Raw genomic sequence first — 52,608 nt, 5'->3', positions numbered from 1 at the left:
GAGGGCGCGGTATTTGCCGAGACGATCCCGATCTCGGAGACGCGCGACTATGTGAAGAAGGTGCTCGCCAACACGGTGGCCTACGCCGCCGTACTGACGGGCAAACCGCAGTCGCTCAAGCAACGCCTCGGCACCGTGCAGCCCAACGGCACCGCGGGCCTTGATGTGCCGGAACTCAACGACATGCCCGCCGGCGACGGCGGCAATTGACCCTGCGAAACTCATGCAAGCCAAACGTGTTCTGATCATCGGCGGCACCGGATTCCTCGGCCGCCACCTCGCCAACCGACTTTCAGCACGCGGTGTAGCCGTGCGGGTGCCAACGCGGCGCCTGAGCACCGGCGAGCCTTTGCTGGTGCTGCCGTCGTGCGAGTTGCTCGAAGCAGATGTGTTCAACGCCGATACCCTGCAGCGGCTGATGCGCGACGTCGATGTCGTGGTGAACCTGGTCGGCGTGTTGCATTCGCCCTCCGGCAAACCATACGGGCCGGCTTTCGCACAGGCGCATGTCGAGTTGCCGCGGCGCATCGTGACTGCAGCCCAAAGTGCCGGCGTTCAGCGTCTGATCCACATCAGTGCCCTCGGTGCGGCGCAGGACGGGCCATCCGAATACCAACGATCGAAGGCCGATGGTGAGGCCGCGATCCGCGCGGCGAGCGACGCGCTGCGCTGGACGATCTTCCGCCCCTCGGTCGTGTTCGGGCCGGAAGACCGCTTCCTGAACCTGTTCGCCGGCCTTGCCGCCAGCTTCCCGCTGATCCCGCTCGGTGGTGCAGGTGCGCGCTTCCAGCCGGTGTTCGTTGGCGACGTAAGTCGTGCAATCATCGCCGCGATCGAACTGGATCTGGGCATTGGCGAAACACACGAACTGGCGGGCCCCGATGTCTGGACGCTTGCACAACTGGTGGACTATGCCGCTCGCCTCGGCGGCCATCGTCCGCTGGTGCTGCCGCTGCCGCGCAGCCTTGCGATGCTGCAGGCCGCGGTGCTGTCGTGGCTGCCGGGGGGGCTGATGAGCCCCGATAACGTGCGCTCGATGGATCGCGACAACGTCGCCAGCGGCGCGGCGCAGCCCTTTGGCCTCACGCCCACCGCACTCGATGCAGTGGCACCGGGCTGGCTTGGCAATCGCACCCAACGCGGGCGCTATGCGCGCCTGCGCAGTCATGTCCGCCGTACCCCGTAAGCCGGAGTCCCCGATGAAACTCGTGATCGCCAACAAGAACTACTCGTCCTGGTCGCTACGCGCCTGGCTGGCGCTGCGCGCAGTCGGCCAGCCCTTCGAGGAAGTCCGCGTACTGCTCGATCAGCCGGATACGCACGAACGCATCCTTGAGCATTCCCCCTCGGGCCGTGTGCCCTGTCTCATCGACGACGCGCTGACGGTGTGGGATTCGCTCGCGATCATCGAGACGCTCGCTGAGCGCTTTCCGCAGCTGTGGCCCGCCACGGCCGCGGCGCGCGCCCATGCACGGGCAGTCAGTGCAGAGATGCATTCAGGCTTCCCGGCGCTGCGCAGCCAGATGCCGATGAACATTCGCCGCCAGATGCCGGGGCGCGGCCGCACACCGGCCTCGGAAGCCGACATCGCACGCGTGATCGCGATCTGGCTCGACTGCCGCAAACGTTACGGCCGCTTTGGCCCCTACCTGTTCGGCAGCTTCAGCGCCGCCGATGCGATGTTCGCGCCGGTGTGCTTCCGCTTCCAGACCTACGGCGTCGAACCCAGCGGCGAAGCCGGCGCCTACCTCGCGACGATGCTGGCCCACCCGGCGATGCGCGAATGGCAAGCCGCCGCACTGGCCGAAGGCGAAGTCGTGCCCTCCGACGAGTTGCCCGACTGATGCGTGCCTACGTGGTCGGCGGTGCTGTGCGCGACGCCCTGCTCGGCTTGCCGGTGGCCGACCGCGACTGGGTCGTTGTCGGCGCCACGCCGGAAGACATGCTCGCGCAGGGCTTCCGGCCGGTCGGTAAGGATTTTCCGGTCTTCCTGCATCCGAAGACGCAGGAGGAATATGCCCTCGCGCGTACCGAGCGGAAGACCGCACCCGGCTACCACGGCTTCGTCTTCCACGCCTCACCCGACGTGCCGCTGGAAGAGGACCTGAAACGCCGCGACCTGACGATCAACGCGATCGCGCGCGACGAGGACGGCCAGCTGATCGACCCCTGCGGCGGCCAGCGTGACCTCGCGGCCCGCGTACTGCGGCATGTCAGCCCGGCCTTCGCCGAGGACCCGGTGCGCATCTTGCGGATTGCCCGCTTCGCCGCTCGCTTCCCCGACTTCACCGTGGCTGACGAAACGCTCGCCCTGATGCGCGAGATGGTCGATGCAGGCGAGGTCGACCACCTGGTGGCCGAGCGGGTGTGGCAAGAGATTTCGCGCGGCCTGCTCGCCACCGTGCCATCGCGCATGTTTGCGCTGCTGCATGACTGCGGCGCGCTGGCGCGGCTCGCGCCAGCCCTGAACCACGCCTGGGAGGCCGAGCGGCGTGTCATCGGGCGGCGCCTCGATCATGCCGGCGCTCTGGGCCTCGACGGCCGCTTTGCCCTGCTCGCCGCCGCGCTCGACAGCGTCGCATCACTCGAAGCGCTGTGCATCGATCTGCGCGTGCCGACCGATCCGCGCGAACTGGCAGAACTGCTGTGGTGCGAGCAGCAGGTGTTCGAAAAGACCGCCACGCTGGATGCCGCCACGCTGATCGCGCTGTTCGATCGCTGCGACGCCTGGCGACGGCCGCGTCGCTTTGCCGACCTGCTCGCCTGCGCCGCGCATCTGGTGCCCAAGGCACCGCTGGCCCGCATTGCAAACGCGTTGGAGAGCGCTCGTGCAGTGGACGCCGGCGCGGTCGCAAAGCTGTGTATGGAGAAGAGCGAGATTCCGCGCCGTGTCCGCGAAGCGCGCATCGCCGCGGTTGCGAAAGGTTTCGACTAGGGCATGTTGCAAGCGTTTCGTCGTGGGGTTCTGGTCGCCGCCCTGGCAAGCGGCACGGCCGCAGCACAATTGCCGAGCTTCGAGCAGGTCCGTGCGGCGCACCACCCGTCCGACGCGCTGTTGCTCGATCGAAACGGTGAGCCCCTCGCGGATATCCGCTTCGACCTCACGCGCCGCCGCTTCGAATGGGTGCCGCTTGCACAGTTCTCGCCAGCGCTACGCGAGGCGCTGATCGCGGCGGAAGATCACCGTTTCTACGAACACGAGGGCGTCGACTGGCGCGCCTTCGTCGGGTCGCTGTGGCACAACCTGCTGCATGACAACAAGCGCGGTGGCTCAACGCTGACGATGCAGCTTGCCGGTCTCCTCGACCCCGCCATCGCAATTCCCGCCGCGCCCGGCGCGCGGCGCAGCGTGGGCCAAAAATGGGACCAAGGTCTCGCTGCACAGGAACTCGAAGCACACTGGAGCAAGGCCCAGATCCTTGAGGCCTATCTGAACCTCGCACCCTTCCGCGGTGACCTGCAAGGCGTGCACGCGGCCAGCGCGGTGCTGTTCGGCAAATCGCCCGCGGCGCTCGATCGCCCCGAGGCATTGCTGATCACCGCGCTGCTGCCAAGCCCGAACGGACGTGCCGACCGTACCGCGCGACGCGCCTGCGCACGCGCGAAGAAGATGGGTGTCGGCAACCTCTGCCCGCGGCTCTACGAACTCGCGCCGCGGCTCGACACGCCGCGCAACCGGCCGCGTTTCACACTGGCACCGCACCTCGCGCGCCGAGTGCTGCACGCTGGCGGCGAACGCGTCACGACGACGCTCGACGCGGCAGTACAGCAGGCGGCAACAAGCGGCCTGCGCGACGGGCTGCAGGGCGCGACCCCGCACGTCAGCAGCGTTGCGGCGCTGGTGCTCGACACTGGCGACGCCAGCGTGCGCGCATGGGTAGGCGGACTCGACGCGCGCAGCGCCGATGCCGTTACGGCAGTGCGGAGCGTGCAGCCTGCGCTGTGGTTGCCATTCAGCGCGGCCAACCTGATCGAGCGCAAGCTCGCAACCGGGGCCACCCTGCTGCCGAACTTGAGCGAGGGCGAATCGCCCTGGCGCAGCCTGCGCGTGACGCTTCAGCAATCGGACTCCGGCAGTCAGGCGGCGTTGCTCGCGCTGACCGACCCACCGAGCGAGCGCCTGCGCCAGGCCGGGCTGGATCTCGCGAAAGACGCCAGCGCCACGCCCGAACTGAATTTGCTGCAGGCCGCGCAGGCCTTCCGAACCTTCGTGGCCGGCGGCAACTGGCTGGCCGCACGTTGGGCTGCTGACGGCCCCGCCGCGACACCGCGACGTGTGTGGCGAAACGACACCGCCTACATTGTTGCCGACTGGCTTGCCGACCCGACACAGAAGGGCGCTGCGAGCGAGCTATTGCGCCCGGAGGCAGGCTGGCAGGCGGTATGGCGAATGAATGATGCGGCGCGCGATACCGCCATCGCGATGCTCGCTGGCGAGCGCTACCTGATCGCAGTACAGGTGTCGGGTGGCGGCAGCGGTGCTGAGCAGCCAACGCGGCTCGCAGCGCGCGCCATCGGTGCAATCCAGCGCCACCTTGGGAGCCCGCCGTCTAGGCCGCCCCGGACACCCACCGGCGTTGTGCTGGGGGTCGTTGCCTTCGACCCGCCAGTCGAGCCAGCCCGCCGCGAGTGGTTCCTGCGAGGCACCGAGGTCTCGCTGTCCGTTGCGCCCGGTCATGAAAACACGCTTCCACACCGGATCGTGATACCCGACGGGAAGGACTCGAACACCTCGCTGCGGAGTGGCGAAGCCCTGCTGCTGGAGAGTTCGCCAGCGACACCGGATGCCCGCTGGTGGGCCGACGATGAACTGATCGGCGAAGGCGCCTCAATTCTTTGGGCGCCGCCGGCCGGCCACTACCGTATCGAACTGCGTTCGCCCGACGGCGTGGTGTGGGATCGCCGCGAGCTCACGCTCGGCTATCAGGACGAAACACCTGCGCCTGGGGGCGGTACGAACCCGGCGCCGCAGCGCGCGCCGCGCTAGCAAACGCCGCCGGCGGCCTTTCGCATGTGTTGAACTTGCGCAGTACGCTGCTGTCTGTCCCATCCAACTGCACCGCTCACCACCATGTCCGTTGCCCTTGTCTGGTTTCGCCGTGATCTGCGCGACCACGATCACGCCGCGCTGTATCACGCGCTCAAGACGCATGCGCGGGTCTACTGCGCCTTCGTGTTTGACCGCGAGATTCTCGATGCGCTGCCAAGTCGCGTTGACCGCCGCGTCGAGTTCATCCGTGCCAGCGTCGTCGAACTCGACACCGCGTTGCGCGCCCGCGGCGGAGGCCTGATCACGCTTCATGACCATGCGCGAGGGGCCGTTCCGGCACTCGCGCTGCGGTTGAATGTCACGGCGGTGTACGCGAACCACGATTACGAACCGGATGCGCTCGTACGCGACGATGCGGTGCGTGGCGCGCTCGGTGCCGCCGGCATCGCGTTCCATACCTTCAAGGATCAGGTGATCTTCGAGAAGAGCGAAGTGCTGACCGGCGCCGGCCGTCCTTTCTCGGTTTTCACGCCCTACCGCAACGCCTGGCGGCGCCAGCTCACGCCTTTCTTCCTGCAGGCCTATCCGGTTGAACCCTACGCCGCGCACCTGTGCGCGCCGCCAACCGAGTATCCGGTTCCGAGCCTCTCGCAGTTGAGCTTCGAACCCAGCAACCTTGGCGACATCGCCCTGCCCTGCGGCATGTCGGGTGCGCGTGCTCTGTGGCACGACTTCTGCGCGCGTATCGGCGACTACGACCGGGCTCGCGATTACCCGGCGGTGAAAGGCGTCTCCTATCTCTCGACACATTTGCGCTTCGGCACCATCTCGATCCGCGAACTCGCCCGCGTCGCCTTCGAGACGCCGGGTAAAGGCGCGGAAACCTGGCTCAACGAGCTGATCTGGCGCGACTTCTATCAGCAGGTGCTGTGGCATCGCCCAGATGTCGTAGCACGCAGCTTCCGCCCGGAGTTCGATGCCGTTCGCTGGGAAGAGGGGCCGGATGCCGAGCGCCAGTTCCTCGCTTGGTGTGAAGCGCGCACCGGCTACCCACTGGTCGACGCGGCCATGCGCCAGCTCAACCAGACGGGTTGGATGCACAACCGCCTGCGCATGGTGGTGGCCAGCTTTCTCACCAAGGACTTGGGCATCCACTGGCTGCGCGGCGAGCGCTACTTCGCGGAGAAGCTCAACGACTACGATCTCGCGGCTAACAACGGCGGCTGGCAATGGGCCGCCTCAACCGGCTGTGACGCACAACCGTGGTTCCGCATCTTCAACCCGGTGACGCAGTCAGAACGCTTCGATCCCGACGGCCGCTTCATCCGGCGCTACCTACCCGAACTCAGCGAAGTACCCGCACGCAGGATCCACGCGCCATGGCTGATGAGCCCGCTGGAGCAAACGGCGCACCGCTGCCGCATCGGCGGCGACTACCCGGCCCCGATCGTCGATCACGCTCAGGCACGCGAGCGCACGCTGCAACGCTTCAGGCAGGTCAAAGCCGTCGAAGCGGAGTAAGGCTGCGGCGCAGAATGCACAAAAAAGAAACCCCGCCATGGCGGGGTTTCTCATGTCGGTTAGCGAAAAGCTCAGCGCTTCACGAAACCCTGGATCAAACCAAGCAACTCTTCTTCGTTGTACGGCTTGCCGAGGTAGTGATTCACTCCGATCTCGAACGCGTAGTTGCGGTGCTTGTCCGCCATGCGCGACGTGATCATGATGATCGGCAACGGCCGCAGACGATCGTCGGCGCGGATGTTGCGCGTCAGGTCGTAACCGTCCATCCGAGGCATCTCGATGTCGAGCAGCATCACGTCCGGCATCGTTTCGACCAGCTGTTCCAGCGCGTCGACACCGTCCTTCGCCGTCACCACGCGGTAGCCTTCGCGTTCGAGCAGACGGCTGGTGATCTTCCGCACGGTCAGCGAATCGTCGACCACCATCACGGTCGGCACGTAAGAGGTATCGACCGGCGGCGGCGCAACCGGCTCACCCGCAGCAGCGGCTGCCTCGGCATGTGCCGTGGCGGACTGCAACTGATCGGCCAGCACCACCGGGTTGATGATCAGCGAAACCTCGCCGTCCGCCAGTACCGTGGCGCCAGAGAAGCCCTGCAAACGCGTGAACTGCGGCCCGGCGTTCTTGACCACGACTTCCTGATTGCCACGCAGTTCGTCGATGTACAGCGCGATCGCATCCGTACCCACTCGCAGCAGCAGCACCCAGTGGAAGCGCCCAGCGGCGGGCTGCGACTTGCGGTCACCCAGCACGCGTGGCAGGTAGAAGAACGGATAACGCTGGTCCTTCCACATCGCGAAGCCGTTGGCGCGCAGCTCGTCGACTGCATCCTGCTTGAGCTCCAGCACCTGCTCGACCATGTTCGACGGGATCGCGTAGGTACGCTCGCCCGAACGCACCAGCAAAGCCTGCGTCACCGCGAGGGTCAGCGGCAGGTGGATCAGGAAGCGTGCGCCCTGCCCGGCTACGGAGCCAACGTCGATACGGCCACCAACGCCGGTGGTTTCGCTCTTCACCACATCCATGCCAACGCCGCGGCCCGCGACCTCCGACACCTTCTCGGCGGTCGTGAAACCCGGCTCGAAGATGAACTGGGTCAGACGCGCATCGGAGACGTTCTCGCCCGCGGTCAGGAAACCCTTCGACTCAGCGCGGCGGCGGATGCCGTCGAAGTCCAGACCGCGACCGTCGTCCGCCAGTTCGATTGCGACTTCGTTGCTGCGCTGGGTGATGGTCAGCGTGATCTGGCCGATTTCAGGCTTGTTCGCCGCGCGACGCAGTTCCGGCGTTTCAAGGCCGTGTGCAACCGCGTTACGCAGCAAGTGCTCGATCGGGGCGGTCATCTTGTCGAGCACACCGCGGTCAATCTCGATATTGCCGCCGCGGATGTCGAGGTTGGCGCGCTTGCCGAGCTCCTTTGCCGTCTGCCGCACGACGCGGTAGAGGCGATCGGAGAGTTCGTCGAACGGCACCATACGCACGCCCATCAGCGCTTGCTGAAGGTCGCGCGACAAACGGCCCTGCGCGTGCAGCGCGGTGTCGGCAGCGTCGAGGTTCTTCAGCAAGTTCTGCTGGATCGTCGTAACGTCGCCGACCGACTCGGCCATCATCCGCGTCAGTTCCTGGAAGCGGGTGAAACGGTCGAATTCGAGCGGGTCGAAATCGGCGTGCTGATGCTCAGCTTGCGCGACGCGTGCCTGCATCTGCGTTTCCGCGGCGATTTCAACTTCACGCAGCTGGTTACGCAGACGAATCACGTTTTCCGTCAGATCAAGCAGCGAGCGGCGCAGCGTGCGCAGTTCGCCTTCGATCCGGGTCCGTGCAATCGAGATTTCGCCCGCCTCGTTGACGAAGCGGTCGACCATGTCGGAACGCACACGCAGCGTTGCGCGCGGCCCGGCTTGGCTCTCGGCCTCCTCGACGCTGACCATCGCGGGCGCCGCTGGCTTGGGCGCAGCGGGTACTGCCGCAGCCACACTGGCTTCCGTCGTCGCCTGCTCGGCGACGACAGGGGCTGCCGCCACAGCGGCCACCGGCGCCAGCGCCGGCTCGCCGCGTTGCATGCGTTGGACCATATGGCCCACTGCATCGAGGCCGTTCTCCATGTCGTCGGCAAGCTGGGTGCCATCGACACCAGCGGCCCGTGCGTGCAGCAGACGGTTCTCAATGCCGTGCACGAACTCGCCGAGCGTCATCGCGCCGGCCATGCGGGCACTGCCCTTGAGCGTGTGCAGCAAGCGCGCGAACGCCTGCGCGCCTTCCTCGGCTTCCGCCGGGTTGTGCAGCTTGCGCGCCTCGGTGGCGAGATCGCGCATCAGCTCTTCGGCTTCTTCGAAGAAGATCGGCAAGAGCTGCTCGTCGAGGTCGTCATGCACCACCGCACGCTCAGGCTCAGCGGCCTCCACGGCGGCAACGATCTGCACCTGCTCCGCCTCAGCCACCGGCGCAAGCTCTTCCGGCAGGACCTGCTCGACGGCGGGCGCCTCGCTGACCAATTCCGGTTCGAGTTCCGGCAGCACAGCCTCGATCGGTGCAGCGAACGCTTCGCTTACCACCGCGGGTTCGGCGACGAGTTCGGACTCGATCGCGCCATTCAGATCGGCGAGATCGACCGGCGCCAAGACCTCTTCAACAACTTCCGGCTCGGTATGGGCCACGACCCGCTCAAGCGCATCGTCGAGCTCCGGCGTGGCGAGCGGCATCTGCCGCGCGTCGACCTCGGCCACCATGGCTTGCAGGCGTTCACCGCTGAGGCGGAACAAGTCGGCCTGATCCGGCGTCGGCGCCTGTTCGGCCAGATGCAGGCGGGCCAGCGCATGTTCGAGCGCCTTGGCCAGCGTACGGATCGAATCGATGCGCGCGGTACCGGAGATACCACCGAGCGTATGCGCGGCACGGATCACCGGTTCCTGTGGCACCAGCACCGGGTTGTGCTGGAAGCGCGGCAGCTCTTCGCGTAGCGTGGCAACATGCTGATGCGCTTCTGCGATGTAGAGCTCGAACAGCTGACGCGAAATCTCGGTTTCGCCGATACGCACGGTGTCGGGCTCGGGCGCCGGGGCCTCGGGCTCTTCCAGCGTGAGGTCGCCCGAAGCAACCACATCATCGATCGCGTCGAGTTCGTCCAGCTCCTGCGCATCGGAGCCCGCAGGCTCAAGCGCGAGATCCACCGGTTCAATCAGTTCAGCGGGCGCCAGCGTTTCGACAAGCCCATCCTCCGCCGGGAGCACATCGAGCGCTTCGAGCTCGGCGATGCTGGCCTCGTCCGTACCTTCATCGACGGGCGGCACTTCGAGCTCAAGCGCTGCGGCCTCATCCGAGGCCGCGAATTCAGGGGGCTCGCTCAGCGCGGCGACATCGAGTTCCGAAGCCACTTCGGCGGCGGGTTCGACGTCCACACCCTGCAGCGATTCGAGCAACAGATCGGGCTCGCCCGCGGCCTCCTCGGCTTCCGGTTGCTCGGCAACTTCGGCCGACGCGACTGACTCGGGCTCGACAGCGAGTTCGATCGACACTTCCGCGTCGGTCGCGACCTGCGGCGTGGCTTCTGGCGCCTGCTCGGGTTCGGGTTCGGGTTCGGGCTCGAGATCCAGGTCAAGGGTCGGCAGCTCGGGTTCCGCTTCCACCGCGCTAGGTTCGTCATGCGCGTTGAGGAAGGCTTCGCGCATCTCGAGCGGCGCCAGCAGCGTCGCGGTCAGATCGACCTCTTCCTCTTCCCGGTGCGACGGCAGTGCTTCTTCGTCGGTCAGCGAGACTTCGGCCAGATCGAAATCGATCGCGGCATCGCTCGCGACCGGGGCCGATGGAATCGGCGCCATCATCGGCGGCTCTTCCAACGCTTCCGGCTCGGCTTCGAAACTCAGTGCGGCGAGGTCTTCCGGGCCGGTCAGGCTGGCGGTCAGGTCGAAGACTTCTTCCTGCTCGACCGCTTCAGCCTTGATCTCGTCCAGTTCGGCCATCAAGGGTTTCGCCGGCTCGGCGGCGCTGACAGCGTCGTCGAACGGCGCCAGCAGCGTGGCGGTGAGATCCACCGTCTCCTGGACATCCTCGGCCACTGCGTCCTGTACCGGCGCAAGCAGCGTCGAGGCGAGATCAATTTCCGGCTCGGCCTGATCGAACTCAAGCTCGAGATCCAGCTCGTTCTCTGGCGTCGCAGGCTGAGCGGGTTCGACCACTGCGGCGGGCTGCGACGGCGCAACGGGCGCCATGACTTCTGACGATACGCCTTCCATCAAGGCGTCGAGCGCCTTCGTCTCGGCGATCAGCGCGCTGGCATCGCGCCATGTGCTGCCACCGGACTCAAGTTGTGTGACCCATGCGCCGAACAGCACATGCGCATTCGCAACCAGATCGAGGAAGGGCTGCGTCGCGTCGCGCTCCTGCTGCAGCCAGCGGTTGAGCGAGAACTCCACCGCCTTGGCGGCGTCGGAGAAGTCGTTGAGGCCGACCATCCGGCTCGAACCCTTGAGGGTGTGGAAGCCGCGGCGGATCGTGACGATGTTTTCCTGATTGTGCGGATCGAGCGACGCGGCCTCGCGGTGCGAGCGGATCGTCTCCAGCACTTCATGAGCTTCTTCAAGGAAGATCGCCAGCAGCTCGGCATCGACCTCGTCCTCGCTTGCCGAGATCAGGCGTGCGGCGTCGGCAGAGGGCTCGGGCGCAGCGGCCGGCGCAATCGCAGCAACGACTTCCTGCACCTTGGCCGAGTCGTCGCCAGTCTTGAGGGCTGCCAGCGCTTCGCGGGCTTGCTGTTCAAGCTTGGCATCGGCCAGCAGCGCCGCATCTTCGCGAAGGGTTTCGAGGTTCTGCTTAAGTTCGTCACGCACCTTCTGGTCTGCAGGCGCTTCGGCCAGTTGCTGAATCAGCTGCTGCGTCTCGCGGCTTTGCTGACGCACTTCCGCTTCGATGGTCGCAGGCGCTTCCGGTGCGACAGCACCACCTTGCGGTTCGAGGAATTTCTCCAGCCGTGCCGGACCGAAACGCAGCGCCTCGACGAAGAAGCCCAGCGCCGAGAATTCGTGCGCGATCTGCTCGCAGACCTCCGGCGCAACCGCCTCGTCGCCACCCAGCGCCGCAACACGGGCTGCGTTCTCGGCGACCAGCTTCGCCGCATCGGCTTCGCCAAGCATCGAGAAAGCACCCTCAACCTGCTTGAGCGGCGCAGCAAGCCCCGCCAGCGCCGCAGCGTTGGACGGATTGCGGAAATAGGTATCGAGGGTCTGTTCGACCTGACCAAGACTGGTCTGGATCTCACGGGCGAGTTGATTGAAGAACAAGCGCTCCTGGGCGCGCCGCGAGCTCTCACCGAAGAGATGCTCGTCGAGTTCGCCCGGATCACGCCCAGCCTCGCGTGCAGCCAAACGCGCCACCAGCGCATCGACCTGACGCTGGAGCAGATCCTGGCTCGGCGCGGAGGCCGCATCGACGGCCTGTTCGGCAATCAGCAGGGCCGTTGCGACATCCATCGACAGATCGTCATTCGACTTCAGCGGATCTTTGCGTAACCAGGCTGCGGTGTTGTGCAGCGCCTCAACCAGACGCGCGACGGCGGGCTGATGCAGGGTCTGCAAGGGCGCGCGCGCCGCCGCAAGATTGTCCTGCAACTGAGGCAAGCCAACGGCGGAACCCGCTGCAAACTTGTTCCACGATTCCTTGGCGTTTTCGATCGCTTCGCGCAACGCGCGCTGCACCGGAGCGAGCGGCGTTTCGGCAATGCGCGCATCCGCGGCAGCCGGCAACAGCGCATCGAGGCGGAACGCATTGCGCACCGCACGCGCATGTTCGGTATTGATGCTGGCATTCGCGACATGGAACAACACGTCGCGCACCAGGCGCTCGGCGACCACGTGCGAGCCTTCGAGCAAGCGGCGCATCTGCGTATCGATGCGGCGGCACAGGCGTTGCGCGTCGCGGTCGGCGGGGATCGCGCGCTGCGCAAGCCCCTCGAAAAACGCAATCGACGCCCACCAGAAGCCCTGCGCACCAGGCGCGGGGTTGATCGCTGCGATCCGCTGGATCGCCACGAGCATGAGGCGCGGGCCACTATCGGACGCGGGTTCGCGCAACCACGACAGCAGGCCTTTTTCGAAGCGCGCACGGGCTGTACGCAGCTCCTTCGCAGCCACGGCGGGGTCGAGACTCACGTGTGAATCCTGCGCCGGCCGCACCGCTAGGTTCGGGAAGAACAGTTCGCTCTGACCCGGCACCTCGATGCCACGCGCTTCGGCGATCTCGGCATACAGCGGGTAGAGGCGCAGCGGCTGATGCAGCGCACCGTCCTGCAGCTCGGCAAGGTAGTTGCCAAGCGCAATCAGCGCACGCCGCAGCAGTGGCGCATGGGTATCGCCAAATTCGATCTGCCCCCCGGCGAGCGAGGCGAGCAGCGCATCAAGCGCCTCAGCAAACTGTGTCACGCCGTCGAGACCGACGACGGAGAGCGCCCCCTGGACCTGGTGGACATGGTTCTGGGCAAAGCGCAGCTGCTCGCTGCGGTCCTCGCCTGCTTCCACCTTGGTCAAAGCATCCTGTGCCCGGGCCAGGGCAGCGTCGATCTCGCCCCGGACCCAGGTCAGCGGGGCGATGTCGAGTTCCATCTCGGAATTCATCGTCAGCGTCTTTCCCTGCGGGTCTTACACCTTGAAGCCGGAAACCGAGCCCTTGAGTTCGACCGCGAGGTCGGCGAGCTGGCCAATCGAGACGGCGGTCTGTTGCGTACCGCGGGTGGTTTGTTCGTTCAGGCTCTGGATGTCGCGCATGGTGCCCGCCACCTCGGTCGCGACGTTCGCCTGCTTCTGCGTGTCGGACGAGATCTTTTCAACCAGCGAGGCCACTTCCACCGACACGTCGCCCAACTCAGCCAGCGCCTGACCTGCAGCGTCGGACAGCTTGGCACCGTCAACCACACCGCGGGTCGAGTTTTCCATAGCGGCCACGGCATCCTGCGTATCGGTCTGAATCGTCTTCACGATCGCCGCGATCTGCTTGGTTGCTTCGGCGGAACGTTCTGCGAGGCGCTGCACTTCCTCCGCAACCACCGTAAAGCCGCGGCCCGCTTCACCGGCCGATGCGGCCTGGATGGCAGCGTTCAGCGCGAGCACGTTGGTCTGTTCGGTAATGTCGGAAATCAGTTCCACGATTTCACCGATCTCCTGCGAGCTTTCGCCGAGGCGCTTGATCCGCTTCGAGGTTTCCTGGATCTGCTCACGGATTTCGTTCATACCCTTGATCGTGTTCTGCACCGCATCCTGGCCCTTTCGCGCCGCATCCAGCGAGCGGCGGGCAACCTGTGCGGACTGCAGCGCGTTACCGGACACGTCGGTCATCTGACGCGCCATCTCGGTAACCTGAGAGCCGGCCTGCTGAATTTCGCGCGACTGCTTTTCGGCAGCGTCGATCAGCTCATCCGAGGTTTGCTTCGCGGATTCGGTTGCTGCCGTCACGCGGCCTGCTGCGTCGTTCAGGCGGCGTACCAGAACCGAGAGTTCTTCAATCGTGTAGTTAACCGAGTCCGCGATCGCGCCGGTGATGTCTTCGGTAACCGTTGCACGCACCGTCAAGTCACCATCCGCCAAGTCGCCCATCTCGTTCATCAAACGCAGAATGGCCTGCTGGGTGGCGTTCTTTTCGCCTTCCGCCTGCGCACGCTGACGCTCCGCTTCGGTCTGGCGCATCTTCAGGTCGTCGTTGTAGACCTTCGCGAGCAGCGCGAGGGTCACCAGCGCCAGCGCCGCGAACAGGATGATCAGTGCGGTCAGCGCGGTGAATCCGACGTAGGCCTTGTTGTAGCCGGTCGCCAGCGCGTCGGTGGCGGTCAGCAGCTTGGACGAATCGTTGAAGATCTGGCTACCGGCACGCTTCGCCTGCACCAGCAGCTGGATGTTGCCAAGGATGCTTTGAACGCCCTGCAGGTGTTCTTCGCCCGCTTCGCGCAGCGCGCCGATCTTGTTCTTCATGTCGCGGTCGGAGTCCGGCGTCATGTTCTCAAGAATCTCGACCAGCTCGCGGAAGGTGTTCGCGTCCTTACCGAGCAGGAAGGCCACTTCCGGGTCGATCGCGTCAGCAACCAGCAGCGCGTTGGCGTTTTTCGCCATGCGCTGCGTCAGCATCACGACCTGGTTCGCGGTCGCGATCTCGCGCGCATTCGCGCCGGTCTGCAGCTTCAACGCGGCAACCTGCTCGGACAAGTCGAGCAGCTTCGGGTTTTCCGAGTTGATCGTCGTCACCGCTGCACCGAGGGTGGAGAGGTTCTTCTGCTGGCTGATCAGCTGTTGCGCGTCCTTGTTGGTTTTCTCCCAAAGCTTGGAGACACCGTCGAGTTCTTCACGCACGCTGCGACCGCTCGCCGGTACCGAAGTGCCGTCGACCGAACCGCCATTGCTCACCGCGCCAAGCAGTTGCTCGAAACGCTCACGGCTGTCCTTCAATTCGGTGAATGCGCCCGGGTTACCTTGCAGTGCCTGCTGCGCCGCTTTCGCGAGACGCTGCGACAGGGTGCGCATCTGACCAGCCGCCGACACGTAGGCGGTGCCGAATCCGGCGCTACGCAGCTGCCATGCCGTGAGGCCCACCGCGATCAGCGTGAAGAGACCGAACAGGATGCCTAGCAGACGCAGCTGCTCGGCCACCGTCTTGCCGCCAAGCAGCGGCAGTCGGGACAGTCCAGAGGCCGTGGCAGCGCCTGCCTTGGCCTCCATCACTGTGTCTTCCATGATCGTGCTGTCGCCGGACAGCTCTGCGCCGGGGCGCTTCTGGCCGAGAGTGCGGCCGAACAGTTTGAGGGCCATGCAGGTACTCCGAGGTGCGGACGTTATGTTGTTGTGAGCGTTTGGGTATTCAGGGGCTGTGCGGTCAGTGATTCACGTTGGCCGCATCGAGGAAGCGCGGTTCGGCGAGTAGTTGCCGCACCGACAGGCGCTTCCAGAGGCGATCCTGGCTATCACGCAGCCCGCCCGCGACCCACGGACGGGGGTCGTGGAAGCGCGGGTCGACATCGAAATCGTCAGGGTTGCGCAGACCGATCGCGCGGGAGACGAGCAAGGCGGTATTCACACCGAGCCGTGAGCCCACCAGCAGCAAACGCGATTCGCTGCCGGTTACGACCTGGGACAAACCGAGGAACGCCGGGAAATCGACGACGCTGAAAAGATTGCCGCGAACGTTGGCCAACCCGCGGAACCAGTCCTGCGTCAGCGGAACAGGCGCGATCGGTGGAACGGCCAGGATTTCGCCAGTATCGGCAAGATCGACCAGCCAGCCCTCGCCGCCGGCGAGCACCGCCAGCAGGGCGGGCTTGGCCGGTGCGTTCTTGGTGCCGGCGAGACGGTTCGAAAGATCCTGCTGGAACTCTCTCAGACTGATGCGCTTGGCCATGCTCGCCGCTCCGCTTTCAGCCCAGGGCCTTGATCTTTTCGAGCAGCAGATCGAGATCGAGCGGTTTGGTCAGGTAATCGTTGGCACCCTGGCGCATGCCCCAGATCTTGTCGGTCTCCTGATCCTTCGAGGTGCACATGAAGATCGGGATATGACGCGTGGTGTCTTCACGCGAGATCGTGCGGGTGGCCTGGTAGCCGTTGATGCCCGGCATCACGACGTCCATCAGGATCAGATCAGGGAGTTCTGCCTTCGCCTTTTGCACGCCGTCGGCGCCATCTTCGGCGGTAACAACGTTGTAGCCTTGCTTGACGAGGTACTCCATCAAGGCAAAACGGTCGGTGGGCGAATCATCAACGATGAGAATCTTCTTGATCGGCATGGATGCTCCTTATTTGCTCAGCGGGGTCAGGCGCGGCCGGCGTGTGCGGCTACCGCCTTGAGCAGGCTGTCCTTGGTAAAGGGTTTCGTTAAATACTCGTTGGACCCGACCATGCGGCCACGGGCGCGGTCGAACAGACCGTCCTTGGACGACAGCATGATCACGGGGGTGCCGGAAAACTTGGGGTTCTTCTTGATCAGCGCGCAGGTCTGATAGCCATCGAGCCGCGGCATCATGATGTCGACGAAGACGATGTCGGGATGATGGTCGGCGATCTTCGCCAGCGCATCGAAGCCGTCTTCGGCGAGCAGCACGTGACAGCCGGCCTGGGCGAGGAAGATCTCTGCGCTGCGCCGGATGGTGTTCGAGTCGTCGATGACCATCACCTTCACGCCGTTGAGGGTCGAAGCATCAGCCAAGACGCATACCTCCGCAGTTCATGCCCATATTGTTGGAATTGTCGATGTGACGCGTGAATATAACTGAAATTGCCCGCGCGGCACCGCAAAACGCCAGCAGCGCCGGCTTTGGCGCTGTTTCGTGCTCAGATTTCGACGAGTTCAAAATCATCCTTGCGCGCTTCGCATTCGGGGCAGGTCCAGTTCGGAGGAACATCTTCCCAGCGCGTGCCCGGTGCGATGCCCTCATCGGGCAGGCCCTGCGCTTCGTCGTAGATGAAGCCGCAAATCAGGCACATCCAGGTACGCATCGGGGTATCGGCTGACAAACTCATTTCTTTATGAAATTCATTTAAGATTTCACGATCTTACCGCATTTCGCGGCCCCGCCCGCCGTCCCCCGATGCCCTCCCCGCCCCACGCCACGACACTTCCAGTCGTGTTGAGCCTCGCTTGCAGCGACCCTTCCGGGGGTGGCGGCAACGTCGGGGCTGCGCTCGCCATCACGGCGGCCGGTGCACATGCCGCTTGCGTAACGACCGGCCTGAGCGTGCGCGATACGCGATCCGTGGAGCGGTTCTGGCCCGTGGATGCAGAGTTGATCGACGAGCAAGCCCGCGCAGTGCTTGAAGATCTGCCGGTTGCCGCCTTCCATGTCGGCACGCTGGCGGACGCACGAACCGCGGCAATGGTCGCAGCGCTGGTCGCCGATTACCCGAACCTGCCGGTGGTGCTGGACCCCGACCTTTACGGCGGTCGCGACGACGGCCAGATCGACGAGGACCTGATCGGCGCACTTTGTGAACTTTTGTTGCCGCAGTGCGCGCTATTCATTCCGAACAGCATCGAGGCTCGCTTGCTGGCAGACGAACAGCAGGACGACGCACAGCACAGCCGTTCGCTGGCCGAGTGCGCGCAGATCCTGCTCGACTCCGGATGTGAGCATGTGCTGATCACCGGCAGCCACGAACCAACGCGACAGGTCATCAACACGCTCTACGGCATCCGCGGCGTGGTGCGCACCGATGCGTGGGAGCGCCTGCCCGGCAGCTACCTTGGCGCCGGCATCACGCTGTCGGCCGCGATCGCCGCCCGGCTGGCGCGCAAGGACGGGCTCCCCGAGGCCGTAGGCAACGCACAAAGCTACGCATGGCAGACGCTCGCCAAAGCTCCGCAACTCGGCATGGGGCGACGGATTCCGGACCGCCGCACGGAGAGCAAGTCATGACACCATTGCGCCGCGGGCTGTATGCGATCACGCCGGACTGGCGCGACACCGGACGCCTGCTTGCGGTGACCGACGCGGTCCTGACGGGTGGCGCCGTGCTGCTGCAATACCGCAACAAGGCGGCCGACACAGCGCTCGCCCACACCCAGGCGAGCGCGCTGCTCGCGCTTTGCCGCCAACATGGCGTGCCGCTGCTGATCAACGACGATGTGGCGCTTGCTGCCGCGATTGGCGCGAACGGCGCACATATCGGCCGCGACGATGGCGAACTGGCGGCCGCGCGCGCGCAGCTCGGCGCCCACGCGATCCTTGGCGTCTCGTGTTACGACGATCTCGAACGCGCCCGCAGCGCAGCTGAAAACGGCGCGGACTATGTCGCCTTCGGCGCGATGTTCGCATCACCGACCAAGCCCCATGCGCCCCCCGCGTCGATGTCGCTGCTCGGCAAGGCGCGCCCGCTGGGCAAGCCGGTCGCCTGCATCGGTGGCATCACTGCGGAAAACGGTGGCGCCCTGGTCGCGGCCGGCGCCGACCTGCTCGCGGTGATCAGCGACCTTTACGAATCGCCAGACCCGCGCCAGCGCGCCGTCGCCTACACGGCCCTTTTCGCCGGCCGCTGATCGGCGCGGGACGCGAACGCCCGGCGGTGAGACAATCGCCGGCCTCGAAATCGCATTCCCGAGTCCCGACCATGTCCGATCGCAATCAAGAACTCTTCGAGCGCGCCCAGCGCAGCATTCCCGGCGGCGTCAATTCGCCTGTCCGCGCCTTCCGCAACGTCGGCGGCACGCCGCGCTTCTTTGCCCGTGCGGCCGGCAGCAGGCTGTGGGATGCGAACGGCAAGGAATACATCGACTACGTCGGCTCCTGGGGCCCGGCGATCCTCGGCCATGCGCATCCGGACGTGATCCGCGCAGTGCAGGAGAAAGCCGCGCTGGGGCTGTCGTTCGGCGCGCCGACCGAGATCGAGGTCGAGATGGCCGAAACCCTGTGCCGCCTGGTGCCCAACCTCGACATGGTGCGCCTGGTGTCGTCCGGCACCGAGGCGACGATGAGCGCGATCCGGCTCGCGCGCGGCTTCACCGGCCGCGACGCGATCGTGAAGTTCGAAGGCTGCTACCACGGCCACGCCGACAGCCTGCTGGTGAAGGCCGGCTCGGGCCTGCTGACCTTCGGCAACCCCTCGTCGGGCGGTGTGCCGGCGGACTTCGCCAAGCACACCATCGTGCTGCCCTACAACGATGTCACCGCGCTGGAAGAAGTGTTTGCAAACCACGGTGGCGAGATCGCCACCGTGATCTTGGAACCGGTGGTCGGCAACATGAACCTCGTGATGCCCAGCCGCGCCTTCCTCGACGCGCTGCGCGCGCTGTGCACGAAGCACGGCAGCATCCTGATCTTCGACGAAGTGATGACCGGTTTCCGTGTCGGCCCGAAAGGCGCACAAGGCCTGTTCGGCATCGACGCCGATCTGGTGACGCTGGGCAAGGTGATCGGCGGCGGCATGCCGGTGGGCGCCTTCGGCGGCCGGCGCGAGATCATGGAAAAGATCTCGCCGCTCGGCGCGGTGTATCAGGCTGGCACACTGTCGGGCAGCCCGGTGGCGGTGGCGGCGGGCCTTGAGACCCTGCGCCTGATCAGCGGGCCGGGTTTTTACGAGAACCTGTCGGCGCGTACGAAGCAGCTCACCGACGGCCTTGCCGCAGCGGCGAAGCAGCACGGTGTCGCCTTCTGCGCGCAAGCGGTCGGCGGTATGTTCGGGCTCTATTTCGCTAACGCGCTGCCGAGCACCTATGATCAGGTGATGGCCTGCGACAAAGCGCGCTTCAACCGCTTCTTCCACGGCATGCTGGATGCCGGCCACTACTTCGCGCCGGCCTCGTTCGAAGCTGGTTTCGTGTCGGCGGCCCACACCGAAGCCGACGTTGCGGCAACCGTCGCCGCTGCCGACGCGGTGTTCGCCGGCCTCGGCTGATCGACGCGAACGGGGGCGGCATTGTCGCCTCCGTATCGGTACGGATGGCGACCGCACGGCGCGGCCCCGATAATCGCTGCCTTCCCTGAACGGAGCCGCCATGCTGACCCCGACCCAAGCCCGCACCTGGTGGACCGTCACCCTCGCAGCCGCCGCGATCCTGATGATCACGATGGGCGCACGGCAGTCGATGGGGCTCTTCGTGTCGCCGATCAACAGCGCGACCGGGCTGGGCGTCGTCACGATCAGCTTCGCGATGGCGATCGGCCAGTTCATGTGGGGTGCGGCGCAGCCGGTGGCGGGTGCGATTGCCGACCGCTGGGGGCCGGGCCGCGTGCTGGTCGGCGGCACCTTCCTGATGGCCGTTGGGCTCGCACTGACACCCTTGATGCAGTCCGCCTTCGGCCTGTCGCTGGCGATCGGCGTGCTGACGGCCGCCGGTGCAGGCGCAGGCAGCTTCTCGGTACTGATCGGCGCAGCGGCGCGCAAGTTGCCGATGGAAAAACGCGGCATGGCATCAGGCATCATCAACGCCGGCGGCTCCTTCGGCCAGTTCGTCTTCGCGCCGCTGGTGCAGCGCCTGATCGGCGGCTTCGGCTGGATGGGGGCGATGTTCTCGCTCGCGCTGATCTCGCTCGCCGCGCTGCCGCTGATCCGGCCACTGGTCGCTGATCGCCACGCCACAGCGCAGCCCCAGGCCCCTCACGCACCGGCTGACCGCGGCCTGCGCGCGGCGATCAGCGATGCGATGGGCGACCGCAGCTACCTGCTGTTGCACGCCGGCTTCTTCACCTGCGGCTTCCACATCGCCTTCCTCGTCACCCACCTGCCGGGCGAAGTGCAGCTGTGCGGCCTGCCGGGCAATGTGGCGAGCTGGTCGCTGGCGATCATCGGGCTGGCCAACATCTTCGGCAGCCTTGCCGCCGGCTGGGCAGTGCAGCGCATGCGCAGCAAATACGTGCTGTTCTGGATGTACAGCTCGCGCGCGCTGCTGGTGGCGCTCTATCTGATCGCGCCGAAAACGCCGCTGACCTTCTATCTCTTCGCTGCCGGGCTCGGTGTGACCTGGCTCGCCACGGTGCCACCCACGGCGGCGGTAGTCGGCAAGCTGTTCGGCCACCGCTATCTTGCGACGCTGTTCGGGCTGACCCTGCTGTCGCACCAGATCGGCGGTTTTCTGGGTGCCTGGCTCGGCGGCATCGCGATCACGCGCCTCGGTAGCTACGACGCAATGTGGTACGCCGACATCGCGCTGGCCGGCGCCGCAGCGCTGGTAAATCTGCCGATCCGCGAAGCGCCGGTGCTGCGTACTGCCACGGCCTGAGCGCAGCGGCGCTCGCCGGAATCTGCGGCAGCACTTAGACTCCGACCCGACGCATCGCCGGAGCCACCATGCCTGCCAGAGCCGTTGTCCGCATTCTTGTTGCCGCCGCTGCGCTGGTCGCCGGACTGGCGCCGCGTGGCGCGGTCGCTGGCGATCTGCTGGTGATGACCGAAGAGTTGCAGCCGCACAGCAGCCTGCGCGACGGTCAAGTCGTGGGAACCTCGACCGAGTTCGTCGAAGCCTTGCTGAAAGAAGCCGGGCTCGACTACCGGCTCGATCTGCGCGCCTGGAACGCGGTGATGCAGACGGCGGCAACGCAGAACGCCGTGCTGGTCTATCCGATCGGTCGCACCGCCGAACGCGAGGCGGCGTTTCAGTGGATCGGCCCGCTTGGCACGCTGGAGCACCGGCTCTACAAGCTCAAGCGCCGCACCGATCTGCAGCCGCAGGTGCTGGCGGATCTGCGCGGGCACACGATCGCGGTGGTGCCGCGCGATGCGCGTCAGGTGTATCTGCTGCAACAGGGCTTCACGCCGCAGACCGAGCTGCTCGACACCACCGATAACCGACAGGCGATGCGCCTGCTGAGCCTGGGCCGCGTTGACTACGCGCCGATCGCGGCGGGGAGCCTGGAGGCCTACTGCCGCGCCGAACAACTCGACTGCAGCCAGTTCGAACCGACGATCCCGCTGGGCATGAAACTCACGCTCTACCTCGCTGCGAACCCGGCCACCCCGCGCGAAACGCTGGACCGCCTGCGCAGCGCCTGGACCCGCCTGGTCGAGAATGGCAGTTACCAACGCATCTTCAAACAGGCGCCGCAGCGCGACTGAGGCGGCCGCACACAGCCGGCATGGCTACAGCAGGATCAGTGTCGCCAGCCCGAGGAAGATCAGGAAGCCACCGGAATCGGTCACCGCGGTGATCAGCACCGAGGAACCGACCGCGGGGTCCTTGCCGAAACGCATCAACGTCATCGGAATCGTGACGCCCATGAAGGCGGCAAGCAACAGGTTCAAGGTCATCGCGGCCGTCAGCACCATGCCCAGCTTGATGTCGCGATAGAGCAGGATCGCGGCGAGGCCCAACAGGCCGCCCCACACGATGCCGTTGAACAGCGCGACACCGATCTCCTTGCGAAACAAACGCTTGCCGTGTTCAGCCGACACCTGCCCCATCGCGATCGCACGCACGATCATCGTGATCGTCTGGTTGCCCGAGTTGCCGCCGATGCCCGCCACGATCGGCATCAGTGCCGCCAGCGCGACAAGCTTCTGAATCGAGCCTTCGAAGGCACCGATCACGCGCGAAGCGATGAAGGCGGTGACGAGGTTGATCGCCAGCCAGCGCCAGCGGTTCTTCACCGAGTCGACGATCGGCGCAAAGATGTCTTCCTCTTCCTTCAGGCCGGCCTGGCCGAGCAGTTCGGCTTCCGACGATTCGCGCACGAAGTCCAGCACCGATGCCACCGTGAGGCGGCCAAGCAGGCGATGGTGCGAATCCACCACCGGCGCGGAGACGAGGTCGTAGCGCTCGAAAGCCATCGCCGCTTCGTCGGCCGAGTCGCCCGGCTCCAGCGTCAGGTGTTCGGTCAGCATGATGTCGCTGACCACCACCTCGGGGTCGTTGATCAGCAGACGCCCGACCGGCAGCACGCCACGCAGGCGTTCCTTGCGGTCGATCACGAACAGCAGGTCGGTATGGTCAGGCAGCTCGTCAAAACGGCGCAGGTAGCGCAGCACCGCTTCAAGACTGACGTCTTCGCGCACGGTCACCATGTCGAAGTCCATCAGCGCGCCGACTGAATCCTCGGGGTAGGACATCGCCGCGCGCAGCTGCTCGCGCGCTTCGGCGTCCAGGCCGAGATAGACGTCCTCCATGACCTGCTTGGGCAAGTCAGGCGCGAGGTCGGCGAGTTCATCGGCGTCGAGCTGTTCGGCCGCGGCCACCAGCTCGGCCTGGTCCATCGTCTCGATCAGCGATTCGCGAACCGCATCCGAGACTTCAAGCAGGATCTCGCCGTCGCGCTCGGCCTTGACCAGATCCCAGACTTCGAGACGTTCGTCGAGCGGCAGCGCTTCGAGGATGTAGGCGATATCCGCCGGGTGCAGCTTGTCGAGGCGCGTCGCGAGCTCGGCCAAGTGCTGCTTGTGCACCAGGTTCTCGACGAGCTCGTGCTTGGGCATTTCCTGCCGATGCACCAGCTCCTCGACAACCTTGTGACGGGCGAGCGCCGCCTGCACCTCGCGGAGGTGTTGCTGTACGTCGTCGCTGTGATGCGGGGTTTCGTGGACTTCTGCCATCTTCACTACGCCGGCAGGCTTAAGGGAGTGCGGAGTGTACGGGATTCGTGTGACAACCGCGAACGATTTGCCGCGCCGCACAAGCGAAGCGGTATGGCACGTTCAGGCCGGCGTGGCGGCGGCCTCGATTTCGACCAGCATGCGTGCCGCGACGAGCCCGTTGATGAGGCCGAACACCAGCGCCGCCAGCGCGAAAATCGGCGCGAGCGCGAACACGCCGTCGTGCGGCACCAGCCACAGCCGCGCGACGACCAGTTGCGCGCCGATATGCGCAAACGCCGCCAGCAGGCTTGCCGTGACCGGGCCGAACCAGCGGCGCGGCAGATGCACCGCACCACCCAGTGCGCAAAGGCTTGCCAGGGCGCCGCTGAGGCCAAGAAAGAATCCAGGCGCGAGAAACTGGCCGAGCAGCAGGCTTGCGGCAAACACCCGAAGCAGCGCGACCCAAGCCGCATCGCGCCAACCCCAGCGCCACAGCACGATCAGCACGACGATGTTGCCAAGGCCCGGCTTCACGCCCGGCAGCGGCAGCGGGATCGCCGCTTCGGCTAGCGACAGTACGATCGCCGCAGTGGCGAAGCGGGCGACGCGGATGTCCGACGCATCCGGCGTGAGTTCAATAACCGAGCGAGTCATAGGCGGGCTGGCGCGCCAGCAAGGCAAGCGTGACCTGATTCGGCGCACAGATCGCGACCGCACCGGCGCTCGTGAGCCAGCCCTGCCGCACACAATACTGGCGCGGCCCCGGATCGCTGGCAACGCGGGCACGTCCGACATCGATTTCGATTCTCGTCAGGCCCAGCGGGCCGGGAACGGTAATCAGCTGGGGCGCCGACAGCGGCACCGTGGCGAACAGCTTGCCCGCGGCGCGGATCTCCGCCCGGTCGGCAGCGCCACCACGCCAGAAATGCAGTCCGAGCATGCCTACCAGCACTACGGCGAGCACCAGCACGAGGTAGTCGCCCGGCCGCACCAAGGCCAGCCAGTCGCGCACCGCAAGCCGCACTGCCGCCCGCCCGGCTCAGGACTTCAGCGCGCGGTGCCGCAGCAGCACCCGCACCTGACCTTGGAAGCGCGCGGCGATCGTTTCGGCAATGTAGACGCTGCGGTGCTGCCCGCCGGTGCAGCCGATCGCCAGCGTCAGATACGCGCGGCTGTCGCGCATGTAGGACGGCAGCCAGTTGGCGAGCCAGTTGCCGATGTCCTGCACCATGCGGCCGACGTCTTCGTGTGCGCACAGGAAATCGATCACCGGCTGGTCACGCCCGGTCAGCGGCCGTAGCGCGGGATCGTAGAAGGGGTTGGGCAGGCAGCGCACGTCGAACACCAGGTCGGCATCGAGCGGAATGCCGTGCTTGAAGCCGAAGGATTCCACCAGCAGCGTCAGCCCCTGCGCTGGAGACGCCTGGATCAGGTCTTTCAGCCACACGCGCAGGGTGTTCGGATGCAGATCGCTGGTATCGATGCGCTGCCCCAGTTCGCCGACGGCTTCCAGCGCATCGCGTTCTCGCTCGATCGCTTCAAGCAGCGTCACGCCGTCGTCGGCCAGCGGATGGCGGCGGCGGGTCTCCGAAAAACGCGCGATCAGCGTGGTGTTGCGCGCTTCAAGGAAGATGAAGCGGACATCCTCGACCTCGCCGCGCAAGGCCGCCATCGTCTGGGGCAGCGCCTGCAGGCTGGCGCCGCCGCGCACGTCGACCGCGACGCCGACGCGCTCGTAGCCCGCCTCGCGCAGATGCGCGACGAGCCCCGGTAGCAGCGGGGCGGGCAGGTTATCGACACAGTAGTAGCCGGCGTCTTCGAGGACCGCGAGCGCGATACTCTTGCCGGAACCGGAAAGGCCGGAGATCAGGATCAGTTGCATGGTGTCGGGGGGTCGGCACGGGGGTGTCCCGAGCATAGCGGAAGCCCGGCAGCCTGTCAGGCACATGGCGATCAAGCAACGGGCTTGCGCTGCCGTTAATACCCTTGGGTGCGGCCAGACCAGCCACCCCCAAGCGCCTCGAAGGGAGCCGGCCGCATGCAGTTGCCCCACCTCGACCTGTCTCAGATCCGCGTGTTGATCGCTGACCAGCAAGGCTCGGTGCGTACGTGGCTGCGCACGCAACTCGCACTGATCGGCATCCAGCAAGCCAGTATGGCCGCCAACGCGACCGACCTGTTGCGCCAATGCCGCAGCGGCAGTTTCGACGTCGTGCTGTGCGATCACCACCTCGACAACCAGAAAGATGGCGTCGAGCTGCTCGAAGACCTGCGTTACCAGAGCCTGCTGCCGCTGTCCTCGGTGTTCCTCATCGTGACCGGCGAACGCACCTACAAGCGCGTGATCTCCGCGGTCGAATTCGCGCCCGACGATTACCTGATCAAGCCCTTCTCGGCCAACGACCTGAGCCATCGGGTGATGGCCGCGCTGATGAAGAAGAAGATCCTCAAGGATGTGTTCCTGCGGCTCGCCGAGCACGATTACCCGGGCGTCGTCGCCGCCTGCGACAAGGTCATCGCCAGCAACAGCCACCATACGCTGGATGCCCAGCGCATCAAGGCCGAGGCCCTGCTCACGCTGGACCGCATCGACGAGGCGGCCGAGATCTACGCCAGCGTCTCGACCAAGCGCGCGATTCCATGGGCGCGCATGGGCTACGCAATGGTGCTGCAGAAGCGCGGCCAGCTTGATGAAGCGGCGGACGAAGCGACCCGGCTCAACCTCGACTGCCCGGAATTCCTGTCGGTATACGACTTCCTTGCCCGCACGCACGAGCAGCGCGGCGATCTGGCCGCCGCGATGGATTACCTCGAACGCGCCGACGCACTCTCCCCCGCCAACCTTGAGCGCCTTCGCCACCTCGGCAAGCTCGCCTCCGAAACCGGCGATCGCGAGCGGGCCGCCGGTGCGATGCGCAAGGTCGTGGACCGTACACAGAAGAGTGCGCGCACCAAGATCGACGACCACCTGACGCTGCTGAAAAACCTCGCTGGTGAAAGCACGCGCAAGGAAGCCGATGAACGCCTCAGGGCGATGCGCGTCGCGCACTCGGAAAGCCCTGAAGGCCTCATCGCGGGCGATGTTGCAGAAGCGCGCCTCCGACGGGACGAAGGCCAACTGGATGCCGCAAGCGCCGCGATCGATCGTGCGCTGACAACCCACGCCGCGAGCCCGCAAATCGCCGCAGCGATCTCGGTGGATCTGGCCGAGGTCTGCATCGAGAGCGGACGCCACGACGACGCGCTAAAGGTGGCCGAACGGATCGACGACAGCGCAGAACAACTGGACGCCAGCCTGCGGCGACGGCTCGGCCGCATCAAACCCAGCGCGCCACCGGCTGATGCGGCGGCACCCAGCACGCCGATCGCCATGCCACCGCCCAGTGCCGAGGCCGACCCCGAAGCAACCGCGCGGCTGTTGAAAGCGCTCGCCGCGGCACTCGATACGCTCGACAGCGGCTGGGACGCCGAGCACGCCGCGACATGCCGCGAATTGCTGATCGATGCGTTCAGTGCCGCACCGCGCGAGCGGGAAGTGATCCAGGCGCATATCCGCTACGACCGGATCGCGGTTCGAAACGGCGGCGACCGGCACAAGCCGACAACCCGCAAGAGCAGCGAGAATGCGCCCGCCACCGATTGAGGGCAGGACAGCCGGCACGACGCGCCGGCGCTATGCTTCAGAAGGGGATATCGTCGTCAAATACGGCCGCGCAGCACGGCCCGGGTGAAGGAAGTGCCCACATTTCAAGTGGAGGCAAAATGCGCAAGCCCAGACTGACTGGATGGTTCCCGGCCAACACCGCCCCGGTGCGTGACGGCTGGTACGAGGTCCAGACCGAAGATGGCGAGCAGCAAATGGCACAATGGGCGGTGTTGGGCGGCGATCGCGGCTGGTGGCAGTTCCGCCGCGTATTTGGCATAGACTTGCGTCGCAGCGTACGAGGCATTCGCCGCTGGCGCGGGCTGGCCCGCCCTGCAAACGGTTGACACGGTTTTTTTCGTGCCAAGCCCAAGGTTTTCAAGCTTTGCAACGCCATTCCGCGCCGTCATGGGATAACATCCCCTTCCGGCGTGGCCACACGCTTTTCACATAACCCGGAAAAGAACCCGAATCATGAACAAATCCGAACTCATCGACGCGCTGGCCGCCAAGACCGGCTTCACCAAGACCGACTCCGCCAAAGCCCTCGACGGCCTGCTGGATGTCGTGACCGAAACCCTCGCCGCTGGCGACGAAATCTCGCTGGTTGGCTTCGGCTCCTTCTCGGTCAGCAAGCGCGCCGCCCGTACCGGCCGCAACCCGAAGACCGGCGAAGCGATCCAGATCGCCGCCTCGAAGGCCCCGACGTTCAGCGCCGGCGCCAAGCTGAAGGCCGCCGTCAACAAGTAATCGGCCCTCGTATCGGCCAGCCGCTGCTGGCCGAACGGATCAACGCCCCGCCCTGCGGGGCGTTTGTTTTTGTGGCATCGGCAAACAAAAACGGAGCCCGCAGGCTCCGTTCCCGATCGCGGCCCCGTTTTCAGAACGGGATATCGTCGTCGAAGTCGCCGAAGTTGCCGCCGCCCTGGCTGGGTGCCGGCGCAGGGGCTTGACGCGGCGCCGGGCGTGCATTGCCGCCACCCTGATTACCACCGCGCGGCGCCGGCGCCTGGTTGTAGTCGTCGCCGCCGCTGTTGTAACCACCGCGCGAACCGCCGCCCTCACCACCGGGGCGGCCGCCGAGCATCTGCATCTGATCGGCACGGATCTCGGTGGTGTACTGGTCGCGGCCTTCCTTGTCCTGCCACTTGCGCGTCTGCAGGCGGCCTTCGATATAGACCGACGAGCCCTTCTTCAGGTACTGGCCGGCGATTTCCGCCAGCTTCGAGAAGAACACGACGCGGTGCCATTCGGTCGCTTCCTTCTTTTCGCCGGTGGCCTTGTCGCGCCAGGTGTCGGTGGTCGCGATACGGATATTGCAGATCGCGTCGCCGCTCGGGGCGTAGCGGGTCTCCGGGTCGGCACCGAGGTTACCGACGAGGATCACCTTGTTCACAGAAGCCATCAGGCTTTCCCTCCAGTAAGACGGCGCAGGGATGCTTCATCCCAGCGCTCAAGATTAATCTTCAAGTATGCCATCCGCCGCTCGGGGATGACGATGGCCTCGCGCACGCCGGGCAGCGCGAGCAGTTCGTGGCGGAAGCTGGCGATCTCGATATGCGGATCAATCGCGATCTCGCGTTCGGTCAGCTGCGGCGGGTTGCGCATGCTGCGCGCCCACAGCCACCAGATCAAGGCCAACAGCGTGGTGCCGGCAAACACCGCATGCGGCCCGAAGTGGGCGGCCACTGCCCCGCCCGCCGCGCCGCCCAGCGCCGCGCCGATCGACTGCGAGGTGTTGTAGACGCCCAGCGCCGCCCCTTTGGCCTGCGGCGGCGCGATGCGCGACACCAGCGAGGGCAGCGAGGCCTCAACAATGTTGAACGCGACAAAGAACAGGAACAGCAGGCCAACGATCGGCCAGAACGCATCCTGCACCAACAGAAAACCGAGCTGCGTGGCTGCCAGCAGCGCAATCGACGCCAACAGCACGCGCCGCATCTGGCGTTTGCGCTCGGCGTAAATGATCGCCGGCACCATCAGTACGAAACTAGCCAGCACCACCGGCAGGTAGATCTTCCAGTGCTCGGCCAGCGGCAGGTGTTCGGACTCGACCAGGATGCGCGGCACGATCAGGAACATGCCCATCTGGATCATGTGGATCGCGAACACGCCAAAATGAAGCGGCATCAGCTGCCGTTCGGTCAGCACCGTGGCAAGCGGCACCCGCGGCATCGCGGTCTCGATGTGCGGCGGCGTCGGCACCGCGCGCAGCAACACCGGGATCGCCAGCAGCGACAAGGCCCCGGTCAGCAGGAACATGCCGTGCATGCCGATCCACTGGTACAGCGCCGGCGAAGCGACCAGGGACACGGCAAACACCAGCCCGATCGTCGAGCCGATCATCGCCATCACCTTGGTGCGATGCTGCTCGCGGGTGAGGTCGGCGGCCAGCGCCGATACCGCGGCGGAGATCGCGCCAGCACCCTGCAGCGCACGCGCCGCGATCATCCAGCCGATGTTGGGCGCCCAGGCGGCCAGCGCACAACCGGCAGCAAACATGAGCAGGCCGAAAACGATCACCGGCTTGCGGCCGAAGCGGTCCGACGCGACACCGAAGGGCACCTGGAAGATCGCCTGCACCATGCCGAAGGCGCCCAGCGCCAGCCCGGCCCATTGCAGGTCGTTCCCGCCCGGCAGCGTCTTCGCGAAGACCGAGAACACCGGCAGGATCAGGAACAGCCCGAGCATGCGCAACGCAAAGATCGCGGCCAGCGTGGCGCCGGCGCGGCGTTCCTGCGCACTCATGCGGTCGGAGAACGGGGAGGACATCGGGAAAATGGCTTTGAATCAGCGAGTTGCGTATATTAGCAGGTTGCCCTTCCCGGCCATCCCGCGTTCGCGCATCGAATGACTCCCTACCTCGCGTCCAGCTCCAGCATTGATTGGAAAACACCGGCCGTACACGCGCTGGCGCAGCAGCTCGCGGTTGAGGCGGGTAGTGGCGACGAGGCGATCGCACGGCGTTGCTTCGAATTTGTGCGCGACGAAATCCGCCACAGTTGGGACTACCGCAGCGGGCCGGTGACGCTGCGCGCCTCCGAAGTGCTCGCACACCGCACTGGCTATTGCTACGCGAAGAGCCATCTGCTGGCCGCCCTGTTGCGCGCCAACGGCATCCCCGCGGCGCTGTGCTACCAGCGCCTGCCGGTTGGCGATAGCGGTGAGCCGTACTGCCTGCATGGGCTCAACGCGGTCTACCTGGCCGACCACGGCTGGTACCGCATCGACGCCCGCGGCAACAAACCCGGCGTAGACGCCCGCTTCACGCCGCCGCACGAACACCTCGCCTTCCCGATCCGGGGCGGTGCCGAACAAGACATCGAAGGCCTGTACGCCGAACCGCTGCAGGCCGTGGTCGACGCATTGACCCGCCATTCCACCATCGAGCAGGTGTTCCTGAACCTGCCCGACATCGAGGCGCCGCTGCGAACCGTCGGCGCCCCGACCTAGACGCGCCGAAGCGCGGCAAGGGAATCGAAGAACGCTCATGGACGACATCAAGATCCGCGGTGCGCGCACGCACAACCTGAAGAACATCTCGCTCGACATCCCGCGCAACCGGCTCACGGTGATCACCGGCCTGTCGGGCTCGGGCAAGAGCTCGCTGGCGTTCGACACGCTCTACGCCGAAGGGCAGCGCCGCTATGTCGAATCGCTGTCGGCGTACGCGCGGCAGTTCCTGCAGCTGATGGAAAAGCCGGACGTCGACCTGATCGAAGGCCTGTCGCCAGCGATCTCGATCGAGCAGAAGGCGACCAGCCACAACCCGCGTTCGACCGTCGGCACCGTCACCGAGATCCACGACTACCTGCGCCTGCTGTACGCCCGCGCCGGCCAGCCGCACTGCCCGGAACACAAGTTGCCGCTCGCGGCACAGAGCGTGTCGCAGATGGTCGACACCGTGCTCGCGCTGCCCGAGGACACCAAGGTGATGGTGCTCGCGCCAGTGGTGACCGAGCGCAAGGGCAGCTTCGAAGACATGTTTGCCGAGCTGCGCGCACAGGGCTTCGTGCGCCTGCGCATCGACGGCACGCTGCATGAGATCGATGCACTGCCGAAACTCGAAAAGACCGGCAAGCATTCGATCGACATCGTCGTAGACCGCCTCAAGGTGCGCGCCGATGCGCGCCAGCGCCTGGCCGAAAGTTTCGAGACCGCGCTGGCGCACGCCGAAGGCCGCGCGCTGGCGGTGGAGATGGATGACGGCAAGGAACACCTCTTCTCCGCGCGCTTCGCCTGCCCGGTGTGCAGCTACGCGATCGCGGAACTGGAGCCGCGGCTGTTCTCGTTCAATAACCCGGTCGGCGCCTGCCCGAAGTGCGATGGCCTCGGCTCGGTCGAGTTCTTCGACCCGACGCGCGTCGTCGCCTTCCCGCATCTGTCGCTCGCCAGCGGCGCGATCCGCGGCTGGGACCGGCGCAACCAGTTCTACTTCCAGATGTTGCAGAGCCTCGCGACGCACTATGGCTTCGACATCGACGCGACCTTCGAGGAGCTGCCGGCCGAGATGCAGCAGATCGTGCTGTACGGTTCGGGCAAAACGAAGATCGCGTTCAAGTACCTATCAGAGAGCGGGCGCAACGTTACGAAGGAGCACAGCTTCGAGGGCATCGTGCCCAACCTGGAGCGCCGCTACCGCGAAACCGATTCGATCGCGGTGCGCGAAGAACTCGCGAAATACCGCAGCCACCAGGCCTGCCCCGCCTGCGAAGGCACGCGCCTGCGCGAAGAGGCGCGCCATGTATTCATCGGCGATCGCACGCTGCCGCAGGTCGGCCGCCTCGCGCTGGCCGATTGCAAACGGTTCTTCGACACGCTGAAGCTCGAAGGCCATCGCGCGCAGATCGCCGACAAGATCGTGCACGAGATCTCGGCACGGCTGCAGTTCCTGATCGACGTGGGCCTCGATTACCTGATGCTCGAACGCAGCGCCGACACACTCTCAGGCGGCGAAGCGCAGCGTATCCGGCTCGCAAGTCAGATCGGTTCTGGCCTGACCGGCGTGATGTATGTGCTCGATGAACCCTCGATCGGATTGCACCAGCGCGATAACGACAGGCTGCTCGGCACGCTGGCCCGATTGCGCGATCTGGGCAACACCGTGATCGTGGTCGAGCACGACGAAGACGCGATTCGCGCCGCGGACTACGTGGTCGACATGGGCCCCGGTGCCGGCGAGCACGGAGGCCAGGTGATCGCGCACGGCTTGCCGGCGCAGATCGAGGCGCACCCGGATTCGGCGACTGGCGCCTTCCTCTCCGGCCGGCGCACGATCGCGCTGCCGGGTGAGCGCAAGTCGCCCGATCCGCAGCGCCAGCTCTACCTGCGCGGCGCGCGCGGCAACAACCTCAAGCATGCAACGCTGGAACTGCCGGTGGGGCTGTTCACCTGCATCACCGGTGTCTCCGGTTCCGGCAAGAGCACGCTGATCAACGACACGCTGTACGCCATCGCCGCCAAGCACCTTTACGGCTCGGTCGCCGAGCCGGCGCCTTACGACGACATCGAAGGGCTGGAGTTCTTCGACAAGGTGATCAGCGTCGACCAGGCGCCGATCGGCCGCACGCCGCGCTCCAACCCGGCCACCTACACCGGTCTGCTGACCCCGATCCGCGAGTTGTACGCCGGCGTGCCGGCCTCGCGCGAACGCGGCTACGGGCCGGGGCGCTTCTCCTTCAATGTGAAGGGTGGGCGCTGCGAGGCCTGCCAGGGCGACGGCATGATCAAGGTGGAGATGCACTTCCTGCCCGACGTGTTCGTGCCCTGCGACGTCTGCCACGGCCAGCGCTACAACCGCGAAACCCTGGAGATCCGCTACCGCGGCAAGACCATCGCCGAGGTGCTGAACATGACGGTCGAAGAAGCCCACGCCTTCTTCGATGCCGTGCCGACCGTCGCGCGCAAGCTCGAAACCCTGCTCGACGTGGGCCTCGGTTACATCCGCCTCGGTCAGAGCGCCACCACCCTTTCAGGCGGTGAAGCGCAGCGCGTGAAACTCGCGCTGGAACTGTCGAAGCGCGACACCGGCCGCACGCTCTACATCCTCGACGAACCGACCACCGGCCTGCACTTCCAGGACATCGAGATGCTGTTGAAGGTGCTGGCACGCCTGCGCGACCACGGCAACACCATCGTCGTGATCGAACACAACCTGGACGTGATCAAGACCGCCGACTGGCTGATCGACCTCGGCCCCGAAGGTGGCGCCGGCGGTGGCCGCATCCTCGTCGCCGGCCCGCCCGAAGCCGTGGCCGCCCACCCCCTCAGCCACACCGGCAAGTACCTCAAGCGCTTGCTGAAGTAGCGATGGCGCACCAGATCCTGGAGGTCGCCGGCGGCCGCCCGATCAAGCTGTGGACCGACGGCGTGCCGGTCGAGGACGACGCGCGCAAGCAGCTGATGAACACCGCAAAGATGCCCTTCATCTTCCGTCACCTCGCGGTGATGCCGGATGTGCATCTGGGCAAGGGCTCAACGATCGGAAGCGTGATCCCGACGCGTGGCGCGATCATTCCAGCGGCCGTCGGTGTCGATATCGGCTGCGGCATGATGGCGGCACGCACCACGCTCACCGCCGCCGATCTGCCGACGAGTCTGCACGGCCTGCGCAGCGCAATCGAGCGCGCGGTGCCGCATGGGCGCGCCCCGGGCCGGCGCGATCCGGGCGCGTGGGAGACGCCGCCAAAGGCGGTGGACGCGATGTGGACGGAACTCCACGCCGGCTTCAGGCGCATCACCGAGAAGTACCCACGCCTGGAACGCACCAACAACCACAAGCACCTGGGCACGCTGGGCACCGGCAACCACTTCATCGAGGTTTGTCTCGATGAGGCCGACCAGGTTTGGTTCATGCTCCACTCGGGTTCGCGCGGGGTCGGCAACGCGATCGGCAACCTCTTCATCGAACTCGCGCAGGCCGACATGCGCCAGCACATCGCCAATCTGCCGGACCGCGAACTCGCCTACTTCGAGGAAGGTAGCCCGCACTTCAAGGACTACATCGAGGCAGTCGGCTGGGCGCAGGACTTTGCGCGCCGCAACCGGGTGCTGATGATGCAGGCCGTCATCGCCGCCGCGCGCAACGTGATCGGCAAACCCTTCAGCGCCGAACTCGAAGCGGTGAATTGCCACCACAACTATGTGCAACGCGAAACGCACTTCGGCGCCGAGGTGTGGATCACGCGCAAGGGCGCGGTGTCAGCGCAGAAGGGGCACCTCGGCATCATCCCTGGCTCGATGGGCGCGAAGAGTTTCATCGTGCGCGGGCTCGGCAACGAAGAAGCGTTCTGTTCGTGCAGCCACGGCGCCGGCCGCACGATGAGCCGCAATGAGGCCAAACGCCGCTTCACCGTGGCCGATCAGGTACGCGCCACGCAGGGTGTGGAATGCCGCAAGGACGCCGACGTGATCGACGAAATCCCGATGGCCTACAAGGACATCGACGCTGTGATGAACGCGCAGCGCGAGCTTGTTGAAGTCGTGCACACGCTGCGCCAGGTGGTGTGCGTGAAGGGCTGATGGCCCTCAGCGTGGCGCCCGGAAGCGCGCACGGAACTCGCGCGGCGTGGTGCCCCGGATCGCGCGGAACTGGCGATTGAAGTGAGCGAGGTTGGCGTAGCCGACTTCCGCAGCAATCACGCCGATCGGGCGCTCCGATTCGATCAGCGCCTGGCAGGCGCGACCCACGCGCAGGTGGGCGACGTAGGCGGTGACCGTCATGCGCATGTGGCGGCGGAAGAAGCGGTGAAAGGCGCCGACCGACAACGCAGCACGGGCGGCGAGATCGGCGATGTCGGCCGGCTCGGCGAAATGCTCGTGAAGCTGCGCCAGCACGCGCGTGAGGCGCTCGTTGTGCGGGTCGGTCTGAACCCAGCCGGCGTAATGCCCACTGGCGAGCTCACATGCCTCCGACTCTTCGGCGAGCTGGATCAGCACATCGAGCAGCGCGGGCAGTCGCCGCGCTTCGGACAATTCCGCCAGCTTCAGGATCGCATCGCGCTGCCGCTGCGCGACTGAGGCTGGAAAGGCGAGGCCACGCGCGGCACGTGCGCAAAGCCGCGCAAGCGACGCCAACTCCGGGCAGCCGGCCAGCAGATGATCGAGCCGGGCCTGCGAGAACCAGCACACGCGAAGCGTCAGCGGACTGCGCCGGTCGAGGCGGTCGTGCACCGACCAAGCGTGCGGCAAGTTCGCGCCGATCAGCACCAGATCGCAGGCGCCGAACTCCGCCGCACTGTCGCCAACGAAGCGCTGGCCGCGCGCGTTGATGGTCAGTGTCAGCTCGTATTCCGGGTGGTAGTGCCACTCGAAGGGGATTTCGGTCTGTGGGCTGGCGAGCAGGTGCCACGAAGCCGCGGCCGTAGGGTCGCCGACATACTCGCGAACTGGACGCAAAGCAACAATCTCCGCACCGAAAACATCATTTTAGTATCAATCAACGGCAGCCGATTCTCAGGGGTATGGCGGTGCTGGCCGCAGAATCCTCATATCGCCAATCCGATCGATGTGTACCTGATGCACCCGGCCTGCGAAGTGATTACGACCGACACGGCTCCGCGCGCGGTGCTGACCGCCCGCGAACAGCAGGTGCTCAACGCCGTGATGCGCGGTGAGCGCAACCGCGAAATCGCGCAGGCACTCCAGATCAGCGTCAAAACGGTGGAACACCATCGCGCGACACTGATGCGGAAGGCGGGCGCACGCACCGCGGCCGATCTGGCCGCGCGCGTGCTGAGCGGCCGGCTGCGCATCGTCACCAACAAACCCGTTGTCACCTGAACCCATGATCGATCGTAGTCAGACCCCATCCACCGCTCAGCGCCCCTGCGCCATTGTCACCGGCGCGAGCAGCGGCATCGGCCGTGGCGTTGCGCTGCACCTGGCCCGCGCCGGCTGGAACATCGCCTTCACGCATGTGGGCGCCGGCGACGCAGCGGCCGCCGTTGCTGCCGAGCTGCGCGCGGCAGGCGCCGAGGTGCTTTGCGAGGAATGCGACGCCGGCAACAAGGCGCAGGTCGACCGTTTCTTCGAGCAAGTCGCCGCCTGGTGCGGCGCCCCCGCGCTGCTGGTGAACAACGCCGGCATCCAGACCTGGGCGCCGCTGCTGGACTTGGCCGAAGCCGACTGGGACCGCGTCATCGCGACCAACCTGAAGGGCTGCTTCCTCAACACGCAGGCGGCGGCGCGGCTGATGCGCGAGCGCGGCGGCGGGCGCATCGTCAACATCGGCTCCGGCTCCAACAAGCTCGCCTTCCCGCACCTGGTGGACTACACCGCGTCGAAAGGCGGCATCGAGCAGTTCACCAAGGTCGCCGCAGTAGAACTCGGCCCGTTCGGCATCACGGTGAACTGCGTCGCGCCAGGCGCCATCGAGCTTGAACGCACCCGCCAGGAAGCGCCGGGTTACGGTGACACCTGGGCGGCCGTCACGCCGCTGGGCCGCGTCGGGCAGGTGGAGGATGTGGCGGGCGTGGTGGCCTTCTTCGCGTCCCCCGCCGCCGCTTTCGTCACCGGCCAGACGATCTGGGTCGACGGCGGCGTGTTCACCCGCGCCACCTGGCCCTACGCGCAGCCTTGAGGCACCAGCGCCGCGCCCATTGCCGGGATTGCCTACGTAGCGCTACGTACATGCGGGCCGGCGCATTCTGCTAGCCTGCTGAGGCAGCCAAGCGATCCCAACGCTGCCGTCGCCAACCGCGCCGGCTCGCGCTCACCGCCCCACCCGGGCACCCAGCAGGCCACCCGCCAAGCAACGCTTTGCCGCGTTTCCGAACCGCCGGAAACGCCGGCGCGTCGTGGCGTTCACCGCCGCCCGCGCCGGCGCCACGGCCTGCCAAGAGCCCGATCATGACCAGCACTACGCTCACTGCCGGCGCGCTGCACCGCCCGCTCGGCGCCAGCGATTACAAAACGCTTTCGCTCGCAGCCCTCGGCGGCGCGCTCGAGTTCTACGACTTCATCATCTTCGTCTTCTTCGCGACGACGATCGGCCAGCTGTTCTTCCCGCCCGAGATTCCGGACTGGCTGCGCCAGCTGCAAACCTTCGGCATCTTCGCCGCTGGCTACCTCGCACGCCCGCTCGGCGGCATCGTGATGGCCCACTTCGGCGACCTCGTCGGCCGCAAGCGGATGTTCACGCTGTCGATCCTGATGATGGCGGTACCCACGCTGTGCATGGGCCTGCTGCCGACCTACGCGACGATCGGCCTCGCCGCGCCAGTGCTGCTGCTGGTGATGCGCATCCTGCAAGGCGCGGCGGTGGGCGGAGAAGTGCCGGGCGCGTGGGTGTTCGTCGCCGAACACGTACCTGCACGCCACATCGGCTACGCCTGCGGCACGCTCACTGCGGGGCTCACCGGCGGCATCCTGCTGGGTTCGCTGGTCGCGACCGCGATCAACACCCACTTCACGCAGCCCGAACTGCTGGCGGTGGGCTGGCGGGTTCCCTTCCTGCTCGGCGGCGTGTTCGGGCTCTTCGCGATGTTCCTGCGTCAGTGGCTGGAAGAAACACCCGTCTTCATCGAACTCAAGCAGCGCAAGGCGCTCGCCGATGAAGTGCCGCTCAAGGCAGTGGTGCGCGATCACCGTGGCGCAGTGGTGGTGTCGATGCTGCTGACCTGGATGCTGTCGGCAGCGATCGTCACAGTGATCCTGCTGACGCCCACCTTCCTGCAGAAGCTCTACGGCTTCGATGCACCGACCGCGCTGCGCGCAAACAGCGTCGCAACGCTCGCGCTGACCATGGGCTGCGTGTTCTGGGGCGCGCTCGTCGACCGCCTCGGCGCCGCGCGCACGATCCTGATCGGCGGCCTGCTGCTGGCGGCCACCAGCTACGCCTTCTACACCGGCGTGCGCGCCGACGCCGCGCTGCTGATGCCGCTTTACGGGCTGGCGGGCTTTGCGGTCGGCATCGTCGGCGTGGTGCCCTACGCGATGGTGAACGCCTTCCCGCCGGCGGTGCGCTTCTCGGGGCTGTCGTTCTCGTACAACGTCTCGTACGCCATCTTCGGCGGCCTCACGCCGATGGTGGTGACGCTGATGCTCAAGAGCGATCCGCTCGCGCCCGCGCACTACGTCGTCGCGCTCGCGCTAATCGGCGCCGCGACCTCGTTCTTCCTCAAGCGGGAGCCGGTGCGCTAAGCGCCTTCAAGGTTGCCCTGCTTCAACGCGGCAGGGCCAGCGTGCCGATGTAGCCCGCCGGCAAGGTGAGCGGGCTGCAGCGGCACGCATCCACCACATCCCCGGCACGCCATTCACGCAGCGCCTCGCCACGCAACTTCAGGCTCGCTTCCAGCTGGGTCCAGGCTTGCGAGAAGGCCTCGGCGCGCAGTTCAAGCGGCGTCGCGGCAATTTGCTCGGCGATGGCCGGACCCAGGTAGTCGCGCGCGACGGCTGCCCAATCCTCGGGCAGCGCCACACGCATCAGGTCCACGCCCACCGGGCCATCCCAGTTCACCGCGACCAAAGAGCAGCCCGGCTCATGGCTGAACGACAGACCAAGCGCGTAACCGACAAGCTGCGGGGGAACCCCGGGCGACGCGCGCAGCGTTAAGGATTCAGGTGCGACGCGTAGTCGGGCAGCAATGTACTCGCGAGCCGCTTCGCGTACCCGCGCACGGGCATCGGCACGGGGCATGTCTGGCGCTAGCGCGAGCGCGAGCACCACGCAAGGCGCGCTTGGCGGCGGCGCTTGTGCCGGCCATTCGAACACCGGCCAGCGCGCCATCTCAGGCCGTTTGCGGTGCGGCCGGGCAGCCCTGCCAGCGGCTGCCCGCCGGGATGCTCTCGCCCTTCATGACCAGCGTGAGCGGCCCGAGCTGCGCGCCGTCCGCCACCGAGGCGCTGTACAGCACCGTGCTGCGGGGGCCGATGTTCACCTTGGCGCCGATGTGCACATGGTCGATCTTCATCACGCGGTCTTCGAACAGGTGCGTCTGCGGGCAGGTCAGCGCGTTGAGTTCGCTGTACTCGCCGATGTGCACACAGTCGAACTCGGTGATGTCGGTGGTATCGAGATACACGCCGCGGCCGATCTTCGCGCCGAGCAGGTTCATCGCCACCGGCAACCACGGCGTGCCACGCAGGTAACGAAGGAAGTTCGGCACCGTGATGCCTTCGTACATGTTGGTCGCCGCTTCCGAAAGCCACACGAAGGGCGTCCACATCGGCACTGCGCGCTTGCTGTAGCGGCCGATCGTGATCCACTTGAACAGTGCGACGAAGATGAAACTCGCGAGGCCGAACAGCAGGCCCGCCTCGGTCAGATCCCACGCCACTTCGCCCCAGCGGCCAGCACCCGCGGCGGGCATCACATCGAGCACGATGCTGTAGCCCACCGCGATCACGATCGCGTGCGGTGAGACGATGCGGAAGGCTTCGATCAGGCCACGGCCCAGGCGCCGCATCGGCGAGGGGTGGAAGGTCAGCGACTCGGGATAGCCGCTGGTGGTTTCGCGCGCCGGCAGGTTGATCGGCGGGCTGCCGAGCCAGGTGTCACCGCTCTTCATCAGGCTGCCGTCCGGCACCCTTGAGAGCACGCCGACCAGCACGTTCTCCGGGATCGTCGTGCCATCCGGCACGTAGGCGCCGTTGCCAACAAAGCTGCGGCGCTCGACCACGGTGGCCTGCATCGTCATCCAGCCGCCGTTGATCTCTTCGTCGCCCAGCAACACCGCGTCGGCGATGAAGGTTTCGTCGCCCAGCGTCAGCATGTCCGGCACCACGCCCAGCGCGGTCGAAATCTCGGCGTCACGCCCCACCTTCGCGCCCAGCAGGCGGTACCAGAACGGCGCATACACCGTGGCATACACGCCGTGCAGGATCTGCAGGCTGTTCTCCTGGATCTGGTTCACCAGCCACTTGCCGCAATACACATTGCTGTGCACCGGCCAGCTGCCGGTCTTGAGCTTGGGCAGAATGCCCCAGCGGATGCCTGCCGAGACCAGCGCAGTCACGACTACCAGGATCGCGCTGGCAGGCAGGGCGAGCAGGAAGTACTCGATCAACTGCAGCATCACGACGTCGCTCTGCGCCCAACTCAGACCGTCGATTTCGTCGAGCCAGTCGATCAGGATGAAGGTCGGGAACACCGGCATGAAGAACAGCGTGGTGACGAGCAAGGCACCGGCGATGAAGAACACGCCTTCGGTGACGGCCCGCAGCGTGCTGGTCGCCGGCCGTGGTCGCAGCGAAGCCGGATCGAAGGCACCGGTGTCACGCGCCGGCGAGCCGGTCCAGATCCGGTGCGGCGGCACTGCCATGCCGTCGGTGAGCGCTGACTGACCTTCCAGATGGCCCCACTCGGCAACCGAGGTGTTGCCCTCCAGCACTGCATAGGAGCCGACGTAGGCATTCGGCCCGATGTCGATGGGGCCGAGGATCAGTTCGCCATGTTGCACGCGGGCGTTCTCGAAATTGACCGCATTGCCGATGCTGGCGCCATCGGCAATCGACAGCAGTTCAGGCGCGCGCAGCGTCATCGCGCCGATCTGCACATCCTTGCCGATCTTCGCGCCGAGAGCACGCAACCACCACGCGTACAGCGACGACCCGCTCAAGAGATAGGACGGTGCGGCCTCGGTCAGGCGATCGGCGAGCCACCAGCGGTAGTAGGTCAGGCCCCACAGGGGGTAGCGCCCCGGCTTGAGGCGCCCGGCGATCAGCCACTTGCCGACGAATGCGAGCACGAATTCGCCCAGCGTTGCGACAAGGAACACCAGCACCGACATCGCCACCGCATACGGAATCGAGTCGCCTGGGTCGCCGGTGAAGAAGTGGTAGGTGAAGAAGGGCGCCAGCCACTGCGCCATGCGGATCGCCACCAGCACCGGTACCGCCGCCGCCTGCGCGATGCCGCAGCGCCAGCGGCGGAAGGCCGACGGTGGCGTCCACTCGACGGCAACCTGCGGCGCCGCAGCGTGCATGGCCTCGAGCACCGCAGCGATATGCCCGACCTTGCGATGCAGGTAGATGTCGCGCACCGTGAGGCTGGCGTAGCGCGGATCGGCGCGCAGTGCCGATGCGAGCCGCGCCGCGAACAGCGAGTGGCCACCGAGATCGCTGAAGAAGTCCGCCTCGCGGCGGATCGGCTGCCCGGGGAAGAGCCGCTCAAGCGCGGCGAACAGCGCACGCTCGGCGTCGGTCTCCGCCACGTCGGACCCCTCGGCCCCGGCCAGCGCCGCAAGCGGCAGCGCCTTGAGCACCTTGCGATCGATCTTGCCGGAGGTCAGCCGCGGCATTTCGCTCATCTGCTCGTAACGCCCCGGCACCATGTAGGGCGGCAGCCGCTCGCCGAGCGCAGTGCGCAGCGCTTTCGGATCGAGTGGTGCGTCGCCCTCGGGCACGATGAAGGCAACCAGCTGGTCGATGCCGTCATCGTTGCGCAGTAACACCGCAACAGTGCCCACGCCCGGCTGCTCGGCCAGCACGGCTTCGATCTCGCCCAGCTCGACACGGAAGCCGCGGATCTTGATCTGGTCGTCGGCGCGGCCGAGGCACTGCACACGACCATCGGCATCGATGCGCGCGAGGTCGCCGGTGCGGTACATGCGCGCGTCGTTGTCGCTGACGGCCCACGGGTTGGCGAGGAACTTCTCGGCAGTCAGCTCGGGCCGGCCCAGATAGCCCGCCGCGACGCCCGGCCCGCTGATGCACAGCTCGCCGGTTTCGCCGCGCGGTAGCAGGCGCAGGCCGTTCTCGATGTCTGCCGCAATCACCAGCAGGCCGTAGTTCGGAAGCGGTGTGCCGATCGTGACCGGCTCGCCGGCATGCAGTTCGGCGAGGCTCGCGGATACGGTGGCTTCGGTCGGGCCGTAGGTGTTGAACACCTGCCGCTCCGGCCGCGCCCATTTCGCGACCAGCGCCTCGGGGCACATCTCGCCGCCAAGGTTGATCAAACGCAGGCCCGGCACATCCTGCGCAAACAGCGCCAGCAGCGTCGGCACAGCGTGCAGCGCGGTAATGCCGTTCTCGGAGAGCGCCTGGGGCAGCACGTCCGGGTCGGCGGCGATCTCCTTCGGCGCAATCCACAGCGTCGCGCCGACGAGGTAGCTGATCCAGATCTCTTCGAAGGACATATCGAAGGCGACCGAGAAGCCCTGGTAAACCTTGTCCGATGCGCGGATGCCGAGCACCGCGTTCTCGCTGCGCAGGAAGTGGCAGATGCTGCCCTGGTTGATCGCGATGCCCTTGGGCTTGCCGGTGGATCCCGAGGTGTAGATGACGTAGGCCGGGTGATCCGGGCGTGCGCCTTCGCGGCGGCGCAGCGGTGCATCGTGCGCGGCGAGCAGCGCTTCCGCAGTCCACACCGAACGGCCGAGATTGCTCAACTGTGGCGCGAACGCTTCGCAGCTGACGATGCCAGGGGCTGCTGCATCCTCAAGGCATACCGCAACGCGATCCACCGGCGTGTCGGCATCGCTCGGCAACCAGGCCGCGCCGGTTTTCGCGATCGCCAGCTGCATCACCAGCAGCTCGATGCCACGCGGCAGCCATAGCCCGACAATCTGGCCGGGCCGCAGGCCGGCTTCGATCAGCCGCGAGGCGGCGCGATCGGCCAGCGCATCGAGTTCGGCGTAGCTGAGGCTGCGCTCGCCGTGAATCAGCGCGATGTGATCCGGCGAGCGCTGCGCAGTGGCTTCGAACAGATCGGCAAGGATCTCGTCGCGAATCAGGTCGGGGCGAACGGGGCCGAGCAGGACGTCGGCGGATTGGGGCGTGAGCGATGCGGACATGATGGACGTTCGGCTGGCGCCTGCGATGCGGCGCATCGAGGCAGGCGGGATTATGCATTGTGCGCCCAAGCTGGCTGCCCGACGCAGGTTTGCCGAAGCGCAAAGTGCGCTATTCCCGCTGCGCTACCCTTCGGCCCCACATCGCATCTGTTCGCCGGAATCGCGAGCCAGCTCGAATCGCCGATCCACGGCGCACAGCAGGCCGCGTGACCAGCGAATCGTTGTGCCCCTGATTCCACAAGTCTCCCGGAGCACGTCTTGAATATTCAGCGTTCGATCTGCGCGGCCGCCACCGTGGCCGCATTCACTTCAATGGCCGCAAGCCCCGCCACGGCCGCCGACTGGAGCGACACCTCGGTCAGCTACCGCTTCGGTACACAGTTCGCCGAACCCGGTATCGAAGGCGACATCGCAAAGAACATCTTCGCGCTGACGCATGTCAGTGGCTTCAAGTACGGCAGCAACTTCTTCAACGTCGACTTCCTGCTGTCGGACAAGAACGACCCGGCCGTCGGCGGCCAGGGCGGCGCACAGGAAATCTACGCGGTGTATGCCAACCAGCTGCATCTGGGCAAGATCACCGGCAGCAGTTACGCGTTCGGCCCGGTGCGCGATATCGCGCTGACCACCGGCTTTGACGCAAGCAGCAAGAACAACGACTTCGCGTCACGCGTACGCAAGTTCACCTTCGGCCCCACGCTGAAGTTCGGCGTGTTCGACGGCTGGGCCGACCTGAGCCTGCTGTACTACAAGGAAACCAACCACAACGGCATCGTCGGCAAGGACGTGAGCTTCGACAGCAGCTGGCGCATTGCCGGCGCGTGGGGCGTACCGTTCGCGGCCGGCAGCCTGCCGATGAATGTGAATGGCTACTTCAACTACACCGCCGCAAAGGGCAAGGATGGCTTCGGCGATGAAACGAAGCCCGAGACCCTGCTGAACATCTTCCTGATGGCGGATGTCGGCGCCTTGGCTGGCAAGAAGGACACCTTCCTCGCCGGTGTCGGCTACGAGTACTGGCAGAACAAGTTCGGCAACGACCACACGAAGCTGGTCGGCTCCACCGCGCGCACGCCGATGGTGAAAGTCGAAGCGCACTTCTGATCACGGCGCCGCAACGCACAAAACGGGGTGGCTGTTGCCGCCCCGTTTTGTTTAGCCGACGACGCCCGCGTAGCCGTGCTGCGCAAACCAGTCGTCCAGCCGATCGAACCACGCCGCCCGCTGGGCCGCATCCACGAAACTCGCCTCGAAGCTGTTGCGCGCCAGCCGGTACCAGACGGACGCATCAAAGTCGAAGGCAGCCTGCAGCGCGCGAATGTTGTCGCCCATGTAGCCGCCGAAGTAGGCCGGGTCGTCGCAGTTGATCGTGGCGCACAGGCCCTGCTTCAGCAGCGCCGGCAAGGTGTGCTCACGCATATCCTTGAACACGCACAAGCGCACGTTCGACAACGGGCACACCGTCAGCGGCACCCGCCCGCGCGCCAGCCGCGCCATCAGCGCCGCGTCTTCCACCGCGCGCACGCCATGGTCTATGCGCGCCACCTTCCGAAGAACCTGCGCCTCGAAGATGTTGGCCGGGGGCCCCTCCTCGCCCGCTTGGGCAACGACCGGCTTGCCCAGCGCACGACAGCGCGCGAACAAGCGCTCGAACTTCGACGGCGGATGCCCGCGCTCCGACGAATCCAGCCCGAAGCCGTGGATGCGTTCGATGAAGGGCTCCATCTCAGCGAGCGCCGCGAAGCCCTCTTCTTCCGACAGATGGCGCAGAAAGTTCGGGATCAGCCGCGTGCTGATGCCCGATTCCTTGCGCGCTGCCTCGGCCCCCGATTCCAGCCCGGCCAGCACGGTCGCGAACGGCACGCCGCGCGGCGTGTGCGTCTGCGGATCGAAGAACACCTCGGCATGCACCACGCCATCGGCCGCGGCGCGGCGCAGGTAGGCCAGCATCAGGTCATGAAAGTCCGCCTCGGTGCGCAACACCGCGGCGCAGGCGTAGTAAAGATCGAGGAAAGATTGCAGGTCTTCGAAGTCATACGCCCGCCGCAAGGCATCCACATCCGCGAACGGCAGCGCCACACCGTTGCGCTGCGCCAGCGCGAACGCCAACTCCGGTTCCAGTGAACCTTCGATGTGGATGTGGAGTTCGGCCTTGGGCATGCCGAGGGCGAGATCAAGAATGGTGGCGGGCATGTTCGCTCCCTGGCGGATTCAGCAAGGCTGACAGGATAGCGCGCAGGGCGCAGCGATCGCGCCGCAAACATTTTTCAAATGCCTTAACCCGATTTCAGGTCGCGCTCCGTTTCAGTACCCAGACGCCCACTTCGGGCGCTCCCGGACACTTTGAATACGGAGCCTCACATGACCCGTCACTCGCTTCCCCGCCCCGCCCAATTGCCGCTGCGCAACGCCGCCCTGCTGACGGCGCTGGCACTTGTCGCCGCGGCCTGCGGCACCAACGGTTTGTCCTCCCCGCAAGAGCAGGATGCCGCTGCCAACAACGCGTCCGCCGCCGCGAAGGCCGACGAGGAACGTGCCGCCGCGGCGGCGCGCGCAGGCGCCGAGCAGAAGCGCCGCGCCGAAACGCGCGAGGCGGTCGCCGCGCCGGCGCCACTTGCCAAGGCGGTGATGGCGCAGCCGACGCTGATGGCGATGCCGGCACCGATGCCGGCAGAAGATCGCGAGCGCTACAACCCGATCAAGGACAACGGCGTCGTCGCCGCGGCCGAGCAGCCTTTCTCTACCTTCTCGATCGACGTGGATACCGGCGCCTACGCGAACGTGCGCCGCTTTCTCAACGAAGGCCGCCTGCCGCCGCCGGACGCGGTGCGCGTAGAAGAACTGATCAACTACTTCCCCTACCAGTACGCCGAGCCGCGTGTGGTGGATGGCAAGCGCCCGCCCTTCGGTGTCACCACGGAGGTCGCCGCCTCGCCGTGGAACCGCGACACGCTGCTGCTGCGCGTCGGCATCAAGGCCTTCGACAAGCCGCGCGCCACGCTGCCGGCAAGCAATCTGGTGTTTCTCGTCGATGTCTCGGGATCGATGGAATCGCCGGACAAGCTGCCGCTGCTGAAGAACGCGCTCAAATTGATGGTGGATAGCCTGCGGCCGGAAGACCATGTTTCGCTCGTCACCTACGCCAGCGGCACGCGCGTGGTGCTGCCACCCACCTCCGGCAGCGACAAGGCGACGATCCGCATGGCGATCGATCAGCTCGTCGCGGGTGGCTCCACCGCCGGTGCAGCCGGCATTCAGCTCGCCTACCAGATGGCACAGCAGGGCTATGTGAAGGACGGCATCAACCGCATCCTGCTGGCCACCGATGGCGACTTCAACGTCGGCGTCACCGACTTCTCGCAGCTCAAGGGCATGGTCGCCGAGAAGCGCAAGAGCGGCATCTCGCTCTCCACGCTGGGCTTTGGCACCGGCAACTACAATGACGCGATGATGGAACAGGTGGCCGACGCGGGCGACGGCAATTACTCGTACATCGACACCTTGAACGAAGCGCAGAAGGTGCTCGTCGAGGAAGCCAGCTCCACCTTGTCGGTCGTCGCGCGAGACGTGAAGATCCAGATGGAGTTCAACCCCGGCGTGGTCGCCGAGTACCGCCTGATCGGCTACGAAAACCGCACCCTGGCGCGCGAGGACTTCCGCAACGACAAGGTCGATGCCGGTGAGATCGGCGCCGGCCACACCGTCACCGCGCTGTATGAAGTCGCGCTGGTCGGCAAGCCCGGCCTGCTCGGTGAATCGCGTTACGGCGGTGGCAAGCCGGTGGCGAAGACCACGTTGCATGCGGATGAGCTGGGCATGCTGCGTCTGCGCTACAAGGCCAATGCCTCTGATGCCGCACAGGAGATCGCCACGCCGGTGAAACGCAGCCTCACTGCGGCAAGCGAAGACCTGCGCTTCGCCGCCGCGGTCGCCGCCTTTGGTCAGCAACTGCGCGGTGGCAAGTACCTCGGCCAGTTCGGCTACCCGCAGATCGAAGCACTTGCCGCGAACGCAAAAGGCAGCGACCGCTTTGGCTACCGCGGCGAGTTCGTCCGTCTGGTGAAGCTCGCCAGCGCGCTGTCGACGAAGGCGCCGGAACAAGTCAGCGTCGCGCAGTGATCGAATGCAGGTTGGTGCTGAGCGCAGCGAAGCCCAAGGGCTTCGTCATCCAAGCTTGATGTTGGGCTTCGCGTTGCTCAGCACCCACCTGCACGCCCCGACCCACGTGGCGACGGAAGCGGCGGCGGTATACTTGGCCGCCATGCCCGACTCCGCCGCACACTCCGCCACCGACAGCGACGAAGCGCTGATGCTCGCGTTCGCGGCGGGCGACATGGCGGCGTTCGATGCGCTGTATGCGCGGCACAAACGGGGGCTGTATGCCTTTGTGGCACGCCTGCTGATCGGCCAGGGGATTGCCGTGGATGATGTGTTCCAGGATGTGTGGCTGTCGGTCGCCAAGGCGCGGGCGCAGTACCGCCCCACGGCGCAGTTCCGCACCTGGCTGTTCCAGATTGCGCGCAACCGCACGATCGACCTGCTGCGCGAGAAGCGCCCCGCGCTTGCGAGCGAGCTCCAAGCCCACGACGACGACGGCGACCCCTTCGACACAATCGCCGACTCCGATACCCCCACGCCCGATATCGCGCTGGACCGCAGCCAGAAAGCCGCAGCCATCGCGCGCGCCCTGGCCGCACTGCCGGCCGTGCAGCGCGAAGCCTTCCTGCTGCGCGAACACAGCGAACTGCCGCTGGAAGAAGTGGCACGATTGACCGGCGTGAATGTCGAAACCGCAAAGAGCCGGCTTCGTTACGCCGTTGCCAAACTGAGGGCCGCGCTGCGCGGCATCTGGCCATGACCCGCCCCGCCGATTCCACTGACCACCCCGACGACGGCGCGCTGCGCGACGTGCAGGACGCCTACCGCGCGCTGCCGCCCGCCGAACCCGGCGCGGCGCTCGATGCGCAGGTGCGCGCCGCAGTGGCGGCTGAACTCGCCAAGGCTGCCTCCGTCGAGACAGATGCGCCCGCCTCTGCCGCAAAGGTGATCGAGTTTCCGTGGTGGCGCCGCGCATCGCTGCCGCTCGCCGCCGCTGCCACGCTGATGCTCGCGGTTGGTATAGGGCGGATGTGGTTCGTCGAAGGGATGTCGGAACGCGCGCCTGACACCCCCTACCCGGCACCGCCCGCGGCAGTGCAGGAGGCGGCGCCCACCGCCGCCGATGCAGCCCAAGCACCCGCTGCACCGGCCTCTGCCGAACCGCGCGCGACCGAGATGCAACAGCCAGCTGCACAAGCCGACGCAGCCCCCAAGCAAGCGATTGCCGACGCGCCGCCGGCAGCGAAGAGCGCGGCGCGGAAAGCTGACGCCGAGACCGCCGAAGACGCCGTGATCTTCCGCGGTGTCGAACGTGCTGCACCGCCGCCGCCCGCGGAAGCTGAGGCCAAGCGCGAAGCCGCCGCACAGGCCGACAGCACCCGTCGCGAACGCAGCGCCGAATCGCTCAACGCTGCACCGGCCGCCGCAGCGCCAGCACCCGCCCAAAGCGCGAAACCTGCCGCAGAAGCGCCCGCCGCCAAGCTGATGCAGAAACGCGCGTTGGCAAGCGATACGCCAAGCGCAGAGGACAGCCAGACCTTCGAAGACATCCGCCGCCTGCTGCGCGAGCAACGCCACGACGACGCGCGCGCACTGCTCAAGCGTTGGCGCGACGCCCACCCCGGCGTTACGCTTCCGGAAGATCTGCGCGCGCTCGCTGCCGAACTCGATCGCGCGCCCTGAGCCTGGCGGCCGCTGGGCGCCACCGGGAGCCCGCCATGGCCGATCCGCATCCCAGCCCGCGCTACACAGCAGAGCAGGCGCTCGAACGCCTCAAGGCCGGCAACGAACGCTTCCTCGCCGGCAAGGCGAAGTTCCCCACCGTACAGAAGGAAGTGCTCGCCGACCTCGCCAAGGGGCAGGCCCCCTACGCCACCATCCTCGGCTGCAGCGATAGCCGCGTGCCGCCTGAACTGGTGTTCGACGCAGGCTTCGGCGAGCTGTTCATCATCCGCGTCGCGGGCAACGTGCTCGGCCCGACCATCGCCGGCACGCTGCAATACGCCGGCACGCATCTGCATACACCGCTGTTCGTGGTGATGGGGCATGAAGGCTGCGGCGCGGTGCAAGCGGCGCTGGCAAGCAAATTTCAAGGCGTGGAGCACCGCCAGCACATCGAAACCGTGCTCGACATCATCGAGCCCGCCCTCGCCGGCCTCGACCCCAAGCTACCCGCCGACGAGCTGATGCGCGCCGCCGTGGAAGCCAACGTACGCTGGGCCGTGCGGCAAATAAGCGAGTCGCCCGAAGGCCACCTCACGCTCTCGCGCGGCGACATCCGCCTCGTTGGCGCGATCTATGAAATCGAAACGGGGCGGGTGCGCTTCCTCGACGACTGAAGCCTCACATCAAGCCAGAAGCAGGACGTAGAGGTAGTACGGACGCTTCCACCACGGCACCAGCCGCAGCAACTGACCGCCAAGGCGGCTGCGCAGCATGCGCAGCCCCGGCGTCGCGTCACCGCGTTTCCCCGCGCGCAGGAAGGCCGCTTCGGCGTAGGCCGGCGCGCGCTTCGCCACCGCGACAGCCCAGGCCTGGAGCAGATCAGCAATCGGATGCATGTAATGCCGCTGCGGAACGTCGCCGGCGTTCGCAAGTGAGCGCTCGGCCTCCGGATGCGCACCGCGCAGCGCCGCATCGGCCGCCATCCAGAGGTGCCCCGCGCTATTGCCCGGCTCTTCGCTGAGCAGTGCGCGTACCACGCCCATCGCCGGTTCCACTTCTTGCTGCGCCATGTGGGCCAATGCGAGATTCTCCAACGCCCAAGTCGGGCGCTGCGCCCGTTCGGTCCAGTCTGCGTACCACTTCGCCGCGGCACGATAGCGGTCGAACTGAATGTGCGCCCAGCCCACCAGGCCCCAGCATTCACCGTCGCGCTGCAAGCGCGTCTTGTGATCTCGCAACAACTGGTCAAACAGAAAGTGCTGTGAACGGCGCCCGGCGAAATTGACGAGCCCGCGCAGAAGCGCATGGCCCGGATCGTTCTCGATCAGTGGTCGCAGCTTGCCGTAGAGCGCATCGATTGGCTGTTTTCCGACGCGTGAGTCGAGCCACGCATCGACAGCACTCGCCGGGCAGTCACCCGCCTGTATCCGCTCGGTGATCAAGCTGTTGAGTTCGGCTTCCCAGCCCGCTTCCGCGATGGCGCGCACTGCATGGCCGCCAAATTGAGCGGCGTCGGTGCGGTGCCGTAGCGTTTCGCGTGCAGCGTCGAGCGCACGCATCTTGTCGCCACCGCGAACTGCAATCCGCGTGCGCAGCGCATCGATGCGCGCAGAGGCCGAGTGGGGCGCATGCACATCGACGGCAAAACTTGCCTGCTCCAGCGCATCGTGGTCCAGGCCAAGCGTTGCGAGATGGACAGCAGCGAAACCATAGGACGGGTCGAGCTCCAGTGCGCGGCGGAAGTCCGCCATGGCGCCCTTCGGGTCGCCGTGCTTCATCCGCGCATGGCCATGGTAGCCATGCGCCTGTGCATAGTTGGGGGCCAGTCGCAGTAGATGCTCGCTGCACTCCAGGTACTCGTCGTTGCGATCGTCCTCGTCGGCCCAGTCGGCGAGTTCGCGCCACAAGGGGTAGCGATTACCGTCCTGCGCCAGCAATGCGCGCATCGCCTCGCGCGCTGGCTTGGTCTTGCCACGGGCGCGGAGCGTCCTGGCGCCAAACACCCGTAAGTCGAAAGGCGCCGATTCTCCCCAAGGCGTTTCGGCCAGCAGGGCATCGAGCTCGTCGAATCGTTTCAGCCTCAGCAAGGCCGCAAACCGCGCGATCCAGTTGCGCAGGTGGCGCGGATCGATTCCAAGCCCATGCTCGGCAGCCGCCAAAGCGGCACTGGCATCGGTCGCGAGCTCCGCTTTCACCGCCCACACCGTAGGGTCGCCCGGCCGCGCTTGCAGCACCTCTTCGATCAGTCCGCTGAAATCGCCCGTGCGGCCGGTTGCAGAGAACAGCCGGCGAGCGGTCTCCCAAACCCAGGTCGGCGCAGGATCGCTGCGCAGCGACGCGATCACCGCTTCGATGGCCTCATCGGGGCGCCCAAGGCGCTCCAGCAGCCAGCCGAGCAACGCGCGCAGGTCGGGGTTCTCGTCGCCGCGAGTCAGCGCGTGACGCAGCACCCGTTCCGCACGGTCAAGGTCGCGGCCGGATTCGACCACCCGGTCGACGTACTCCCGCACCACCGGCCCCCAGGCGGGCGCGATCACGAGTGCGGACTCCAGACTGGCCAGCGCACGCTCGCGCTCGCCCTGCAGCATGTAAGCGCGTGCATGCTCGTAGTGCAGGCGTGGCAAACGCGTGAATCGCCCGGCCGCTTCGCTCAGGATCGCCAGCGCTTCCGCGCTGCGGCCCATGTCAGAAAGCTGTGCGGCCACCGCCACCCAGGCGTGCCACAGATCAGGGCGAACTTTCAAGGCATAGCGAAGCGCTTCGAGCAGCGCCTCCGGCTCCAGCGTACGCTGCGCCGCTGCGCGATAGTTGAGCAGGCCGTCACCCAACGTGACCTGGCGCAGCAGTTCATCCCACACGAACTCAAGTGCGGCGCGCCGCGACTCAAGCGTGGGTGCGCCATCAACCAGGGTATCGACGGCGAATCCGTCGTCGATGTTGCATCGAATCGCGGCACGCAGATGGGGCTCTGCCGCGGCATAGCCCTCGGTGCGCAGCGCCAGGAAGGCCATCGTCGCATGAGACGACGACTGCGTCGGCGCACGCGCAAGCGCATCGGCCGCAAACGGCCGTGCCTCTTCAAAGCGCCGTTGCCGTGTGAGGTGATTGGCCAGTTCGCGAAGCACCCAGACGTCGTCCGGGTGATGGGCCGCCATGTCGCGGAGCACCGCTTCCTTCGCCGCCGGATCAGTGTCGCCAATCCATTCGTAATGCAGCCGGCTGAGCCCCGGGTTGCGCGGGAACTGGGCGCATGCCTGCCGCAGCCAGGCGAGCGCTGCATCGTTGCCTTGCAGGCGCGCACGCAACGACGCCACCATGCGATGCAGCCGCAAGTCGAGCGGCTCCAGTGCAGCGGCCTCTTCGGCATGCTTGAGCGCTTCGTCGAGTCGCGTATCCGAGTTGGCGACGAGCGCGCGCACACGCAACACCGCCGCGCGGCGTACCGATTTCCCTATCCGGTCGACGATCGCCTGCGCGGTGTGGATCTGGCCGTAACGCAAGCGAGCCTCGGCACAAAAGAGCAGCAAATCGGTGTCAGCCGGATGCGCCGCGAGGGCGGCATCCAGCACCGAAAAGGCCTCGTCAACGCGTTCCAGCGCATCCAGATGTTCAAACAGCGTGCGGGCCGGCTGAGACGATTTCGCCCCGAGCCTTGCGACACGCGCCTGCAAGAACGCCAACCCTTGCACCGAAGCGCCAGCGATGTGGCAAGCCCGCATGTAGCTGGATGCGTAGTGTTCGTTCGTGTCTTGCAGCGTGGCCGCGAAGCGGTAGTACGGCAAGGCGTCACGCGGCGTGCCGTCGGCCCAGACCAGCATGCCCTTCTGCAGCCACAATGCCGCGTCCGCAGGTGCGCGACGGAATGCGCGCTCCATCTCGCGGTGGGCGGCCGGCACACGCCGGCCGTCTTCCGCCAGCCGCTCTGCGTAGCGCGTCAGCACATGGGCGTCGGGTCCGGCGCTCCGCGCCAGCGATTCAAGCCACTCGAACTGCTGC

General features: G+C 66.4%; 42 protein-coding genes (1 of these 42 only partly in view). 25 read left to right on the top strand and 17 right to left on the bottom strand.

What is annotated here, in order from left to right:
• The 6 genes from ACE3P0_RS10765 to ACE3P0_RS10740 form a co-directional block, all read left to right on the top strand.
• A partial coding sequence (locus ACE3P0_RS10765; protein WP_374402613.1) for a hypothetical protein occupies positions 1-210 on the top strand: 210 nt, incomplete at its 5' end.
• A gap of 13 nt (positions 211-223) precedes the next feature.
• The gene (locus ACE3P0_RS10760; protein ID WP_374402612.1) at positions 224-1,186 is read left to right on the top strand and encodes a complex I NDUFA9 subunit family protein; all 963 of its coding nucleotides are present in this window, start codon (positions 224-226) and stop codon (positions 1,184-1,186) included.
• Between the two features lie 13 nt (positions 1,187-1,199).
• Positions 1,200-1,844, top strand: coding sequence for a glutathione S-transferase family protein (locus ACE3P0_RS10755; protein WP_374402611.1), 645 nt, complete (start codon positions 1,200-1,202; stop codon positions 1,842-1,844).
• Positions 1,844-2,935, top strand: coding sequence for a multifunctional CCA tRNA nucleotidyl transferase/2'3'-cyclic phosphodiesterase/2'nucleotidase/phosphatase (gene cca, locus ACE3P0_RS10750; RefSeq protein ID WP_374402609.1), 1,092 nt, complete (start codon positions 1,844-1,846; stop codon positions 2,933-2,935). Before ACE3P0_RS10755 ends, cca begins: the two co-directional genes overlap by 1 nt.
• A 3-nt stretch (positions 2,936-2,938) precedes the next feature.
• Positions 2,939-4,987, top strand: a complete 2,049-nt coding sequence (locus ACE3P0_RS10745; RefSeq protein WP_374402608.1) for a transglycosylase domain-containing protein — start codon at positions 2,939-2,941, stop codon at positions 4,985-4,987.
• A gap of 84 nt (positions 4,988-5,071) precedes the next feature.
• The gene (locus ACE3P0_RS10740) at positions 5,072-6,511 is read left to right on the top strand and encodes a deoxyribodipyrimidine photo-lyase (protein ID WP_374402607.1); all 1,440 of its coding nucleotides are present in this window, start codon (positions 5,072-5,074) and stop codon (positions 6,509-6,511) included.
• A gap of 71 nt (positions 6,512-6,582) precedes the next feature.
• On the opposite strand, the gene ACE3P0_RS10735 is transcribed toward ACE3P0_RS10740, so the two are convergent.
• From ACE3P0_RS10735 to ACE3P0_RS10710, 6 genes are all read right to left on the bottom strand, one after another.
• Positions 6,583-13,116: an Hpt domain-containing protein gene (locus ACE3P0_RS10735; protein ID WP_374402606.1), complete on the bottom strand. Its 6,534-nt coding sequence runs from the start codon at positions 13,114-13,116 to the stop codon at positions 6,583-6,585.
• Positions 13,117-13,140: 24 nt separating this feature from the next.
• Positions 13,141-15,294, bottom strand: coding sequence for a methyl-accepting chemotaxis protein (locus ACE3P0_RS10730; RefSeq protein ID WP_374402604.1), 2,154 nt, complete (start codon positions 15,292-15,294; stop codon positions 13,141-13,143).
• 64 nt (positions 15,295-15,358) lie between these two features.
• Positions 15,359-15,880, bottom strand: coding sequence for a chemotaxis protein CheW (locus tag ACE3P0_RS10725; RefSeq protein ID WP_172202445.1), 522 nt, complete (start codon positions 15,878-15,880; stop codon positions 15,359-15,361).
• A gap of 16 nt (positions 15,881-15,896) precedes the next feature.
• Positions 15,897-16,262: a response regulator transcription factor gene (locus ACE3P0_RS10720; RefSeq protein WP_172202444.1), complete on the bottom strand. Its 366-nt coding sequence runs from the start codon at positions 16,260-16,262 to the stop codon at positions 15,897-15,899.
• Positions 16,263-16,288: 26 nt separating this feature from the next.
• Positions 16,289-16,645: a PleD family two-component system response regulator gene (locus tag ACE3P0_RS10715; protein WP_172202666.1), complete on the bottom strand. Its 357-nt coding sequence runs from the start codon at positions 16,643-16,645 to the stop codon at positions 16,289-16,291.
• A 161-nt stretch (positions 16,646-16,806) separates the two neighbouring features.
• The gene (locus tag ACE3P0_RS10710; RefSeq protein WP_206256560.1) at positions 16,807-16,959 is read right to left on the bottom strand and encodes a rubredoxin; all 153 of its coding nucleotides are present in this window, start codon (positions 16,957-16,959) and stop codon (positions 16,807-16,809) included.
• A 104-nt stretch (positions 16,960-17,063) separates the two neighbouring features.
• Here ACE3P0_RS10710 and ACE3P0_RS10705 point away from each other — a divergent pair, with 104 nt between their 5' ends.
• From ACE3P0_RS10705 to ACE3P0_RS10685, 5 genes are all read left to right on the top strand, one after another.
• The gene (locus tag ACE3P0_RS10705) at positions 17,064-17,888 is read left to right on the top strand and encodes a hydroxymethylpyrimidine/phosphomethylpyrimidine kinase (protein WP_374402603.1); all 825 of its coding nucleotides are present in this window, start codon (positions 17,064-17,066) and stop codon (positions 17,886-17,888) included.
• Positions 17,885-18,508, top strand: coding sequence for a thiamine phosphate synthase (gene thiE / locus ACE3P0_RS10700; RefSeq protein ID WP_374402602.1), 624 nt, complete (start codon positions 17,885-17,887; stop codon positions 18,506-18,508). Before ACE3P0_RS10705 ends, thiE begins: the two co-directional genes overlap by 4 nt.
• Positions 18,509-18,579: 71 nt before the next feature.
• Positions 18,580-19,863, top strand: a complete 1,284-nt coding sequence (gene hemL / locus ACE3P0_RS10695; protein WP_374402601.1) for a glutamate-1-semialdehyde 2,1-aminomutase — start codon at positions 18,580-18,582, stop codon at positions 19,861-19,863.
• Between the two features lie 100 nt (positions 19,864-19,963).
• Entirely contained in the window at positions 19,964-21,187 is a 1,224-nt protein-coding gene (locus tag ACE3P0_RS10690; protein ID WP_374402600.1) for an MFS transporter, read from the top strand.
• A gap of 68 nt (positions 21,188-21,255) precedes the next feature.
• Positions 21,256-22,020, top strand: a complete 765-nt coding sequence (locus ACE3P0_RS10685) for a substrate-binding periplasmic protein (protein WP_374402599.1) — start codon at positions 21,256-21,258, stop codon at positions 22,018-22,020.
• Positions 22,021-22,044: 24 nt separating this feature from the next.
• Here the strand turns inward: ACE3P0_RS10685 and mgtE are convergent, their stop codons facing one another.
• The 4 genes from mgtE to rapZ all read right to left on the bottom strand — a co-directional run bounded on the left by mgtE (position 22,045) and on the right by rapZ (position 25,354).
• Complete coding sequence (gene mgtE / locus ACE3P0_RS10680; RefSeq protein ID WP_374402598.1) at positions 22,045-23,490, bottom strand: magnesium transporter; 1,446 nt, start codon at positions 23,488-23,490, stop codon at positions 22,045-22,047.
• 102 nt (positions 23,491-23,592) lie between these two features.
• The gene (locus ACE3P0_RS10675; protein ID WP_374402597.1) at positions 23,593-24,126 is read right to left on the bottom strand and encodes a Gx transporter family protein; all 534 of its coding nucleotides are present in this window, start codon (positions 24,124-24,126) and stop codon (positions 23,593-23,595) included.
• The gene (locus ACE3P0_RS10670; RefSeq protein ID WP_374402596.1) at positions 24,107-24,496 is read right to left on the bottom strand and encodes a NusG domain II-containing protein; all 390 of its coding nucleotides are present in this window, start codon (positions 24,494-24,496) and stop codon (positions 24,107-24,109) included. Before ACE3P0_RS10670 ends, ACE3P0_RS10675 begins: the two co-directional genes overlap by 20 nt.
• Before the next feature lie 15 nt (positions 24,497-24,511).
• Positions 24,512-25,354, bottom strand: a complete 843-nt coding sequence (rapZ, locus tag ACE3P0_RS10665) for an RNase adapter RapZ (protein ID WP_374402595.1) — start codon at positions 25,352-25,354, stop codon at positions 24,512-24,514.
• A gap of 156 nt (positions 25,355-25,510) precedes the next feature.
• Here rapZ and ACE3P0_RS10660 point away from each other — a divergent pair, with 156 nt between their 5' ends.
• The 3 genes from ACE3P0_RS10660 to ACE3P0_RS10650 all read left to right on the top strand — a co-directional run bounded on the left by ACE3P0_RS10660 (position 25,511) and on the right by ACE3P0_RS10650 (position 27,865).
• Complete coding sequence (locus ACE3P0_RS10660; RefSeq protein WP_374402594.1) at positions 25,511-27,115, top strand: response regulator; 1,605 nt, start codon at positions 25,511-25,513, stop codon at positions 27,113-27,115.
• 119 nt (positions 27,116-27,234) lie between these two features.
• On the top strand, positions 27,235-27,462 hold the full coding sequence (locus ACE3P0_RS10655; RefSeq protein ID WP_172202432.1) for a hypothetical protein: 228 nt from the start codon (positions 27,235-27,237) through the stop codon (positions 27,460-27,462).
• Between the two features lie 103 nt (positions 27,463-27,565).
• A complete protein-coding gene (locus tag ACE3P0_RS10650) occupies positions 27,566-27,865 on the top strand; it encodes an HU family DNA-binding protein (protein WP_281391266.1) in 300 nt (99 codons plus the stop codon).
• Between the two features lie 130 nt (positions 27,866-27,995).
• Here the strand turns inward: ACE3P0_RS10650 and ssb are convergent, their stop codons facing one another.
• Positions 27,996-28,520 (bottom strand): single-stranded DNA-binding protein, encoded by a 525-nt coding sequence (ssb, locus tag ACE3P0_RS10645; RefSeq protein WP_374402593.1) that lies wholly within the window; start codon positions 28,518-28,520, stop codon positions 27,996-27,998.
• On the bottom strand, positions 28,520-29,887 hold the full coding sequence (locus ACE3P0_RS10640; RefSeq protein ID WP_374402592.1) for an MFS transporter: 1,368 nt from the start codon (positions 29,885-29,887) through the stop codon (positions 28,520-28,522). Before ACE3P0_RS10640 ends, ssb begins: the two co-directional genes overlap by 1 nt.
• 78 nt (positions 29,888-29,965) lie before the next feature.
• Here ACE3P0_RS10640 and ACE3P0_RS10635 point away from each other — a divergent pair, with 78 nt between their 5' ends.
• From ACE3P0_RS10635 to ACE3P0_RS10625, 3 genes are read left to right on the top strand one after another with little or no spacing between them, the layout of a single operon-like run.
• Positions 29,966-30,568, top strand: coding sequence for a transglutaminase family protein (locus tag ACE3P0_RS10635; protein WP_374402591.1), 603 nt, complete (start codon positions 29,966-29,968; stop codon positions 30,566-30,568).
• 37 nt (positions 30,569-30,605) lie between these two features.
• A complete protein-coding gene (uvrA, locus tag ACE3P0_RS10630; protein WP_374402590.1) occupies positions 30,606-33,422 on the top strand; it encodes an excinuclease ABC subunit UvrA in 2,817 nt (938 codons plus the stop codon).
• Between the two features lie 2 nt (positions 33,423-33,424).
• Positions 33,425-34,636, top strand: a complete 1,212-nt coding sequence (locus tag ACE3P0_RS10625; RefSeq protein ID WP_374402589.1) for an RtcB family protein — start codon at positions 33,425-33,427, stop codon at positions 34,634-34,636.
• Between the two features lie 6 nt (positions 34,637-34,642).
• Here the strand turns inward: ACE3P0_RS10625 and ACE3P0_RS10620 are convergent, their stop codons facing one another.
• Positions 34,643-35,512 carry a helix-turn-helix domain-containing protein gene (locus ACE3P0_RS10620; RefSeq protein ID WP_374402588.1) on the bottom strand — a complete coding sequence of 290 codons (870 nt, stop codon included), beginning with the start codon at positions 35,510-35,512 and terminating at the stop codon, positions 34,643-34,645.
• A 120-nt stretch (positions 35,513-35,632) separates the two neighbouring features.
• Between ACE3P0_RS10620 and ACE3P0_RS10615 the strand changes: the two genes are divergently transcribed.
• From ACE3P0_RS10615 to ACE3P0_RS10605, 3 genes are all read left to right on the top strand, one after another.
• The gene (locus ACE3P0_RS10615) at positions 35,633-35,896 is read left to right on the top strand and encodes a LuxR C-terminal-related transcriptional regulator (RefSeq protein ID WP_374402587.1); all 264 of its coding nucleotides are present in this window, start codon (positions 35,633-35,635) and stop codon (positions 35,894-35,896) included.
• A gap of 4 nt (positions 35,897-35,900) precedes the next feature.
• Complete coding sequence (locus ACE3P0_RS10610; RefSeq protein WP_374402586.1) at positions 35,901-36,695, top strand: SDR family NAD(P)-dependent oxidoreductase; 795 nt, start codon at positions 35,901-35,903, stop codon at positions 36,693-36,695.
• 269 nt (positions 36,696-36,964) lie between these two features.
• Entirely contained in the window at positions 36,965-38,257 is a 1,293-nt protein-coding gene (locus ACE3P0_RS10605) for an MFS transporter (RefSeq protein WP_374402585.1), read from the top strand.
• A 22-nt stretch (positions 38,258-38,279) separates the two neighbouring features.
• Here the strand turns inward: ACE3P0_RS10605 and ACE3P0_RS10600 are convergent, their stop codons facing one another.
• Positions 38,280-38,843, bottom strand: coding sequence for a 4'-phosphopantetheinyl transferase superfamily protein (locus tag ACE3P0_RS10600; protein ID WP_374402584.1), 564 nt, complete (start codon positions 38,841-38,843; stop codon positions 38,280-38,282).
• A gap of 1 nt (position 38,844) precedes the next feature.
• Positions 38,845-42,849, bottom strand: a complete 4,005-nt coding sequence (locus ACE3P0_RS10595; protein WP_374402583.1) for a Pls/PosA family non-ribosomal peptide synthetase — start codon at positions 42,847-42,849, stop codon at positions 38,845-38,847.
• A 258-nt stretch (positions 42,850-43,107) separates the two neighbouring features.
• On the opposite strand from ACE3P0_RS10595, the gene ACE3P0_RS10590 reads away from it, so the two are divergent.
• Positions 43,108-43,953: a hypothetical protein gene (locus ACE3P0_RS10590; protein ID WP_374402582.1), complete on the top strand. Its 846-nt coding sequence runs from the start codon at positions 43,108-43,110 to the stop codon at positions 43,951-43,953.
• Positions 43,954-44,004: 51 nt separating this feature from the next.
• On the opposite strand, the gene ACE3P0_RS10585 is transcribed toward ACE3P0_RS10590, so the two are convergent.
• Positions 44,005-45,042 carry an adenosine deaminase gene (locus tag ACE3P0_RS10585; protein WP_374402581.1) on the bottom strand — a complete coding sequence of 346 codons (1,038 nt, stop codon included), beginning with the start codon at positions 45,040-45,042 and terminating at the stop codon, positions 44,005-44,007.
• Between the two features lie 168 nt (positions 45,043-45,210).
• On the opposite strand from ACE3P0_RS10585, the gene ACE3P0_RS10580 reads away from it, so the two are divergent.
• The 4 genes from ACE3P0_RS10580 to ACE3P0_RS10565 are packed head-to-tail and all read left to right on the top strand — an operon-like array spanning position 45,211 to position 49,286.
• The gene (locus tag ACE3P0_RS10580) at positions 45,211-46,968 is read left to right on the top strand and encodes a von Willebrand factor type A domain-containing protein (protein WP_374402580.1); all 1,758 of its coding nucleotides are present in this window, start codon (positions 45,211-45,213) and stop codon (positions 46,966-46,968) included.
• A gap of 4 nt (positions 46,969-46,972) precedes the next feature.
• A complete protein-coding gene (locus ACE3P0_RS10575; RefSeq protein ID WP_374402578.1) occupies positions 46,973-47,707 on the top strand; it encodes an RNA polymerase sigma factor in 735 nt (244 codons plus the stop codon).
• Positions 47,704-48,630, top strand: a complete 927-nt coding sequence (locus ACE3P0_RS10570; RefSeq protein WP_374402577.1) for a hypothetical protein — start codon at positions 47,704-47,706, stop codon at positions 48,628-48,630. Before ACE3P0_RS10575 ends, ACE3P0_RS10570 begins: the two co-directional genes overlap by 4 nt.
• 35 nt (positions 48,631-48,665) lie before the next feature.
• A complete protein-coding gene (locus ACE3P0_RS10565) occupies positions 48,666-49,286 on the top strand; it encodes a carbonic anhydrase (protein WP_374402576.1) in 621 nt (206 codons plus the stop codon).
• A gap of 9 nt (positions 49,287-49,295) precedes the next feature.
• Here ACE3P0_RS10565 and ACE3P0_RS10560 read toward each other — a convergent pair whose 3' ends face one another.
• Positions 49,296-52,608, bottom strand: partial view of a tetratricopeptide repeat protein gene (locus ACE3P0_RS10560; protein ID WP_374402574.1) — the 3' portion only. 1,325 nt of this gene lie beyond the right edge of the window; the window shows 3,313 of its 4,638 coding nt (coding positions 1,326-4,638); its start codon lies beyond the right edge, outside the window — the gene reads right to left on this strand; it ends in the stop codon at positions 49,296-49,298.

Source organism: Niveibacterium sp., assembly GCF_041909475.1.
Classification (GTDB): Bacteria; Pseudomonadota; Gammaproteobacteria; order Burkholderiales; family Rhodocyclaceae; genus Niveibacterium.
This window is presented reverse-complemented; position numbering and strand designations above follow the sequence as displayed.

What these genes read in the sequence shown, in the direction of transcription:
- ACE3P0_RS10760 (WP_374402612.1), top strand. Translation starts at nt 224, where the DNA reads ATGCAAGCCAAACGTGTTCTGATCATCGGCGGCACCGGATTCCTCGGC.
- ACE3P0_RS10755 (WP_374402611.1), top strand. Translation starts at nt 1,200, where the DNA reads ATGAAACTCGTGATCGCCAACAAGAACTACTCGTCCTGGTCGCTACGC.
- cca (WP_374402609.1), top strand. Translation starts at nt 1,844, where the DNA reads ATGCGTGCCTACGTGGTCGGCGGTGCTGTGCGCGACGCCCTGCTCGGC.
- ACE3P0_RS10745 (WP_374402608.1), top strand. Translation starts at nt 2,939, where the DNA reads ATGTTGCAAGCGTTTCGTCGTGGGGTTCTGGTCGCCGCCCTGGCAAGC.
- ACE3P0_RS10740 (WP_374402607.1), top strand. Translation starts at nt 5,072, where the DNA reads ATGTCCGTTGCCCTTGTCTGGTTTCGCCGTGATCTGCGCGACCACGAT.
- ACE3P0_RS10735 (WP_374402606.1), bottom strand. Translation starts at nt 13,116, where the DNA reads ATGAATTCCGAGATGGAACTCGACATCGCCCCGCTGACCTGGGTCCGG.
- ACE3P0_RS10730 (WP_374402604.1), bottom strand. Translation starts at nt 15,294, where the DNA reads ATGGCCCTCAAACTGTTCGGCCGCACTCTCGGCCAGAAGCGCCCCGGC.
- ACE3P0_RS10725 (WP_172202445.1), bottom strand. Translation starts at nt 15,880, where the DNA reads ATGGCCAAGCGCATCAGTCTGAGAGAGTTCCAGCAGGATCTTTCGAAC.
- ACE3P0_RS10720 (WP_172202444.1), bottom strand. Translation starts at nt 16,262, where the DNA reads ATGCCGATCAAGAAGATTCTCATCGTTGATGATTCGCCCACCGACCGT.
- ACE3P0_RS10715 (WP_172202666.1), bottom strand. Translation starts at nt 16,645, where the DNA reads ATGGTCATCGACGACTCGAACACCATCCGGCGCAGCGCAGAGATCTTC.
- ACE3P0_RS10710 (WP_206256560.1), bottom strand. Translation starts at nt 16,959, where the DNA reads ATGTGCCTGATTTGCGGCTTCATCTACGACGAAGCGCAGGGCCTGCCC.
- ACE3P0_RS10705 (WP_374402603.1), top strand. Translation starts at nt 17,064, where the DNA reads ATGCCCTCCCCGCCCCACGCCACGACACTTCCAGTCGTGTTGAGCCTC.
- thiE (WP_374402602.1), top strand. Translation starts at nt 17,885, where the DNA reads ATGACACCATTGCGCCGCGGGCTGTATGCGATCACGCCGGACTGGCGC.
- hemL (WP_374402601.1), top strand. Translation starts at nt 18,580, where the DNA reads ATGTCCGATCGCAATCAAGAACTCTTCGAGCGCGCCCAGCGCAGCATT.
- ACE3P0_RS10690 (WP_374402600.1), top strand. Translation starts at nt 19,964, where the DNA reads ATGCTGACCCCGACCCAAGCCCGCACCTGGTGGACCGTCACCCTCGCA.
- ACE3P0_RS10685 (WP_374402599.1), top strand. Translation starts at nt 21,256, where the DNA reads ATGCCTGCCAGAGCCGTTGTCCGCATTCTTGTTGCCGCCGCTGCGCTG.
- mgtE (WP_374402598.1), bottom strand. Translation starts at nt 23,490, where the DNA reads ATGGCAGAAGTCCACGAAACCCCGCATCACAGCGACGACGTACAGCAA.
- ACE3P0_RS10675 (WP_374402597.1), bottom strand. Translation starts at nt 24,126, where the DNA reads ATGACTCGCTCGGTTATTGAACTCACGCCGGATGCGTCGGACATCCGC.
- rapZ (WP_374402595.1), bottom strand. Translation starts at nt 25,354, where the DNA reads ATGCAACTGATCCTGATCTCCGGCCTTTCCGGTTCCGGCAAGAGTATC.
- ACE3P0_RS10660 (WP_374402594.1), top strand. Translation starts at nt 25,511, where the DNA reads ATGCAGTTGCCCCACCTCGACCTGTCTCAGATCCGCGTGTTGATCGCT.
- ACE3P0_RS10655 (WP_172202432.1), top strand. Translation starts at nt 27,235, where the DNA reads ATGCGCAAGCCCAGACTGACTGGATGGTTCCCGGCCAACACCGCCCCG.
- ssb (WP_374402593.1), bottom strand. Translation starts at nt 28,520, where the DNA reads ATGGCTTCTGTGAACAAGGTGATCCTCGTCGGTAACCTCGGTGCCGAC.
- ACE3P0_RS10640 (WP_374402592.1), bottom strand. Translation starts at nt 29,887, where the DNA reads ATGTCCTCCCCGTTCTCCGACCGCATGAGTGCGCAGGAACGCCGCGCC.
- ACE3P0_RS10635 (WP_374402591.1), top strand. Translation starts at nt 29,966, where the DNA reads ATGACTCCCTACCTCGCGTCCAGCTCCAGCATTGATTGGAAAACACCG.
- uvrA (WP_374402590.1), top strand. Translation starts at nt 30,606, where the DNA reads ATGGACGACATCAAGATCCGCGGTGCGCGCACGCACAACCTGAAGAAC.
- ACE3P0_RS10625 (WP_374402589.1), top strand. Translation starts at nt 33,425, where the DNA reads ATGGCGCACCAGATCCTGGAGGTCGCCGGCGGCCGCCCGATCAAGCTG.
- ACE3P0_RS10615 (WP_374402587.1), top strand. Translation starts at nt 35,633, where the DNA reads ATGCACCCGGCCTGCGAAGTGATTACGACCGACACGGCTCCGCGCGCG.
- ACE3P0_RS10610 (WP_374402586.1), top strand. Translation starts at nt 35,901, where the DNA reads ATGATCGATCGTAGTCAGACCCCATCCACCGCTCAGCGCCCCTGCGCC.
- ACE3P0_RS10605 (WP_374402585.1), top strand. Translation starts at nt 36,965, where the DNA reads ATGACCAGCACTACGCTCACTGCCGGCGCGCTGCACCGCCCGCTCGGC.
- ACE3P0_RS10600 (WP_374402584.1), bottom strand. Translation starts at nt 38,843, where the DNA reads ATGGCGCGCTGGCCGGTGTTCGAATGGCCGGCACAAGCGCCGCCGCCA.
- ACE3P0_RS10595 (WP_374402583.1), bottom strand. Translation starts at nt 42,849, where the DNA reads ATGTCCGCATCGCTCACGCCCCAATCCGCCGACGTCCTGCTCGGCCCC.
- ACE3P0_RS10585 (WP_374402581.1), bottom strand. Translation starts at nt 45,042, where the DNA reads ATGCCCGCCACCATTCTTGATCTCGCCCTCGGCATGCCCAAGGCCGAA.
- ACE3P0_RS10580 (WP_374402580.1), top strand. Translation starts at nt 45,211, where the DNA reads ATGACCCGTCACTCGCTTCCCCGCCCCGCCCAATTGCCGCTGCGCAAC.
- ACE3P0_RS10575 (WP_374402578.1), top strand. Translation starts at nt 46,973, where the DNA reads ATGCAGGTTGGTGCTGAGCGCAGCGAAGCCCAAGGGCTTCGTCATCCA.
- ACE3P0_RS10570 (WP_374402577.1), top strand. Translation starts at nt 47,704, where the DNA reads ATGACCCGCCCCGCCGATTCCACTGACCACCCCGACGACGGCGCGCTG.
- ACE3P0_RS10565 (WP_374402576.1), top strand. Translation starts at nt 48,666, where the DNA reads ATGGCCGATCCGCATCCCAGCCCGCGCTACACAGCAGAGCAGGCGCTC.